This window comes from Mesorhizobium sp. Cs1321R2N1 (assembly GCF_037179725.1).
Taxonomy (GTDB): Bacteria; Pseudomonadota; Alphaproteobacteria; order Rhizobiales; family Rhizobiaceae; genus Mesorhizobium; species Mesorhizobium salmacidum.
In genome coordinates, this window is record NZ_JAPYKP010000040.1 from 1 (window position 1) to 42,492 (window position 42,492).

Consider the following 42,492-nt stretch of genomic DNA (forward strand, 5'->3'; position numbering starts at 1 on the left):
GCGCGCGTCCAGCCGTGCTTGGCCATCCGCAATACGGCCTGGCGAAGCTGATAGGCAAGATCGGCGTGCTGCGCAGCGATGTCGAGGAGATCGGTGCGGCCGAGCCGAAGCTTGGGCTCCGCGCGGCCCTTGTCGGCGAGGCGCTGCGGCCGGCCGAGACCACCGAATTGTGGGCCGAGACGCGAAACGGGTTTTCGGCGTCCGGTATTGCCGGCGCCTTCGCCGACGTGACGCTGCTCGAAGCAGCAAGCGAGCGCGATGAGGCCGTCGCGATCGCCGTCGCGCTCAAGCGCGCGGTCGAAGACCCCGACCAGAGAGCGGCACTCGTCACCGGTGACCGCGCGCTGGCACGCCGCGTCAGCGTCGAGCTCAAGCGCTTCGGTGTCGTTGCAGACGATTCCGGCGGCACGCCGCTTTCCAACACCCCGGCAGCCAGCCTCCTCAGGCTGGCGCTCGAAGCGGTGTTCCGGCCGGGCGATCCGGTCGGCCTGTTGTCGCTGCTCAAGCATCCCTTGCTTGGCCTTGGCTTGGAACGCGCTGATGTGCGCCACGCGGCGGAACTGGTCGAGCTGGTGGCGCTGCGCGGCGGTACCGGCCGCCCCGACATCGCTTCGCTGCCGGACCTTTTCGAGGCCCGCCTCACCGGGCTCGGCGGTGACAGCCGACCGCCCTTCTGGTTTGCCCGCCTGACCGTGCGCTCCATCGAAGGCGCGCGGAATTTGCTTGGGCGTCTCAAGCAAGCGCTGGCGTCGCTTTCGGCCTTTCGCGGCCAGGCGGAAGCCGACCTTGCCGCGCTGGTCGAAGCCAGCGTCGTTGCCCTGGAGAATCTCGGCCGTTCCGCTGATGGCGGCCTTGGCGAACTTTACGCCGGCGACGCCGGCGAAAAGCTCGCCGAACTGCTGCGCGGGCTGGTCGCGGCTGCGGCATCGCTGTCGTTCGCGGCGAGCGAATGGCCCGATGTGATGGAGGCGCTGATCGGCCCCGAGACCGTCAAGCCGGCGCAAGGCACCGACAGGAACATCGCCATCTGGGGCGCCTTGGAAGCCCGGCTGCAGGATGTCGATACGCTGGTCATCGGTGGGCTCAACGAAGGGGTCTGGCCGCGCAAGCCAGAGAGCGACCGCTTCATGTCGCGGCTGATGAAGACCGGCATCGATCTCGAGCCGCCGGAGCGGCGTATCGGTCTTGCCGCGCATGATTTCCAGATGGCCATGGGTGCCAAGAAGGTGGTGCTGGCGCGCTCGGCGCGTGCCGGCGACGCGCCCGCCGTGCCGTCGCGCTGGTTGCAGCGGCTGCTCACCTTCATCGGCAACGACCAGGCGGCGGCACTGCGCCGGCGCGGCGATGAGCTGCTTGCCTGGGCGCGCGCGCTCGACACCGGACCAAAGCGGGATTTCGCGCCGCGGCCACAGCCGAAGCCGCCGCTATCGGTGCGGCCCGCGCATTTCTCCGTCACCGAGATCGAGACGCTGCGGCGCGACCCCTACGCCGTCTATGCCCGAAGGGTCCTCGGCCTGATGCCGCTCGATCCGCTCATCCGCGATCCGGGTGCGGCCGAGCGCGGCACGCTGTTTCACGCCATCCTGCATCTCTTCTCGTCCGAGGTGGCGGACCCGCGCGCGCCGGACGCGCTGGCCGGGCTCATCGCCGCCGGCCGCGCCTGTTTCGCCGAGGCAGCGCTTCCAGCCGATGTCGAGGCGGTGTGGTGGCCGCGTTTCGAAAAGCTCGCCGCCAACATCATCGAATGGGAGCGCACGCGCGCCGACGCGGTGGTCCAGCGGCATGCCGAGGAGCGCGCCGGCAAGACCGTCGTCGGACAGTCCGGCGTGACGCTGTCCGGCTATGCCGACCGTGTCGATCTGCTAGCCGGCGGCATGGCGGACATTCTGGACTACAAGACCGGCTCTTCGCCTTCCAAAGCGCAGGCGCATACGCTGCTGGCGCCTCAGCTGGCGCTGGAAGGCGCGCTGCTCAGGCGTGGCGCGTTCAAGGACCTGGGCGCGCGCGAGCCGTCGCAACTGGCCTTCATCAGGCTGAAGCCGAATGGCGAGGTGTTCGAGGAATCCATACTCGAACACAACCGCCAACAACGCACCGCGGCCGATCTCGCCGAGGAAGCCTGGGCGCGGCTGGAGAAACTGCTGATCCACTATGCCGACCCGGCGACCGGCTATCTGTCGCGCGCGCTGCCGTTTCGCGAAGGCGAAACCGATGGCGACTACGACCATCTCGCCCGCGTGCTCGAATGGTCGGCCGGCGGAGACGCCGGGGATGAGGGAGGGGAGGCATGAAGAAAGCCTATCCGATCCCGACCGATACCGCTTCGAGCCAGGCCCGCGCCGCCGATCCCGGCAATTCCGCCTGGGTGTCGGCCAATGCGGGATCGGGCAAGACCCATGTGCTTGCCCAGCGTGTCATCCGGCTGCTGCTCAACGGCACCGACCCGTCGAAGATATTGTGCCTGACCTATACGCGCGCCGCGGCCGCCAACATGTCGAACCGGGTTTTTTCGACGCTGTCGGAGTGGACGACGCTCAGTGACGCCGAGCTGGCGTCCAAAGTGGAGGCGTTGGAGGGACGCCGGCCCGATCGCGACACCATGCGCAGAGCCCGCCGCCTGTTCGCCGAGGCCCTGGAGACGCCTGGCGGGCTGAAGATCCAGACGATCCACGCTTTCTGCGAATCCGTGCTGCATCAGTTCCCGCTGGAAGCCAACATTCCCGCCCATTTCGAAATGCTCGACAGCCAGATGGAAGCCTCGCTTTTTGCCGCCGCGCGCCGCGAGATGATTTCTGCCGCCGGCGACAGGACTTTGGCCGAGGCCTTCGCCACTGTGCTGGAGCGTGGGGGCGAAGCCGGTCTCGACGCGTTGCTCGGCGAAATCGTGCGCAAGCGCGACGGGTTGCGCCATTTTCTCGATGCTGTCGGGCGTGACGGCTTCCAGCCCTTGTTCGAAGAATTCCATTTTCAGCCCGGCCAGACCTCCGAAGGCATAGCGGCATCGATATGGCCGCTGCCCGGCTTCCTGCCGGACTATTTTGCCGGCTTTGCCCAGGCCGCCGAAGCCACCGACGCCAGATCGGCGCTGAACAACATCCTGCCTTATGCGCGCCTAGCCTTCGCCGAGAGCGACCCCGTTCGCCGGCTGCAGTTGCTGGCAAGAGCCTTCCTCAAAACCGATGGCGATCCCTACGACCCGGCAAACGCCTTCAAGAAGGCGTTGACCGACCGGCTGCCAGATCTCGCCGAGCGCTATCTCTCGGCGGCCAGCGCCATCATGGAAACCGTCGACCGGCTGGCGCTGTTCCGGATGCTGGAAGGCACATGCGCGGCGCTCACCATCGCCGACTGGCTGATCGCGCGCTACGAAGTGTTGAAACGCAGCCGCGGCTTTCTCGACTTCAACGACCTGATCACCCGCACGGTGAACCTCTTGGCGCGGCCCGATGCCGGCCCTTGGGTTCAGTACAAGCTCGACCAGGGCATCGACCACATCCTGCTCGACGAGGCGCAGGACACCAGCCCGGATCAATGGGAGGTGGTGAAGCGGCTGGCGGAAGAATTCTTCGCCGGCTTTGGCGCTCGCGACCGGGTCCACCGCACGGTCTTTGCCGTCGGCGACGAGAAGCAGTCGATCTACTCCTTCCAGGGCGCGGCACCGGATTCTTTCGCCGACAGCCGATTGTTGTTCGCCGGGCGGGTGCGCGACGCCGAGGCGTCCTTCGCCGACCTCAAGCTGACGTGGTCGTTCCGCTCCACGGACGATGTGCTGGCCGCCGTCGACCGCATCTTTGCCGATCCAATCGTGCGGCGCGGCATCAGCCACGACCCCGATCCGCTGAACCACAAGGCGATCCGCACCGATGCGCCGGGCTATGTCGAGGTCTGGCCATCGATCGGCGCCGAGGCCGTCGACGAGCCCGACGACTGGGCGCAAGCCATCGACCATGCCCATGCACCGGCGGTGCGCGTCGCCGAGAATGTCGCGGCCACCATTGCCGGCTGGATCGGCAAGGGCGAAATCATCGAGGGCCGTGGCAAGCGGCTGCGGCCGGGCGACGTGCTGGTGCTGGTGCGCAAGCGCGACAGCTTTGTGCACGCGCTGACGCGCGCGCTCAAGCGGCGCGACATTCCGGTTGCCGGCGCCGACCGGCTGAGCCTGCCCGGACATATCGCGGTCAAGGACCTGATCGCGCTCGGCCATCTGCTGATCCAGCCGCAGGACGACCTGTCGTTGGCCGCCGTCCTGCGCAGCCCGATCTTCGACCTGCCGGAGGAGACGCTTTTCACGCTCGCCGCACAGAGGCCGCCCGGCGTGTCGCTGACGGCATCGCTGCGCCAGCATGCCTGCGAAAGCGAAGCGCTAGCGGCGATCGTTGCGCAACTCGACGCCTGGGCTGACGAGGCCGCCTTGAAGCCGGAGTTCGAGTTCTATGCCGCCCTGCTGGCGCGCGATGGCGTGCGCCGCAAGATGATCGCGCGGCTCGGGCCGGAAGCCGGCGATATTCTCGACGAATTCCTGAGCTTCTGCCTTGCCGAGGAGCGGACCGGCCTGCCCGGGCTGGAAGCCTTCCTGTCGACGCTGGAAAACGCCGGCCCCGAGATCAAACGCGAGATGGACCAGACCCGTGACGAGGTCAGGGTGATGACCGTGCACGCGGCCAAGGGCCTGGAGGCGCCGGTTGTGTTCCTGGTCGACGGCGGTTCCGCCCCGTTCAGCGACCAGCATTTGCCGCGCCTGATGCCTTTCGACGGCTCGGGCCGGCATTGGGACGGCAAGGGCTACCTCTGGCGTTCGGCGAGCGACGTCGCCAACGGCTTTTCGAAAACGGCCGCCGCTCGCGCCCGTGAACTCGCCGACGACGAGTACCGCCGGCTGCTCTATGTCGGCATGACGCGCGCCGAGGACCGGTTGATCGTCTGCGGCTATCACGGCAAGCGGGCGCCGAACAGCGGCACCTGGCATTCGATCGTCAGCCGAGCACTGAGCGGCGCGCCCGAAAGCGAACAGCGTCCGCATCCAGCCGGCGGCGAGCCTGTCTACCGTTTTCACGTCACCAAACTGCCGCCGGTTACGCCAAGCCCGGGCGAGCAGGCGCGGCAGGTAGATGCGTTCGGTCCGTTGCCGGCGACTTTGTTCCGGCCCTTGCCGCCTTTCGAGGACCTGCCGCGTCCATTGTCGCCGTCGGGCGCCTCGGCGCTGATCGAGGAAGGCAAGGAAGCGGTGGTCGACAAGGCCTCGCCGGTGCTGGACGCCGATGCCGAGCCGGGTTTTGCCGTGCTGCGCGGGCTCGCCCTGCACAAACTGCTGCAGATGTTGCCCGGCATTGCCGAGAGCGACCGCCAAAGTGCGGCAGAGCGTTACCTCTCGCGAACAGGTGCGGCGTGGCCGCAAGCCGAGCGCCAAAAGGCTCTGGCCTCGGTCGTGGCCATCCTTACCGAGCCCCGCCTCGGTCAACTGTTCGCGCCGTCGTCACGTGCCGAGGTCGCGATCATGGGCAGCCTTGAGGTCAAGGGCAAAATCCGCTCCATCTCCGGGAAGATCGACCGGTTGGCGGTGACAGCGGATACGGTTTCGATCGTCGACTACAAGACCAACAGGCCCGCACCCGCTTCCCTGGCCGAAGTCCCGCCGGCCTACCTGCTCCAACTCGCGCTGTATCGCGCCCTGCTGCAGCCGCTTTATCCCGGGCGGGAGATCAAGGCGGCCCTGCTGTTCACCGAAGCGCCAAGGCTGATCGAACTGCCGGCTCGGGCCATGGACGACGCCCTTGCCCGACTCACGGGAGCGTGACACAAGAACTGCTTGAAGAAGGGCGCGACAACCACCACATTTGGTGCGGCGAAAGATTTCGAAAGGATTTCCGCATGACCACCGTCAAGGTCGACAAGAACAATTTCCAGGCCGATGTGCTCAATGCCCAGGTACCGGTCGTGGTTGATTTCTGGGCGGAGTGGTGCGGCCCCTGCAAGATGATCGCACCAGCGCTTGAGGACATCGCCGCTGAACTCGGCGCCAAGGTCAAGATCGCCAAGCTGAACATCGACGAGAATCCCGAGCTTGCCGCTCAGTTTGGCGTGCGCTCGATCCCCACGCTGATGATCTTCAAGGGCGGCGAAGTGGCCGACATCAAGGTTGGCGCCGCGCCCAAGACCGCGCTGTCGCACTGGGTCAATGGCAATCTCGCCTGATCCATTCCGAATTTCGGATATCAAGCCCGGCCATTGCGCCGGGCTTTTTGTTGGCGCCATCGGTGCGCCGCTCTGGCACTCACGTCGGGGCTCTCCATGTCTTCTGTTGGCAGCAGAAGCATGGAGAGAGAAATGACCGGATCCGCCAAGGCCACAGTCTTCATCGACAATGAGCGTGTCATCGTCACCGAATACCGCTTCCGGCCGGGCGACAATACCGGCTGGCATCGCCACCGCCACGACTATGTCGTGGTCCCGCTGATGGACGGCAAGCTGAAGCTGGTGACCAAGGACGGCGAAACCTTCGCCGAAATGAAGAAAGGTTCCCCCTACTTCCGCAAGGAGGGCGTCGAACACGACGTCATCAGCGCCAACGAGGGCGAGTACGCTTTTATCGAGATCGAGCTGAAGTAGTTGTTAGGATGGCATGCCATCAACTGCCATCTTGATGGCATGTCATAATCGGTATATATTTCCCTTTTCGAACGGGAGTTTGAAATGGCCGAACCACAGCTCTCAGTCCGCAGTGCAAAAGCGCGCGACCTGGCCCATAGACTTGCTCGCCGCGAAAATCGTTCGATAGCCGATGTGGTCGAGCGTGCGCTTGAGTCCTACGAGATTCGTGAAGCGGGTCGCGAACCGCCATCCACCTTCTATGCTCGACTTGCGTCAACCAGTGGCACCGATATCGATCTGGAGAAGATTATCCGCGAAGGCCGCCGGGTCCATCCAGGGCCTGAGCTTTGATTTTTGTCGATACCAATGTGATTTCGGAGACCCTGAGGAAGGCGCCGGATACGGCCGTCCTGGCGTGGCTTGTCCGGAATGATGCTGAACTGGCCCTTCCCACAGTGGCGATTGCCGAAATTGCCTTCGGCATTCAAAAAATAAGACCTGATGAGCGTGCCGATCGGCTGGAGCTGGGCCTTTCCCAATGGCGCCATCGATTTGCCGACCGGATTTTTGGACTGACGGAAGAGGCTGCCTTGGCTTATGGCGAGATCATGGGGGCAGCGGCGCGCCAAGGCCGCGGCATGTCGGCTCCCGACGGAATGATTGCCGCGATCGCGCGCGTAAACGGAGGCCGGCTGGCAACACGCAATCTCAACGACTTTGGCGCCACCGGCCTTGACCTGATCTCACCGTGGGATTTCTGAAGCGGGTGAAATCCGGGTAGGACGAATTTCCCCGCCGCCGAGAGCCACGTAAGATGTAATTGTCGCGCCTCAAGTTGGCGGCGTGCCGTTCTCGGCGAGAACCGCGCCGGCCAAGTAAAGCGACCCCCCGATCAGGATGCGCGGCGTCGGGCCGTCCCAGGTATCGCGCAGCAGCATCAGGGCGCTGGCGACGGAGTTTACCGGTTCGGCCGTCAGCCCGGCTTCCGTGGCGCGGATGGCCAGCTCGTCGTTTGGCACGCCGGCGTCGCTCTGGCTCACTGGCACCGTGTAGACATGCTTGACCAGGCCCTTGAAGGCGCGGAAATAGCCGCTCTGGTCCTTGGTGTTGATCATGCCCGAGATGAGGAACAGTGGGCGCGGGTTCTTTTCCTCCTGCTCGGCCAGCGCTTCGGCGACGACCACGCCGGCACCCGGATTGTGGCCGCCGTCGAGCCAGATGTCGGCGCCCTTCGGCCCAAGTTCCGCCAGCCGGCCCTGCACCAGCTTCTGCATGCGGCCTGGCCAGGCGACGTTGGTCATCGCCTTCTCGGCGGCGCGGTGGCTGATCTCGAATCCGGCGGCCTTGACCGCGGCGATCGCCGCTGCCGCATTCGCGAATTGGTGGCGACCGGGCAGACGCGGTGATGGCAGGTCCATCAAGCCATCATCGTCCTGGTAGACCATGCGGCCGTTTTCCTCGAAAGCGAGAAAATCCTGGCCATAGACCAGGGTCGGACATTCCAGCCGCTCCGCGGTGTCGATCAGCGTCTGCAGCGCGGTCTCGCTTTCCTGCGCGCCGATGACCACCGGGCAGCCGCGTTTCATGATGCCTGCCTTTTCGGCGGCGATCAGCTCGACACGGTCGCCGAGATAGGCCTCATGGTCCATCGACACCGGCATGATCACCGACACGGCCGGCCGCGCGATGACATTGGTGGCATCGAAGCGGCCGCCAAGACCGACCTCGATGATGGCGGCATCGGCCGGATGTTCCGAAAACAGGACGAAGGTGACGGCGGTGAGTATCTCGAAGACGGTGATCTTCTGGCCTGCATTGGCCTTGGCGACGCGGGCAATGGCCTCTGCGAAGATGTCATCTTCGACCAGCCTGCCGCCGCCCTCGGCCGCAAGCCTGTAGCGCTCGTGCCAGCTGACCAGATGCGGCGAGGTGTGGACATGGACGAGCCGGCCGGAAGCTTCCAGCAGCGCCCGCGAGAAGGCGGCGCAGGAACCCTTGCCGTTGGTGCCGGCGATGTGGATGACCGGCGGCAGCAGGTCCTGCGGGTTGCCCAGCCGCTCCAGAAGCCGCGTGATGCGGTCGAGCGAAAGGTCAAAGCCTTTCGGGTGAAGCGCCATCAGGGCTTCGATTTCGCGGTCAGCGGCAAGCGTCGTCATGGCACAATCCCGGCGCATGGCCCGAGAGCCAGAATCGCTCCCGCAATGACCACGGCTATCAAAAGGCTACAGCGCGCCACGGATGCTGCGCAATCGCTGTCCGCGGCGGCCAATGTCGCGTCAGGCCAGTCTCACGTCAGGCCGGTGTCGCGGCCGGCCATTGTAGCGTCAAGCTTGCGGCCGGGCTTCGGCGGCAAGCACGGCCGGCGGCATGATTTCCGGTTCCAGTGGCTTTTGCTCCTCGGGCATCTTGAGCAGCATTTTCAAAAGCCGCGCGATCGTCTGGCGCATTTCCAGCCTGGACACCACCATGTCTACCATGCCGTGCTCCATCAGATATTCGGAGCGTTGAAAGCCGTCCGGCAATTTCTCGCGGATGGTCTGCTCGATGACGCGCGGACCGGCAAAACCGATCAACGCTCCCGGCTCGGCGATGTGCACATCGCCCAGCATGGCGTAGGAGGCGGTGACGCCGCCGGTGGTCGGGTTGGTCAGCACGACAATGTAGGGAAGGCCGGCTTCCTTCAGCCGGTCGACACCGACCGTGGTGCGCGGCAGCTGCATCAGCGACAGGATACCTTCCTGCATGCGGGCGCCACCGGAAGCGGCGAATAGGATCAGCGGTCGCTTGCGCTGCAAGGCGACCTCGAAGCCATGCACGATGGCGTCACCCGCCGCCATGCCGAGCGAGCCGCCCATGAAAGCGAAATCCTGCACCGTCACCACGACTGGGAGGCCCTCCACGGTCCCCAGCGCATTGATGATGGCGTCTTCCAGGCCAGTCTTGGCCTTGGCGTCCTTCAGCCGGTCGACATAGCGTTTCTCGTCGCGGAACTTCAGCGGATCCTGCATGACCTTGGGATTGTCCAGGGTCTCGTACTTGCCGTCATCAAAGAAGAATTTCAGCCGCTCCTTGGCCGAGATCTTCATGTGATGGCCGGAGGACGGGATGACGAACTGGTTGGATTCCAGGTCCTTGTGGAACACCATCTCGCCGGTCTCGGGATCCTTGATCCAGAGATTCTCGGGCATGTCGGTACGCCGGCCGAGCATCGAGTTGATCTTCGGGCGAACGTAATTGGTGATCCAGTTCATCGCTTCGGCTCCTGTCCTGACGAAGAGTTGGGAAGAGAAGTAGGAAAACTATTCGGCAGCAGCAAGGCGGGCCGAGCGCACGCCTTGCGCAAGGCCGCTGACCAGCGTGGCGACCGCCTCGGCCGGATCAGCGGTCTTTTCGCCCTTCGGCCCCAGCACATTGGCAACCGCATTGACGATCGCCGTGCCGACGACCACGCCGTCGGCGTTGGCGCCGATGACGCGCGCCTGTTCGGCGGTCTTGACACCGAAACCGACGCAGACCGGCAGGTTGGTGTGACCCTTGATACGCTGGACCGCCGTGGCGACCTTGCCTGTGTCGGCAAGCGCCGAGCCGGTGATACCGGTCATCGACACGTAGTAGACGAAGCCGGACGTGTTCTGCAGCACCTTGGGCAGGCGCTTGTCGTCGGTGGTCGGCGTCGCCAGCCGAATGAAGTTGATGCCGGCCTTCAACGCCGGGATGCACAGTTCCTCATCCATCTCCGGCGGTAGGTCGACGACGATCAGCCCGTCAATGCCGCTGGCAATCGCATCCTTCAGGAAGCGGTCGACGCCGTAGATGTAGATCGGATTGTAGTAGCCCATCAGCACGATCGGCGTTTCATCGTCGCCGGCGCGGAAGTCCGACGCCATCTTCAGCGTCTTGACCAGCGTCTGGCCGCCTTTAAGCGCCCTGAGGCCGGCGGCCTGAATCGCCGGGCCGTCAGCCATCGGATCGGAAAACGGCATGCCGAGCTCGATGACGTCTGAACCGGCGCCCGGCAGCGCCTTCATGATCGACAGCGAGGTTGCATAGTCGGGGTCGCCACCCATGAAGTAGGTGACGAGCGCCGGACGGCCTTCGTTCCTGAGCTTCGCCATGCGGCGGTCGATGCGGGTTGCCATGATCAGATCTCCATGCCCAACATCGAGGCCACCGTGTGCACGTCCTTGTCGCCACGGCCGGACAGGTTGACGATGACGATCTGGTCCTTGTCCATGGCGGGTACGATCTTGACGGCATGAGCGATGGCGTGCGCCGATTCCAGCGCCGGGATGATGCCTTCGACGCGCGTCGTCAGCTTGAAGGCTTCCAGCGCCTCGTCGTCGAGAATAGGCACATACTCGACACGGCCCGAGTCGCGCAGCCAGGAATGCTCCGGACCGACGCCGGGATAATCGAGGCCGGCCGAAATCGAATGGCCGTCCAGGATCTGGCCGTCGGCGTTCTGCAGGAGATAGGTGCGGTTGCCGTGCAGCACACCGGGAGAACCGGCATTCATCGAAGCGCAATGCTCGATGCCGTCGAGGCCGCGCCCGCCCGCTTCAATGCCGATGATGCGAACATCCTTGTCATCGAGGAAGGGATGGAACATGCCGATGGCGTTGGAACCGCCCCCGACGGCGGCGATGATGGTGTCGGGCAGCCGTCCCTCCTGTTCAAGGATCTGCGCGCGGGCTTCCGTACCTATCACCGACTGGAAGTCGCGCACCAGCTCCGGATAGGGGTGCGGACCAGCGGCGGTGCCGATCAGGTAATAGGTGTCCTCGACATTGGTCACCCAGTCACGAAGGGCTTCGTTCATGGCGTCCTTCAGCGTGCCGTGGCCCGCGGTCACCGGCCGCACTTCGGCGCCCAGCAGCTTCATGCGGAAGACATTGGGGCTTTGCCGGGCAACGTCGGTTGCGCCCATATAGACGACGCAGGGAAAGCCGAAGCGGGCGGCGACGGTCGCGGAGGCCACGCCATGCTGGCCGGCGCCCGTCTCGGCGATGATGCGCTTCTTGCCCATGCGCTTGGCCAGCAGGATCTGGCCGAGGCAATTGTTGATCTTGTGCGAGCCGGTGTGGTTCAAATCCTCGCGCTTGAAATAGACTTTCGCGCCGCCAAGAAGCTTCGTCAGGCCTTCGGCGAAATAGAGCTTCGAGGGCCGCCCGGCATAGTGGGTCGACAGGTCGGTCAGTTCAGCCCTGAAATCCGGATCGTTCTTGACCTCGTTCCAGTTCTTCTCGAGGTCGAGGATCAGCGGCATCAGCGTTTCGGCGACGAAACGACCGCCGAAAATGCCGAACATGCCCTGTTCGTCGGGTCCGGTGCGGAAGGAATTGGGTGTCGCCGGCTTGTTCATCGCCGATCTCCTAGATCTGTACTTTGAGCATGTCCCTGTCGGAAACCGGTTCCCACTTTTCCGGGACATGCTCAGGGTTCGAAATTTTGTTCAGGCGGCGCGGTCGTCCCGCGCGGCCCTGACGGCCCGGAAAAACTGTTCGATCAGCGCCGGATCCTTGACGCCCGGCACACTTTCCACGCCCGACGAAATGTCTATTGCGGGCGGATTGGCAAGCCGAAGGGCATCGCCGATGTTGGCGGCGTTGAGCCCACCGGAAAGCATGTAATCGATCCCGGCGTCAAGGCCGGCGAGGATGCGCCAGTCGAAGGCGACGCCGTTGCCGCCCGGCAGCTCGGAGCCCTTCGGCGGCTTGGCATCGAACAGGAAGCGGTCGGCAACGCCGACGAACGGCCTCATCCGGTCGAGATCGGCAGCCTCGCTGAGCGGCAACGCCTTCATCACCGGCAGCCCATGGCGGGCTTTCAGTTCGGTCACCCGCTCGGGAGTTTCGGAGCCGTGCAGTTGCAGCATGTCGGGCTGCATCTTCTCCACGATTTCATCGAGGACAGTGTCGCTGGCATCGACCGTGACGGCAACCGCCAAGGCCTTGCCGCGCGCCGCTTCGCGCAGACGGCCGGCTTCGACGGGCTCGACATAGCGCGGGCTTTTTGGAAAGAAAATGAAGCCGACATGGCTGGCGCCGCCGGCCAGGGCCGCGGCCATTGCCAGGTCGGTCTTCAAGCCGCAGATTTTGATGTCGAGCGCCATGACGCGGGAATTGGCACGAAAAGCGCTAGGAGTCGAGAAAAAGCATGCTGTTTGCCGGCAAGGTGAAAGACGCTACCTATGGATGGACAGCATGCAAGGCGGGAGCACAGCCATGGCCGACCAGACCGTTACCGAACTGAAGCAGAAGATCGCACAGGCGCGCGAGGTCATCGCGCATCTCATGGACAAGGCCGCCTTCAACGGCGCCGAGGCGCATCGGGCGCTGGATTATTTCGGCGGCGACGCCTTCGACCGGAACTTTCTGCCCTGGCCGCATCAGGGCGAAGAGGGATTGCGGCCGGAGGAGCTCAATGCGGCGAATGACGACTAGCGGCCTTCAATGCGTCGCCGTTGCCAACCCCTATTCGAACACGATCGCCTGCAGCGCCCCGCCATTGCGCTTCAACCAGTCCTTGCAACGGTCGGTGTCGGGGCAGAGCTTTTCGCACAATTTCCAGAATTTCGGCCCGTGGTTCATCTCCTTGAGATGCGCCACTTCGTGCGCGACGAGATAGTTTATCACGGGCTGAGGTGCCATCATGATGCGCCAGGAGAAGGAGAGATTGCCTTCGGAGGTGCAGGAGCCCCAGCGGCTGGAGGTGTCCTTATAGCGGATCGCCTTGGCGCGCTTGCCGAGCGCCTCGGTGTGCCTGACGACCAGCTTCTCGATCTCCTTCTTGGCCTCGCGCTTCAAGAAATCGGCGATGCGGCGCGGCAGATGGATGCGCTCGCCATGCACGATCAGCAGCGGACCGCGCTCGTCGCGCGATATGGTTACGGTGCCGCGCTTTGACGGCTCGTGGACGATGCGGTGCGGCACGCCGCGCACCGGTATCTTGATGCCGGGCCGCACCTGCGGCCGCGTCGGCACCTTGGCCAGCCGCTGCTCCAGCCAGTCCTGATGGCGGTCGAGGAACCTGTCCACCTCGCCCCGGCGCAGGCCCGGCGGCACGGTGATGCGCAGGCCCTGACCGCCGGAATCGATGCGCAGCGTCAGGCGCTTTGCCCTGGCGCTCTCGACGATCTTGAGCGGCAGGGTGCGGCCGGCGACACAGTATTCCCGCTCCACGGCAGGCGTGGGTTTGGGCTTCGTCAGATTGCGGAAGAACCCGATGGTCATGGCGGGACGATACGCGATTCGAGGAAAACGAATAGAACAAAAAAGAAACGGCGCCGCTCGCGCGACGCCGTCATTACACCTTGGCCCTGTCGCCTGGCCTCAGTCGTCGAGCAGGTTCGAGCCTTTGCCGCGCTTGGTGGGGGTCGTTCCGGTGCCCGGATCGGTCTTGGTGGGCGCGGTCGACTTGTTGCGGTTGGCCATGAACCGGTCGAACTCGTCCTGATCCTTGGCGCGGCGCAACTCGCGGGCATACTCGTCGAACTGCGTCAGCATCTCGTCGAGCTTGCGGCGCTCTTCGTTCAGGCGCTCAAGCTCCTTTTCGCGCCAGTCGTCGAAAGCGACGTTGCCGGTGCGGGCGGAGCCGCTGCCCCAGCGTGCGGCCTTGTCGGAACCACGGCGGCAGCCGGCGAAGATGCCGTCGGTCGCGCGGTTGACGTCACGCTTGAAGCCCTCAAGCCGGTCGCCCCAGATGATGTAGGCGAGCATGGCGAAGCCGAGCGGCCAGAACACCATGAAACCGATCACCATCAACGCGATGGTCGCCGGCGTCCAGGCCGGGCGGATCAATGCAGATGTGTTCATTTTCTCCCATTCCTTCGGTTGGAGACAGCCAGAACCGGCTGCGTGGAATCGAAATGGGAAGGCGAAAACGGCGATTCAAGACAATGTCGGCCAAAACCGGACAAGCTTCTGAAATGATTGCCGCTTTTTGAGCATATCGAGGAAAAGCACGGCCAAGCCGGCGATCAGGCCCCAAAATGCCGCACCGACGCCGAACAGCGTCAGCCCGGAGGCGGTGACGACGAAGGTGACGGTGGCGGCCATCCGGTCGCTCTCATCCCTAAGCGCGATCGCCAGCGCATTGGCGAGCGAGGCCATCAGCGCGAGACCCGCCACAAGCACGATCAGGCTCTGCGGCAGGACGGCGAAGATCGCCACCAGCGAAGCGCCGAAAATCGCGAAGATCAGATAGGCAAGCGCATAGAACGGGCCGGTCTTCCAGCGTTCGGCCGGATCGGGATGGACATCCGGCCCGGTGCATATCGCCGCAGAGATCGCCGCCAGATTGGTGGTTGCGGCCCCGAACGGCGCCGACAAGAGCGAAAACAGGCCGGTGACACCGATCAGCGGGCCGGGCTCGGGGTGGTAGCCGGCCGCCCGCAGTACCGCCAGCCCCGACAGGTTCTGCGAGGCCATGGTGACGAGATAGAGTGGCAGCGCGAGACCGATGATCGCCTTGGCGGTGAAATGGGGAGCAATGAACGTCAGTGTCGACAGTTCGGGCGCGGGCAAGCCGCCGACACGGCCGGTAAGGAAGGCGGCAAGGCCACCGCCAACCAGCACCGCCAGTACCGATAGCGCCGGATTGAACAGCCGGATGACAAAGAATGCCGCGATCAGCGGCAGGATGAGCCAAGGGTCCGCCGGAATGGCTTTCATGGCATTGATGGCGAAGGTGACGACGATGCCGGCCAGCATGCCGGAAGCGACCGAAGCCGGTATTCTCGATATCAGCCGGGTCAGCGGCCCAAACAGGCCGGTTGTGACCAGCAGGACGCCGGTGATGATATAGGCGCCGACGGCCTCGCCCATCGTAAAGCCACTCGATGCGGCGACCAGTGCCAGGCCCGGAGTCGACCAGGCGGTGATGACAGGCATTTTCGTGCGCCATGACAGCCACAGGCACTCGACCGTCATGGCCAGACAGATCGCCGTCACACCGCTTGCCGTCTCGACCTGCGTCGCGCCGACCGCCTTGGCGGCGGCGATGACGATGGCCAGCGTGCCGCCAAAGCCGACGATGGCCGCGACGAAGGCGGAGACCGGGATGGAAAGGCGCATGGTCATTTGCCTCGTCCGGCCATGTCACCGACGGCCCGCACCAGCATCTCGAGATCTTGCGGCCGCGACAGGCGATGGTCGCCGTCAGGAATCAGCGACAGCGTGACATCGTCGGCCGGCAGCAGGCTGACCAGCCTCAAGGCGTGGCTCGACGGCACGTCCGCATCGGCCAGCCCCTGCAAGATGTGAACCGGGCAATGCGTGTCGATAGGCCCGGTCATCACCCGGTTATGGCGGCCATCCTCGATCAGGGCGCTCGTGTAGATGTAGGGTTCCGCGGAATAGTCCGACGGCTCCGCGAAGTAGCCCTTTTTGGCGAGGTCGCGCTTCTGCGCCTTGGTCAGCACCGGTTCGACCAATTCACTGGTAAAATCCGGAGCCGGCGCCAGCAGCACCATGCCGACGACGCTTGCGTCGCCCGCCTTGCGCAATTCCTGCACCATGCGCAGCGCGATCCAGGCACCCATGGACGAGCCGACCAGGACCTGATCGCCCTTGGCGAAATTCCGGAAAACCGTAAGGCTTTGCGCAAGCCATGTCGAAATCGTGCCGTCGGCGAAAGCGCCGCCGGATTCGCCATGGCCCGAATAGTCGTGCCGCAGGAAGGCGCGGCCTTCTCGTGCCGCCCAGTCCGACAGCGTCTCGGCTTTCGTGCCCAACATGTCCGACTTGTAGCCGCCGAGCCAGACGATGCCGGGCGTCGAGCCCGCCGAATGGCGCACGGCGATATCGGATCCATCAACATCGAGAAAGATCGGAGCGGCGGTCATGGCTGTGGGACGGTCCTGGTTTTTTTCACGCCTCGCTTTTGGCACGGCCAAAGGCAAGGCGGAAAGTGCTCGCGATGTTTCTTTGCTTGGCACAGGCTCGTGATCAGGTGATTTCTTGAGAACGCTGTGCTATTGACTTGCGCCGCGCGCTTCCCACATTGGCGCGTCCACACAGATTTGTACGAACCCCGAACGAAACGGCCAAGGAGACCACGACCATTCGCAGACCTTTCAAAGCAGCGGCGCCGACCAAGGATGGGCCGCGCTCCAACCGTGATATCCGGGTTCCCCGGGTCCAGCTTATCGACGCCGAAGGCCAGAACCGCGGCGATGTTTCCATCAACGACGCATTGCTGCTCGCCGAAGAGGCCGGGCTCGATCTGGTTGAAATATCGCCCAACGCGGTGCCGCCCGTTGTAAAAATCCTCGATCTCGGCAAATTGAAATACGCCAACCAGAAGAAGGCGGCCGAGGCGCGCAAGAACCAGAAGGTCATCGAGATCAAGGAGATCAAGATGCGCCCGAACATCGACAGCCATGACTACGAGACCAAGATGAAGGCGGTCCGCCGCTTCTTCGAGGAAGGCGACAAGGTCAAGCTGACGCTGCGCTTCCGCGGCCGCGAGATGGCGCATATGGAACTCGGCATGCAGCTCCTGAACAAGGTGCGCGAGGAGGTGGCGACCATCGCCAAGGTGGAAGCCGAGCCGAAGCTCGAAGGCCGCCAGATGATGATGGTGCTGGCGCCGCGCTAAGCAGGCTGCGCACGCTTCGCAACGCGCCGTCTGCATAGTTTCCACGGTTGTCGCGGGTTCTCACCGCAAAACCGTGAACACTTTTGCGGAACCCGCTTGGATCACGATGACGTCAGGTCTAGTCATCGCGCTAAAATCCGCCTGAATTGTGCTACAGGGCGTCCCGACGACCGGCGGGACGCCTATTCCTGGCTAGAGCTGCGATCGCCGCTAAGCTCCTCGACGATCGGATCCCAACCTTGGACACAGAATACAAACACGGGCTGGGCAACTACCAGCAGATGCGCCGGCTGGTGCTTGCCGTGCTCGTCGCGGTGCTGTTTCTGGCACTGCTGTTCGGCCAATCGACGTTCCCGCCGGACACGCCGGTGCACGAATCGATCGAGATGTTCGGCGTGCTGTTGATTTTCCTCGGCATCGTCGGGCGCCTCTGGGCGACGCTCTATATAGGCGGGCGCAAATCCTCCGAAGTGGTCACTGGCGGGCCCTATTCGATCACCCGCAACCCGCTCTACGTGTTCTCGACCGTGGCCGCCGCCGGCGTCGGCGCGCAGATCGGCTCGTTCTCCGGCATCATCCTTTTCGCGGTTCTGTGCGCTGGTGCCTTCCATATCGTCATCCTGCGCGAGGAGAAATTCCTCAAGGAAGCGCTCGGCGCGCCGTATGCCGACTATCTGGCGCGCGTGCCGCGCTTCTTCCCCAAGCTTTCGCTCTACCAGGAAGGCGACACCGGCAGCTTCAAGCCGCGCCTGCTGTTGACTACGCTGCTCGACGGACTGGTGTTCCTGATCGCGCTGCCGGCTTTCGAACTGATCGACGGCGCACAGCTGTCGGGCATGCTGCCGGTGTGGTTCAGGCTGCCCTGACCGGGGACAGTGCGTCGCACGGCCTGAGGTGTTGCGCCCGCGCCATCTTTGATCTATAGCACCGCCGTTCCAAGAAAGCCGCCCGGCAGGGCATGCCGTGGCGGTTTCATTTGCTTTTCGGGCTTTGGTCGGCCTGAAGCGAACAAGAAGCGCGATCGTGCGCCAACATTACGGAGTAGCAAAATGCCCAAGATGAAGACCAAATCGGCCGCCAAGAAGCGATTCAAGATCACAGGTACGGGTAAAGTCCTGTCGGCTGCGGCCGGCAAGCGTCACGGCATGATCAAGCGTTCCAACAAGTTCATTCGAAATGCCCGCGGCACGATGGTTCTGGCTGAACCGGATGGCAAGAAGGTCATCAAGAATTTTCTTCCGAACGGCCTCTAAGGCTTCGGTCCGGACACGCATTTGTTTTACGCAATTCCGAACGGAAAACCGCAAGGCACTTTTCCTGGAATTGCTTTTAAGGAGATCATGACATGGCACGCGTAAAAAGAGGCGTCACCTCGCACGCCAAGCACAAGAAGGTCCTGAAAGCCGCGAAAGGCTTCTACGGCCGCCGCAAGAACACCATCCGCATCGCCAAGCAGGCGGTGGAAAAATCGCTGCAGTACGCTTATCGCGACCGCAAGAACCGCAAGCGCTCGTTCCGTGCGCTGTGGATCCAGCGCATCAACGCCGCGACCCACGAGCATGGCCTGACCTATGGCCGCTTCATCGACGGTTTGAACAAGGCCGGCATCGAGATCGATCGCAAGATCCTGTCCGACATGGCCATCCACGAGCCGCAGGCTTTCGCCGCCCTGGTCGCCAAGGCCAAGGTCGCGCTCGAATATCTGAAGAACACCACGCCGAATGCTTTTGAGAGCGCTGTCGCCTAGAGCATGATGCCAAAAAGTTTCTGATTTTTTGGACAACATCATGCTCCAGGGAAATTAGCGAGGAGCGCGATCTTTTCCGAAAAGTCTGCAACTTTTCGGGATCGGGCTCCGAGCCCAGCGCTTCCCAAGCACTTTCGACACTTGATTTGGGGAACCCGCGCTGGCACGGCTGGCGCGGGTTTTTCTTATGCCTGAACTTTCACTCCAAACGTGACTTTCACGTCCAGAGCGATTTCCAACGCAGCGAGCTTGATCGTGAACGACGCAACCACTGGCCTTGATGCACTCGAAAATTCCCTGATGGCTGATATCGCCTCGGCCGCCGACGAGGCGTCGATCGAGGCCGTGCGTGTCTCGGCGCTCGGCAAGAAGGGTTCGGTCTCCGAAATGCTGAAGACGCTTGGCGCGATGGGCGCCGAGGAACGGCAGGTGAAGGGCCCGGCGATCAACGGCCTGAAGAACCGCGTCACCGATGCGCTTGCTTTGCGCAAGGCGGAATTGAAAGACGTGGCGATCGCCGCACGGCTTGCCGCCGAAAAGGTCGACGTGACGCTGCCGGTGCGGCAGTCGCCGGCCGAGCGCGGCCGCATCCATCCGATCAGCCAGGTCATCGACGAGATCGCGGCGATCTTCGGCGATCTCGGCTTTGCCATCGCCGAAGGTCCTGACATCGAGACCGACTACTATAATTTCACTGCGCTGAATTTCCCGGAAGGCCATCCGGCGCGCGAGATGCACGACACCTTCTTCTTCCAGCCGGACGAGAAGGGCGTGCGCAAGCTGTTGCGCACCCACACCTCGCCGGTGCAGATCCATACCATGGAGAAGCAGAAGCCGCCGATCCGCATCGTCATTCCCGGCAAGACCTACCGCCAGGATTCCGACGCCACCCATTCGCCTATGTTTCATCAGGTCGAGGGGCTGGTGATCGACAGGTCGGCCAACGTCGCCAACATGAAGTGGGTGCTGGAAGAGTTCTGCAAGGCCTTCTTCGAAGTGCCGCAGGTCAAGATGCGCTTCCGGCCGTCCTTCTTCCCGTTCACCGAGCCGAGCCTCGAGGTCGACATCCAGTGCGACCGCTCGCGGCCAGGCGAAGTGCGCTTCGGCGAAGGCTCCGACTGGATGGAGATCCTCGGCTGCGGCATGGTTCACCCCAACGTGCTCAGGGCCGGCGGGCTCGATCCCGACGAGTACCAGGGCTTTGCCTGGGGCATGGGCATCGACCGCATCGCCATGCTGAAATACGGCATGCCGGATCTGCGCGCCTTCTTCGACGCCGATGTGCGCTGGCTATCGCATTACGGCTTCCGGCCGCTCGACATGCCGACGCTGTTCGGAGGCCTGAGCGCGTGACGGTCCTGAAGCCTCCTGCTGCCAGCTATTACGGAACAATCCAATGAAATTCACCCTCTCCTGGCTCAAGGATCACCTTGAAACCGACGCCACGCTGGCCGAGATCGTCGAGCGGCTGACCTCGATCGGCCTCGAGGTCGAACATGTCGATGACAAGGCGGGCCTGAAGCCCTTCGTCATCGCCAAGGTGCTGACGGCGGTGCAGCATCCCGATGCCGACCGGCTGCGGGTGCTGACCGTCGATACCGGCAGCGGCAAGCCGCCGGTGCAAGTGGTGTGCGGCGCGCCGAATGCCCGCGCCGGCCTGATCGGCGCCTTCGCCGCGGCAGGTACCTATGTGCCCGGCATCGACGTGACGCTGACGGTCGGCAAGATCAGGGGCGTCGAAAGCCACGGCATGATGTGCTCCGAGCGCGAGCTGGAACTGTCCGACGAGCACAATGGCATTATCGACCTGCCAGAGGATGCGCCGGTCGGCACCAGCTTTGCCGCTTATGCGCATCTCGACGATCCGGTCATCGAGATCAATTTGACGCCGAACCGGCCCGATGCCACCAGCGTCTACGGCATCGCCAGGGATCTCGCGGCGAGCGGACTTGGCCGCCTCGTCGGCGGTGCGATCATGCCGCATGTCGGCAGCGGCATGTGCCCGGTGAAGGTGACGATCGAGGCACCGGAGCTTTGTCCCGGATTCGCGCTCAGGCTGGTCAGGGGCGTCAAGAACGGCCCCTCGCCGAAATGGCTGCAGCTGCGGCTGATCGCCATTGGGCTCAGACCGATCAGCGCGCTGGTCGACATCACCAATTACGTCACCTTCGACCGCGGCCGGCCGCTGCACGTCTTCGATGCCGCCAAGGTCGCCGGCAATCTCGTCGTGCGCCGCGCCAAGAATGGCGAAACGGTGCAGGCGCTCGACGGGCGCGAATACACGCTGACGCCGGAGATGTGCGTGATCGCGGATGACAATGGCGTCGAATCCATTGCCGGCATCATGGGTGGCGAACAGTCCGGCTGTGACGAGAACACGACGGACGTGCTGATCGAATCCGCTCTTTGGGACCCGATCACCACGGCCCGCACCGGCCGCACACTCGGCATTATCACCGACGCGCGCTACCGTTTCGAGCGCGGTGTCGATCCCGAATTCATGGTGCCGGGTATCGAGTTGGCGACGAAGCTGGTGATCGACTTCTGCGGCGGCACCCCGACGGAGACCGAGGTGGCCGGCTATGCCGGACATCAGCCGAAGATCGTTTCCCTTCCCTTGTCGGAAGTGAAGCGGCTGACCGGCATCGAGGTGCCGAAGGCGGAGAGCCTCGACATCCTGTCGCGTCTCGGCTTCCACGCGCAGGGATCGGGCTACGTCGTCGACGTGACCGTGCCCTCCTGGCGCCCCGATGTCGACGGCAAGGCCGACCTGGTCGAAGAGGTCATGCGCATCCATGGCGTCGACAATATCGCGCCGCAGCCGCTCGGCGCGCATGACGTGGTCAACGGCAAGATCCTGACGACACTGCAGATCCGCACCCGTGCCGCCAAGCGTTCACTTGCCGTGCGCGGCATGATGGAGGCCGTTACCTGGTCGTTCATTCCCGCCAGGCACGCCGAGTTGTTCGGCGGCGGCCAGACGGCGCTGAAGCTTGCCAACCCGATCGCAGCCGACATGTCCGATATGCGGCCCTCGCTCCTGCCAGGGCTGATTTCGGCCGCGCAGCGCAATGCCGACAAGGGCATCGGCGACGTTGCCTTGTTCGAGGTGTCGGGCACCTATGAAGGCGATGGCGCCGACCAGCAGCGGCGCGTCGCCGCCGGCGTGCGACGCGGCACGGCCAAGCTCGACGGCTCAGGCCGCAACTGGGCCGGCAATTCCGGCCCAGTCGGCGTGTTCGACGCCAAGGCCGATGCCATCGCCGCGCTCGAAGCCTGCGGCGCGCCGGTCGACCGGCTGCAGATCGAGGCTGGCGGACCGGCCTGGTATCATCCCGGCCGTTCCGGCACGATCAAGCTCGGGCCAAAGACCGTGCTCGGCACGTTCGGCGAGTTCCATCCGAAGACGCTGGAAGGGCTCGATGTCTCCGGACCGCTATGCGGCTTCGAGGTGTTCGTCGATGCCGTGCCCGAGCCGAAGACCAAGCCCACGAAAACCAAGCCCAGGCTGGAGCTGTCCGCTTTCCAGGCGGTGAAGCGCGACTTCGCCTTCGTCGTCGACAGGGCCGTCGAGGCCGGCACGCTGGTGCGCGCCGCACTTGCCGCCGACAAGAAGCTGATCACGGCTGTCTCGGTCTTCGATATCTTCGAAGGCGCGTCGCTTGGCGAGGGCAAGAAATCGATCGCCATCGAAGTGTCGATCCAGCCGGTCGAGAAGACACTTATCGACGAGGATTTCGAGGCGCTGGCCAGGCGCATCGTCGACAATGTCGGCAAGCAGACGGGCGGCGTGCTCAGGGCATAGAGAATTCAGGATTGCGGGCAGGTGGCGAATCGCCCTCCAAAGGGCGATGGACCATCTCTCGTATTCCGGGCTTCCCTTCGAGGTGCAACGTGCGGCGTTTCTCGACCTCGTCGCGGCTGATCCGCTGCTGGGTGAAACGCTGGCGCGAGTGCGCGAACTTGCCTTGCCGGATTGGCTGGTGGTGTCCGGCGCGCTCTACAACAGCGTCTGGAACCATCTGACCGGCAAGCCGTCGGGCTACGGCATCAGGGATGTCGACCTCTTCTATTTCGATGACTCCGACCTGTCCTATGAGGCAGAGGACGGCGTGATCCGCAGGGCGGCGGCACATTTCGAGGGACTGCCGCTGCCGGTCGAAGTGCGCAACCAGGCCCGCGTGCATCTGTGGTATCCGCAGAAGTTCGGGCAACCCTGCCCGCGCTATACGAGTGCCAGTGAATCCGTCAGCTATTTCGCCTCGAAGACGCATGCGGTCGGGGTGCGTTTCGATGCCGATGGGCAGTTGGAACTCGTGGCGCCGTTCGGGCTCGACGATCTCTTCTCGTTTCGCATCACACCGAACCGGGTGATGGATAACCGGCGGACGCATGAAACGAAGGGCAAGCGGGCAAAGGAGAACTGGCCGGAGATTAGGGTGGTGCCTTGGTGAGTGGCGGAAATTTTGAATGTCGGCGGGACAGCGCCCCCCTCTGCCCTGCCGGGCATCTCCCCCTCAAGGGGGGAGATCAGCCGCTTGGCGGTCTCAGCCTTCTTTCGACGCCGGCGATTGGCGAAAGCCGAGGTAACATCCAGTCCCCCCTTGAGGGGGAGATGTCCGGCAGGACAGAGGGGGGCGCCTCGCGCCGATCTATCTACCCATTCACCAGCGCCAGCAGCTCCTCGGTATAGCGCTTGCCCATCACCTTGTCGGGCGACAGCGCATCGCCGATCGATGCCACCTCGGCCGCGCTCAGCTCAATCCCGGCCGCCGCGGTGTTCTGCTCCAGATGGCGGATTTTTCGGGCACCCGGGATCGGCACGATGAAATCGCCCTGGTGCAGCACCCAGGCCAGCGCCAGCTGTGCCGAAGTCACGCCCTTTTCGGCCGCCATCTTATCCAGCGTGGCGATCACCTCGGCATTGGCGGCCATGGCGTCGGCCTGGAAGCGCGGCAGGCCACGGCGCCAGTCATCGTCGCTCAGGGTCTCCGGCTTGGCGATCGTGCCCGTGAGCAGGCCGCGGCCGAGCGGGCTGTAGGGCACGAAGCCGATGCCGAGTTCGCGGCAGACGGCAAAGACCTCGTCTTCCGGGTCGCGGGTCCACAGCGAATATTCGCTCTGCACCGCCGCGATCGGGTGCACCGCGTGTGCCCGTCGGATGGTGGCCGCACTCGCCTCCGACAGGCCCAGCGCCCGCACCTTGCCCTCGCGCACCAGCTCGGCCATGGCGCCGACCGTATCCTCGATCGCCACGTTCGGGTCGACGCGGTGCTGGTAGTAGAGGTCGATGACATCGGTGCCGAGCCGCTTCAGCGACGCCTCGGCAACAGCCTTGACGTGCTCGGGACGGCTGTCGACACCGGCCATGCGGTCGATGCCGGTGCCTTCCTCCAGGATCTTGAAACCGAATTTGGTCGCGATCGTCACTTTGCCGCGAACCGATTTCAGCGCCTTGCCGAGCAGGATTTCGTTCTCATAGGGTCCGTAGACTTCCGCCGTGTCGAAGAAATTGACACCAATCTCGACGGCGCGGTGCAAGGTGGCGATCGCCTCGGCTTCCGGCTGGCCGCCGTAGGCAAAGCTCATGCCCATGCAGCCAAGGCCGACCGGGAAGACTTCGAGTTCAGTTCCTAGCTTGCGAGTTTTCATCACGCATCTCCTTGTTGTGATGCGGCAGACATAACGCCTTGCAGTCCGTTCGATAATCGGCTCTTCTTCGTACGGGTCGTTCCAAGAAATAGATCAATGAACCGAGCACATCTCTCACAGCTTGCGGTGCTGGCAACCGTTGCCCAATGCGGCAGTTTTCGCGGTGCGGCCAGGGAACTGGCCATCGCGCCTTCGGCGGTGAGCCACGCGGTCTCCAGCCTGGAAGCACGGCTTGGCGTGCGCCTTTTGGCGCGCAGCACGCGCAGTGTCGCTCCGACCGAGGAAGGCGCGCAGCTGCTGGAGCGATTGCGCCCGGCGCTTTCCGAGATCGACCTGGCGCTGGAGACAGCCGTCGAGGCGCGCGACCGGCCTGCCGGAAACCTGCGGCTCAGCGTGCCACGCACGTCAGCGCATCTGGTGCTGACGCCGCGGCTCAGTGCCTTTGCGTCAGCCTATCCCGACATCGTGCTGGAGATCGTCATCGAGGATCGCTTCACCGACGTGGTGGAAGGCGGTTTCGATGCGGGTGTGCGGCTCGGCGAAAGCCTGCAGCGTGACATGATCGCGGTGCGCATCGGGCCGGACATTCGTGGCGCCGTGGTAGGCGCGCCATCCTATTTCGAGACAAGCCCCAAGCCGCGCCATCCACGCGATCTTGCCGACCATCGCTGCATCCGCTTCCGCTTCTCCAGCGGTGTCCTCTACCGCTGGGAGTTCGAGAAGGACGGCGAAGAAGTCGAGATCGCGGTGCAAGGACCGCTGATCCTCGACGAGGACCATCTGATCGCTCAGGCCGCCGTCGACGGCGCCGGCCTTGCCTTCGTCTTCGAGGAGTATGTCCGCGCGCCGCTTGCCGACGGCCGGCTGATCCGCGTCCTGGAGGACTGGTGCCCGTCCTTCGTCGGTTTTTCCGTCTACTATCCGAGCCGCCGGCAGATGCGGCCGGCGCTAAGGGCTTTCGTCGACTTCTTCAAGGTGAGCGGGTAGTCCACCCTCCCCAAGGGTGGAAGAAACCCAGCCTGGCATTCGTTCGCGTCCCATGCAGACCATCACCAACACCGCCACCCGCTATGGCTGGGCAACCATCGTCCTCCACTGGCTGATCGGGATTATCTTCATCGGCCAGTTCATGCTCGGCTTCGTCATGGTCAGGACCCAAAGCCAACGCACGGCCTTCGAATTGATCCAGCTGCACAAATCCCTGGGCTTTCTGCTGCTTGGCCTCGTCATCCTGCGTATCGCCTGGCGGCTCGGCAATCCGGCACCGCTCTTGCCGTCTTCTGTCGGCGCCTTGGAGCGTCGCTCGGCGCCGCTGGCGCATCTGGCGCTCTATGTATTCCAGCTCGCCCTGCCTCTGTCCGGATGGGCGCTGGTGTCGGTTTCGACGCTGGAAATCCCCAGCATGCCGTTCAACCTGTTCGTCATGCCCAACCTGCCGCTGCCCGAATCCGACGCCGCCGAAAGTTTTTGGGCGTCTGCGCACTGGTATCTCGCCTATGCCGGCATCGCGCTCGTTGCGCTGCATGTCTGCGCGGCCCTGCGCCACCATTTCCTGCTGCGTGACAGCGTGCTCACGCGCATGATCACGCCTTCGTCAGCCGGGGAATAGAACGGGTCTTGGTCTCGTTTGTGAGGTGAGGACGCCAGAGAGCGTTGCCTCCTAACAAGGAACAACCCAATGCGTGCGCGAATCCTCGGATTGGCGGCTGCCGCCGCCTGCCTTGCCATGCCAGTCCATGCGGCAGTCGTGCTTAGCGATGCTGCCGGCAACTATACGATCAGCCAGGCTGGTTCCGCGATCCGCTTCACCATCGGCAAGGCCGGCGGCGGCGGCTTCGACGGCGCCTTTGCCCGTTTCAAGGGCACGATCCGCATCGACAACAAGGATGTCGGTCGCTCTAAGGTCGACCTCACCATCTATCCCGAAAGTGTCGGCACCGGCCAGGGCCGCATCGATGCCTTCCTACGTTCCGACGCGGTGTTCGACGCGGCCAACAGCCCCGAAATCCAGTTCCGCTCGACCAGTGTGACCCGCACCGGCGACACGACGGCGATCGTCACCGGCCGGCTGACGGCGCGCGGCAAGACGTTTCCGGAAAAATTCACCGCCGAGCTCGACGGGTTGAAGGGTGGCACGATAAAATTCCACGTCACCGGCAAGGTGCTGCGCTCGCGCTACGGTATGGATGTCGGCACGCCGCTTTATTCCAACGTCGTCGATTTCGACATGACGCTGACGGGGAAAAGGGGCTAAGCGCGGCTGCGGTACCTGATTTCCTCGCCCACTTTCGTGGCGCGAGGAACAGAGCATCCGCATTGGCTTTTCCAGCGATTTCGGGCAAACCTCGTGGCCGGTAAAATCGACATGGAGAAGCGTGATGTTCCGATGGGGTGTGTTGTCGACGGCCAAGATCGGCCGGGAGCAATTGTTGCCGGCGATCGTCGGGGCGGAAAACGGCGTGCTCTCGGCGATCGCCAGCCGCGACCTGTCGAAGGCCAAGGCATTGGGCGACCGCTTCGGCGCGCGCCACGCCTTCGGCTCCTATGAGGACCTGCTCGCGTCCGACGAGGTCGACGGCGTCTATATCCCGCTGCCGACCTCGCAGCACGTCGAATGGACGGCCAAAGCCATCGAAGCCGGCAAGCATGTACTGGTCGAAAAACCGCTGGCGCTCGACGCCAAGGACATCGCGCCCCTGATCAAGCTGCGCGACGCCAGGAAGGTGCTGGTCTGCGAAGCCTTCATGGTCATCTACCATCCGCAATGGATCAAGGTGCGTGATCTCATCGCCAGCGGCGGCATCGGCCGGCTACGCCATGTGCAGGGCGCTTTCTCCTACTACAATGTCGACCCCAACAACATGCGCAACAAGCTCGATCTGGGCGGCGGCGCGCTGCCCGACATCGGCGTCTACCCGACCGTGTCGACGCGCTTTTCGACCGGCAAGGAGCCGTTGCGCGTGCAGGCGACGATCGAGCGCGACAAGACATTCGGAACCGATATCTATTCCTCGATCCGCGCCGATTTCGGCGATTTCGAACTGTCCTTCTATTTGTCGACCCAGATGGCGGCACGCCAGGTGATGGTGTTCCACGGTGAGAAGGGTTTCATCGAAGTGTTCTCGCCCTTCAATGCCGGGCTCTACGACCATCACCGCGTCGAACTGCACAACCAGAACCACACCGAGGCGCAGGTGTTCCGCTTCCCCGGCACACAGCAATACAGGCTCGAGGTCGAGACCTTCGCGCGGGCAGCACTTGGCGGCAAGGAGCGGGTCTTCACGCTGGAAGAATCCGTGCTCAACCAGAAAGTCATCGACGCCATCTTCCGCGCCGGAGACACAGGCGGGTGGGAGACCGTCTGAGCCATTGTTTGACGCAATTCCCTAGGGGAAGCGCTACGCGCTTTTCCCGGGAAAAACCGCCTCACACTTTTCCTGGAATTGCTTGCTTAGCCGGTTAACTGAGAGGAAAAATGGCTGACGACGCGGATGTGATCATTGTCGGCGCCGGCCTTGCCGGGCTGGTTGCCGCCGCCGAGCTTGCCGAGGCCGGCAAGAAAATCATCATCGTCGACCAGGAGCCGGAGCAATCGTTGGGCGGTCAGGCGTTCTGGTCGTTCGGCGGGCTTTTCCTCGTCGATTCACCGGAGCAGCGGCGCATGCGCATCCGCGACTCCCATGATCTGGCGCTCGAGGACTGGATGGGCACCGCCGCTTTCGACCGGCCGGAAGACCACTGGCCGCGCAAATGGGCCGAGGCCTATGTCGGCTTTGCCGCCGGCGAGAAGCGCTCCTGGCTGATCGAGCGCGGCCTGAAGTTCTTTCCAGTCGTCGGCTGGGCCGAACGCGGCGGCGGCAACGCCATCGGCCACGGCAATTCGGTGCCGCGCTTCCACGTCACCTGGGGGACCGGCCCCGGCGTGCTCGACCCTTTCGTGCAGCGCGTGCGCGAGGCGCAAAAGCGTGGATTGGTCGACTTCAGGTTCCGCCATCGGGTCAATGCGTTGACGCGGACGGGGGCAGCCGTGACCGGCGTACAGGGCGATATCCTGCAGCCGAGCACTGCCGAGCGTGGCCACAAGAGCTCGCGCGAGGTCTCAGGCGACTTCGAGCTTCATGCCCAAGCCGTAATCGTCGCCTCCGGCGGCATCGGCGCCAACCACCGGCTGGTGCGGGAAAACTGGCCCAAGCGGCTGGGCAACGCGCCGAAGCGCATGATCACCGGCGTGCCGGACCATGTCGATGGGCGCATGCTGGCCATATCGGAACAGGCCGGCGGCTCGATCATCAACCGCGACCGGATGTGGCACTATGTCGAGGGCATCAAGAACTGGGCGCCGATCTGGACCGATCACGCGATCCGCATCCTGCCCGGCCCGTCCTCGCTGTGGCTCGATGCGCGTGGGAAACGCCTGCCGGTGCCGCTCTATCCCGGCTTCGACACGCTGGGCACGCTCAGCCACATCATGAGCACCGGCTTCGACTATTCCTGGTTCATCCTGACGAAGAAAATCATCCAGAAGGAGTTCGCGCTGTCGGGTTCCGAACAGAACCCCGATTTGACGGGAAAAAGCTGGCGCCAGGTGCTCGGCCGCGCCACGTCGGGCATCCCCGGCCCCGTCAAGGCGTTCATGGAAAAGGGCGAGGACTTCATCGTCGAGACCGAATTGCCAAAACTTGTCGCCAGCATGAACGCGCTGGCCGGCGAACCGCTGCTCGATGTGGCAGGGGTCGAGCGCGAGATCCGCGCCCGCGACAGGCAACTCGACAATCCGTTCTCCAAGGACATGCAGATCACCGCGCTGCGCGGCGCCCGTGCCTATCTCGGCGACCGGCTGATCCGCACGGCAAAGCCGCACAAGATGCTCGACCCCGCGAACGGACCGCTGATCGCGGTGCGCCTCAACATCCTGACCCGCAAGACGCTGGGCGGCCTGCAGACCGATCTCGACAGCCGCGTGCTCGGACCCGACGGTCAGCCTGTGCCGGGCCTCTATGCCGTCGGCGAAGCCGCCGGTTTCGGCGGCGGCGGCGTGCATGGTTACGCGGCGCTCGAAGGCACGTTCCTGGGTGGCTGCATTTTCTCGGGGCGCAGTGCGGGAAGGGCGGCGGCGCGGTCGGTGACATGAGACGGCAGCGGCTTGCCCGCGCTCGGCCGAGCCGTTGCCATCGACGAACTGCAGTCTAGGAAAGTTTTGGCGCGCCCGAAGAGATTCGAACTCCTGACCCCCAGATTCGTAGTCTGGTGCTCTATCCAGCTGAGCTACGGGCGCGCATCAGGCCATGTTTTCGACGGCCCCGCGATCCGGTCCGAAAGACCGGCCGCGAATGTGTGCAGTTCCCTAACGACTGAATTTACGAAAAGCAAGCCGATCCGGCAAAAGTTTTGTCGCAAGCCTGTCACGCGGCGATGCCGGCGCCGATCCCGCCACTTCGAGCCGCTGTGGGGCCGGCCTAAATCCAGACAGCGGACGATCGGGAACGATTGGGGAGAGCGGCGACGGGGGAAGGCACAGCACGAAACCCTCAGGCCGGGCGGCGCAGGCCACCACGGGCTTGGTCGAGCCGCACCGGCTGGTCGGGGATGGTGACGGCGAATGTGGTGCGCCCGCCGATCGATTCGACCAATTCCACCGTGCCGCCATGCGCCCGGATCAGTTCGTGCGCGATCGCAAGGCCAAGGCCGGTGCCGCCGCTGCGCGCCGAGCCGCGAAAGGCCGCGAACAGATTTTCGCGCGCCTTCGGCGGCAGGCCGGGACCGGTGTCGGTGACGGCGATGCGGCTGACACTGCCCATGCGCTCGGCCGAGACCGCCAACCGCCGCACCACGGCGCTTTCGGTTTCGGCCGCCATCGCCTGCACCGAGTTGCGGCAAAGATTGGTGAGCACCCGGAAGAGCTGGTCGGAATCGGCATCCACCTCGAAAGCCATCTCGACGGCGTTGATGAACTCGATGCCCTCCTCGATGTCGAGCAGGCCGTGCACGTCCTCGACCAGTTGGCGCAGCCTCACCCTGCGGCGCGAAGGCGGCGGCTCCTGCGCGCGGCCGTAATGAAGCACGCCCTCCGAATAGGAGACGGCGCGGTCGAGCGCGCGCAACAGTTTTGGCGCGAAGGCCTGCACGGTCGGATCCTTGACCTGGCGCAGGCGGTCCGACATCAGCTGGGCCGAGGCCAGGATGTTGCGCATGTCGTGGTTGATCTTCGATACCGCCAAGCCGAGGTCGGCAAGGTGCTTTTGCTCGGCCAGCATCTTTTGCAGCCGCTCCTGCATCTGCGACAGTTCGCGCTCGGCCACGCCGATCTCGTCGGCGCGGTCGGCGGGGTGAATGATCCGCCCGGGATCGTCGGGGGCCTCGGAAAAGGACAGCATCGAGCGCGTCATGGTGCGGATCGGGCCGATCATGATCAGGTCGATCGCGGCATAGACCAGCATGGCCGTGAACAGCGAGATCAGGAGCGAGACGAAGGCGACGTTGCGCGAGTAGATGAGCATGGCCTTGCGCAGGGAATAGTCCGGCATGATCAGCTCGAACTCCTTGTCGCTGTCGCCGACCGGTCCGAAAACGCGCAGCATCCTGTCGCCGCCGAAAAACAGCGTGTCCAGCGCGCCGGTCATACCCTTGACCATGCCGACGCTGGCGAGATCAATGTGTTCGTCGACCTGCGGCGGCATGTCGGCCACCACCAGAAGCCGCGAGACGCCGCCGTCGCGCACCGCGATCGCCTTGGCGCCGATGGCCATCAGCACGTCATTCTGGGCCGTGCGCGACAGCGACGTCGAATCGCCCTGCACCAGCACGATCGACACGGCGGCGGCCGTGCTCAGTCTCTCCTTGAGCCAGCTCAGCCTGTAGCTGGCGATCCAGGGCAGGAAGATCAGCACTTCGGCCAGCAGCACGAAAACGATGGTGAGCAGCAGCAGTTTGGTCGACAGGCCGCGCGACAGGGGTACCGTGCGGACAGCGGCTGGCGCCGTTCCGGTCCCTTCCCCTGCTTGGCTGGCTTCGCTCATGCGACTCGATCTTCACAATCACTTGATCAGCCAAGATTAGGCGATTACGGCTTTTTTGCCAATTTCTCCCTTGGTCGGAAAAATAGATGCTCCAAAAGAGGTGCGTCTTTAGCGCGCCGACGCCGGATTGACTTCCAAAACCCTTCTTTCTATAAGCCCGCTCACGCTCGGGCCATTCGTCCCGGCGCGGTTTCGATCGCGCCAAAGCCGGCCCGGCAAAGCTCCTGTTACAAAGTGACAGAATCAAGAAGGGCCGCACCCCGCGGTATTAAAACAAATGAAGCGTACCTACCAACCGTCCAAACTCGTCCGCAAACGCCGGCACGGCTTCCGTGCCCGCATGGCCACCAAGGGTGGTCGTGGCGTCGTCGCAGCTCGCCGCAACCGCGGCCGCAAGCGGCTCAGCGCCTAAGCGAGACGAGATCGTTGCCCGCAACCGGCAAGCCAGTGGGGCAAAATCCCAAGCGGCTTCTGAACCGCGCGGAATTCCTGGCCGTCCGTCGTGGTGAAAAGCGACGCGGACGGTTTTTCCTCGTCGAGGTCCTTGACCGCGGCGACGGCGGGGTGCCGCGCGTCGGCTACACCGTCACCAAGAAGGTCGGCAACGCTGTTGTGCGCAACCGCGTCAGGCGGCGGCTGAAAGAGGCCGTCCGCGTCCATGCGGCAGATGACATGGTGCCCGGCAATGATTATGTCATCGTCGGGCGCGATGATGCGCTGCGCGCGCCTTTCGGCCAGTTGAAGGCCGAACTCTCCCGCCGACTTCGCGGAACACGATAGGCCAAGGGCTCTCGATGGAAAACAACCGGAACTTCTTCATCACCATCGCATTGTCGGTGCTGATCCTGGCGGTATGGCAGTATTTCTACGTGCTGCCGCGCAGCGAAGCCCAGCGCGAGGCCGCCAAGGTCGAGCAGCAGCGCGTCGAGGAGCAGAAGAAGGCGGCAGAAGCGGCCAATCCGGGCGCATCGACGCCGGCCCCAGGCACTACCGCCCCGGGCGCCATTCCCAATGCCCCCGGCGGTGACGTCGTCACCGCGGCCAGCCGCGACCAGGCGCTGGCGGTATCCAAACGCGTCAAGATCGACACGCCGAGCCTCGAGGGCTCGATCAATTTGACCGGCGCGCGGCTCGATGACCTCAAGCTCAAGCACTACACCGAGACCGTCGACAAGAATTCGCCCGAGATCGAGCTGCTCAACCCGCAGGCTCTGCCCACGGGCTATTTCGCCGAGATCGGCTTTGTCGGCAACGACAAGACCGGCGCGGTGCCGGGTGCCGAAACGGTGTGGAGCGTGGACGGCAATCCGACGCTGACCCCGTCGACGCCGGTGACGCTCACCTACACCAACGACAAGGGCCTGACCTTCAAGCGCACCTTCTCCGTCGACGTCAACTACATGTTCACGGTGTCGGACACGGTGCAGAATTCCGGCTCGAGCGCGGTTTCGCTGTTCAATTACGGCCGCGTCACGCGCTACGACAAGCCGGCCGTCGCCAGCACCTATGTGCTGCATGAAGGCCTCATCGGCTTCACCGGCGCCGAAGGCCTGCAGGAACACAAATACGCGTCGGTCGAGAAGGACAAGCAGTACCAGCCCGGCAAGTCGACCGATGGCTGGCTCGGCATCACCGACAAATACTGGGCCGTCACGCTGGTGCCGACCGAGAAGCAGCCGTTCCAGCCGCGCTTTGCCTATTTCGAGGACGGCCGCCACCGCTACCAGTCCGACTTCCTGACCGACCCGATCAATGTCGAGGCCGGCCAGTCGGCGACCGTCGAGACCGAGGTGTTCGCCGGTGCCAAGGAAGTCGCCAAGATCAACGCCTATGCCGAAGACCGCCACATCAAGCGGTTCGACCTGCTGATCGACTGGGGCTGGTTCCACTTCATCACCAAGCCGATGTTCTGGCTGATCGACACGCTCTACAAATTCCTCGGCAATTTCGGCCTGGCGATTCTCGCCACCACCGTCATCGTCAAGGCGCTGTTCTTCCCGCTTGCCAACAAGTCCTACGCGTCGATGGCGAACATGAAGAAGGTGCAGCCCAAGATGCTCGAGATCCGCGAGAAATACGCGGACGACAAGATGAAGCAGCAGCAGGCGATGATGGAGCTGTACAAGACCGAGAAGATCAATCCGCTCGCCGGCTGCTGGCCGGTGGCGCTGCAGATTCCGGTCTTCTTCTCGCTCTACAAGGTGCTCTACATCACCATCGAGATGCGCCACGCGCCGTTCTTCGGCTGGATCCAGGATCTGGCCGCGCCCGATCCGACATCGATCTTCAACCTTTTCGGGCTGGTGCCGGTCACGCTGCCGCACATGCTGATGATCGGCGTCTGGCCGCTGATCATGGGCGTCACCATGTTCCTGCAGATGCGCATGAACCCGACGCCGCCGGATCCGACGCAGGCCGCGATCTTCACCTGGATGCCCGTCATCTTCACCTTCATGATGGCCGGGTTCCCGGCGGGTCTGGTCATCTACTGGGCCTGGAACAACACGCTGTCGATCCTGCAGCAGGGCGTGATCATGAAGCGCCAGGGCGCCAAGATCGAGCTGTGGGACAATCTGGTGGCGCTGTTCCGCAAGAAACCCTCGCCGGCGGAATAGCCGGCGCCTCTTTGGTAAAAGAGCCCCCCGCAGGCTGAACCGTAAAGTGGGCGGTTTAGACAGGGGCGGATTTGGCGGCTGGGTCCTGTGTTCCACAGGGCTCAGCCTTTTACAGCGTGTCGCGCGAATAGGATTCGCCCGCGCTGCTGTAAACTTCTGATTTTATACATGTCGTTATCCCGGAACCGAGGACACTTCCGGGCGACATGCACTAGTTTCAGTGATGCAGCGTGCGATGCCGTGATCCGGCACGCGATAGGGACCAGGGACCGAACCGGCATTTTCGTGGCCTCCCGTCATTGCTGGCGAACCAGCCGAACCTCGCTGCTGCCGGATTGCCCCCATGGAACTTATCCTGCGTTCAAGAGTTCGCGCAAAAGGCTTCCTAAAGCTCCCGCGTGGGAGGATCCGGTCGACGCGCCTGTCCAAATTCAAGGCAGTGCAGCGGATCGACCTCATCATGCTACTTGCAGCGAGGCATTCCGATGAGCAGCAACATTCACCCAAAGACACGCAAGCCCTCCGACAAGGATTTGAAGCAGAATCCGGGAATTGGCGCCTCCAGGGGCACGATCAAGGGTGGCAATCTTCTCGACGAGGACGAGGAACTGGACGGCGAGAATACTTTCAAGGGAGATGTCGATAACGACACCACGCCGCAAGGCGGGGTCAATCCCCGGCAGACCGGGCGAACCAACGAATAGGAGCCTGGCACGACCGGCGTCGAACGTGCAGAGGATCGCCCTGATTGGAGGCTGTCATGCTGGATTTCGAGCACGCCAGGCATCGGATGGTGGAGGCGCACATCGCGCGCCGCGGTGTGCATGACAAGCGGGTTCTGAATGCGTTGCGCCGGGTCGCGCGGGAGCAATTCGTCGACGAGGGTTTTGAGGAATTCGCTTATGAGGACAGCCCGCTGCCGATAGGCAGCGGACAGACGATCTCGCAACCCTTCATCGTGGCGAAAATGGCTGAAATGGCCGAGATCGAGGCGACCGACCGCGTGCTGGAAATCGGCACCGGCTCGGGCTACGCGGCAGCCGTACTGGCCGAACTTGCTGAACACGTCTTCACCGTCGAGCGGCACCGATCGCTCGCGCAACAGGCGGAGCGGCGGCTCAATGCCGCCGGTTACCGGAACATCGAGGTCAGGGTCGGCGACGGCACGAAAGGCTGGCAGGAAAAGGCACCCTTCGACGCTATCGTCGTCGCGGCCGCCGGCAAGTCCATTCCCCTTAGCTTGCAGGAGCAGTTGGAGATCGGCGGCAGGCTGATCATTCCGGTCGGTGAGGATCCTTACTCGCAGCGCCTCGTTCGCCTCACGCGGATTGCGGCAAACAAGTTCGAGGAGGAGGATCTCGGTGGTGTCATGTTCGTGCCGTTGATCGGCGAGCATGGCGGGCACGAGGAAAACGCGCCGTCGGCGCGCGAGTTACGCCCTCCTTCATTGCCGCGGCAAATCGCGCGGGCGGCCGAAGATTTGCCGCCGATCGACGATCCGGCCTTCGGCGCAATGTTCGACCGGTTCGGCAGCCGGCGCGTCGTCCTGCTCGGGGAAGCCAGCCACGGCACTTCGGAATTCTATCGTGCCCGCGCGGCTGTCACCCGACGCCTCCTCCAGCGACACGGGTTCACCATCGTGGCCGTCGAGGCGGACTGGCCGGATGCAGCACAGATCAACCGGTATGTGCGCGCAGAGGAACGGCAGTCGGAGGCGCAGCCGTTCTTCCAGCGCTTCCCGACCTGGATGTGGCGCAACACCGAGATGTCCGAATTCGTCGGCTGGCTGCGTGAGTACAATCGGGACTTGCCCGATCACGCGAAGGCAGGCTTCTACGGACTCGATCTCTACAATATGAGCGGCTCTATCGCCACGGTGCTTGCCTACCTAGACAAGGTCGATCCCGAAGCGGCCGCCGTAGCGCGCGAGCGCTATGGCTGTCTGATGCCCTGGCAGAACGAGCCCACCACCTACGGGCGCGCGGCGCTGCGGCCGGGCTACAGAACCTGCGAAGAGGCCGTTGTGCGACAGTGCATGGATCTGTTCGAGCGATCCATGGCCGAAGGCGACGGCGCTCTGCTCGACGCCAAACAGAGTGCACGTCTGGTCGCATCGGCCGAGCGGTACTACCGCGTGATGTATTATGGCGGCGCCGAGACCTGGAATCTCCGCGATCGGCACATGTTCGAAACGCTCGATCAGCTTCTCGAAGCGCATGGACCGGATTCGAAGGCCGTGGTGTGGGCGCATAACTCGCATATCGGCGACGCGCGGCATACCGTCATGGGTACCGTCCGCGACGAGTTGAACATCGGCCAGCTCTGCCGGGAACGCTTCGGTGCGCGGACGGCGCTGATCGGTTTCGGAACAGATACCGGTACTGTCGCCTGTGCCTCGGATTGGGGCGGCGAGATGGAGGTGAAGGACGTGAATCCTTCGCTGCCGAACAGCTTCGAGCGACTGTGTCACGACAGCGGCAAACCATCGTTCCTGCTGGATTTTGGGCGCCATGGCCAGCTCGGCGACGATCTGGCGGCGCCGAGGCCGGAACGCTATATCGGCGTCATCTACCGGCCGGAGACCGAACGGCTCAGCCATTACATGGACTCGTCCGTCTCCCGCCAATTCGACGCCTTCGTCTGGTTCGATCGAACGTCCGCTGTTACGCCGCTCAGCATGTCGGCCGACAGCACCGGCAAGGTACCGGATACATTTCCGTTCGGCATCTGAATGTCCGGAACTCGATGCCAGTGCATTGGCGGGTCAGACTGTCCTCAACCGCACGGCCTGTCGAAAGCGCCTGGCTCGTCCGGGCTTTTTCTCTGGGGCGGGCATCCGTTCACGTTCCCGTGATCGGCGAAACTGAAAGCGCTCGCGCGGCGTGACTGCTTGTGCGTTTCCAAAGGCTATCAATTCCGATCAGCCCTCACCCGGAGGAAGACCACATGCGCTTGCCCACATTCAGGACCATCGCCATATCAGCCCTTGTCGCCGGCATGGCGATTTCCGCTCCCGCCTATGCCAAGAACCCGAATGTCGGCGGCGCGCCGATGTACGCCACCAAGAACATCGTCGAGAACGCGGTCAAGTCGAAGGACCACACGACGCTGGTCGCCGCCGTCAAGGCGGCCGGCCTGGTCGACACGCTGCAGGGCGCTGGCCCCTTCACCGTCTTTGCCCCGACCAACGAAGCCTTCTCGGCACTGCCGAGCGGCACGGTCGACACGCTGCTCAAGCCCGAGAACAAGGACAAGCTCACCAAGGTGCTGACCGCACATGTCGTGGCCGGCAAGATTTCAGGCGCCGAGATGATGGAGAAGGCCAAGGCGATGGGCGGCAAATACGAGATGAAGACCGTCTCGGGCGACACGCTCACCGCCGAGATCAAGAAAGGCAAGCTCTACATCATGGACGAGTCCGGCGGCGAGGCGAAGGTGACGATCGCCGACGTAAACCAGTCGAACGGCGTCATCCACGTCGTCAACAAGGTTCTGTTGCCGAAGTAGCGGCTTCCGGCGAAAAGGCGGGGATGGCGGATCGTTGGGGCTTTCTCGGTCCGCCATCCCCGCCTCATGACGAGGTGCCATGTTTCTTGGAAAGCCCTGTCGGCGAGGCCGGGGTCCTGTCGTCCCTCATACCTTCGTGCTGCCGCCCGGAGCGTCGAACGTTCAGGTCTATCAGGGCAGTGGTTTCGACAGGCGCGCTATCCAACCCGATCGTGATCCGCCACGGCAACAAATCAGCTTGTCCGCCACGGAAGACTCGCTCCCCGGCCGATTGGTGCTATAGGGCGGATCACGCTATTTTGAGCAGGCGCCTCCGGTCACGGATGCGCCTGTCTGCCAGTTCCCGGACGAAACCACATGAACGGACCCAACCCCGGCATCAAGCACCCGATCCCGATGCACACGCGCGTCGGCTTCCTGAAACCGCTGGTGACAGCGCCGAATATCGAGATCGGCGACTTCACCTATTATGACGACCCGGACGGGCCGGACAAATTCGCCGAAAAATGCGTGCTGCATCACTATACCTTCATCGGCGACAAGCTCATCATCGGCAAATTCTGCGCCATCGCCGAAGGCGCACGCTTCATCATGAACGGCGCCAACCACGCCATGTCCGGCTTTTCGACCTATCCGTTCAACATTTTCGGTCATGGCTGGGAAAACGGTTTTGACCCGGCGACGTGGTCGAAGGAAGTGCGCGGCGACACCGTGGTCGGCAGCGATGTCTGGATCGGCATGGAGGCGGTGATCCTGCCCGGCGTGGAAATAGGCCATGGCGCCATCGTCGCCGCCAAATCGGTGGTGACGCACGATGTGCCGCCCTATGCGATCGTCGCCGGCAACGCGGCGAAAGTGGTCAAGATGCGTTTCGACGACAGGACGATCCGGCGGCTGCTGGCGGTGGCATGGTGGGACTGGCCGGTGGACAAGATCGGCCGCAACCTCGACGCCATCAGGGGCGCCGATATCTCTCTTCTGGAGGCAGCAGCTTGAACGTTCCAAACAGCACCGCGATCGGCACCGACCTGTTCACGCGCGGGTGGATCTTCATCCGTGGTGTGCCGGCCATGAAGTTCCTGCCGCCGGAAGGGCCGCCCGAAATCGCCTTTGCCGGCCGCTCCAATGTCGGCAAGTCGTCGCTGATCAATGCGCTGGTCAACCAGAAGGGGCTGGCGCGCACCTCCAACACGCCAGGGCGCACGCAGGAGCTCAACTATTTCGTGCCGGACGGGTTTTCCGGCGAGGGCGCCGACCTGCCGCCAATGGCACTGGTCGACATGCCGGGCTACGGCTATGCCACCGCGCCCAAGGAGAAGGTCGACGAGTGGACGAAGCTGGTCTTCGATTATCTCAAGGGCCGGGTCACGCTGAAGCGGGTCTACGTGCTGATCGATGCCCGCCACGGCATCAAGGCCAAGGACGACGAGGTGCTGTCGCTGCTCGACAAGGCGGCGGTGTCCTACCAGATCGTGCTGACCAAGACCGACAAGATCAAGGCCGCCGGCGTGCCGCGGCTGATCGAGGAGACCCTGGCAAAGATCAAGAAGCGTCCCGCTGCGTTTCCGTTCGTGCTGGCGACCTCATCGGAAAAAGGCGAAGGCCTCGAGGAATTGCAGGCCGCGATCGTGCTTGCGGCCAATGGCGGCTAGTCGTCCTACGCGATCCGTTGACCGCGCCCTGGCAATCCGTCAACATCGCAATGCCGTTCGAGGGCAACCGGATGCGTATCGTTTTTCGTTGTGATCCCGCGCTTGCCGAAATGCTGCCCCGGCCGGTTCCCGCGCGCGGCGTCCTGCCCGACTGGCTCCGCAAGATGCCTCCGAAAGCCTATTCGGAAATCCACGGGCGAGAGATCAGGACGGTAAAACAGTGTCCGCCCTTCGTCGATGCCATGACGCATGGCTTCATGATCCTGCTGCCATGCGACGTGACCGTTGAGAACGGAGCCTTCGAATGGCGGTGGGACATCGCCGAGCCGTCAACGAAGGGCCACCCGCGTTCGCCGCTCAGCTTCCATGTCGCTGAACAGCTCGCCGGCGCACCGTTATCGAATGGGCTGGCAGCCATAAAATTCAACAGTTTCTGGACGATCGAGCTGGAGGAAGGCTGGTCCCTCTTCGCCACCCATCCGGTCAGCCGCGATGATCTTCCTTTCCGCCTGGTGACTGGTGTCGTCGATTCAGATCACTTCCAGGACGCCGGCATCAATTTCCCGGCGATTTGGACCGACCAGGGTTTCTCCGGCGTGCTGGCGAAGGGCACACCGGTTGCGCAATGCTTTCCCGTGCCGCGCGCCGCGCCCGAACTTGTCTTCGAAAGCTTCGATGCCGTGCGCAAGGCCTCCTATGAAAAAACCGTCGCCGATGTTCTTGCCGAACCCGGCGTCTACCGGAAGCAGTTTCGCGTAAAGCGCGCCCGCTAACCTGCAAGCAAGCCCTTCAACGTTTCGCGATCGATCCAAAGCTTGCCGTGCGGCGCTGACGTCAGGGCCATCGCGATGATGCCGAAGGTTGTGGCGCGCTGCTCGTAGGCCGTTCGATAGGCCTCGATCGCGGCGTCCATGTCGCCCGCTTCCTGAAGCACTACCCCCAGATTGACCGCCGCCTCGGCGTTGTCGGGGCGTATCTCCAGCGCTTTGCGATAGGCGGCCGCTGCCCCCGCATGATCATGCAGATCCTGCCTGACAAGGGCGAGATCGAACCACGCCGATGCAGGCGCGTCTCCCTTTACGGCCTGCTCCAGCAAAGGTGCCGCGTCGGCGGGCATTCCGTCCTCGAACAGCATGCGGCCCAAACGCGCCGCCGCCTCCGCCGACAAGGGATCGGCAAGTGTCACCTGTCGCCATGCCTCGAGCGCTTGGATCCGATCGCCTGTCTCATCAAGTGTTCGCGCCCGCTCGATGAGCACAGCGGCGCCAGGCGCCAATTCGGCCGCGCGTGAGAAATGGAACAACGCTTGGTCGAGGTCCCGTGCCGCCCGCGCCAAGCGGCCGGCGAGCAATTGAGCGGATGCGTTGTCAGCCCGGATCGCCAGACTTGCCTGAATATGGGAGCGGCCTCCCAATATCTCTCCCTTGGCGAAAAGAACGGCAGCCATAAGGTGGTTGAGGGCAGGGTCGTCCGCCGTCTGGCGAAGAGCCTCCTCGCAAAGCAGCCGTGCCTGCTCGTGGCGACCGGCGTTGAAGTCCGCCACGATGCGTCGCATCTCATTCTGGAGCTTCGGAACGCCCATCCCGATCTGCCTTCACACTCGCGAACGAGAACCATTCCCGCGGAATGATCGGTTCTACCCAAATCCAAACGTTGAGGCTCAGCGCCTTGAGGTCAAGCCGGCCTCCGCAAAAAAATGGACGGCCGTTTCGGAGAGTCCTGTCAGGATGAGTGTAAGGTCTTTTCTCCCTCTGCCAGCCTTTCGGTGCCGTAGGCTTTCAGAAACAGGTCGACGCCCGACCTGACGATGTGGTCGATCTCGTCCTGGGGCGGGGCTTTGGTGCGGTAGGCGAAGATGCACTGCCGGAAAAGACCGGCCAGGCACAATTCGGTGAACTGATAGGCGGCGAGGTCGACATCTTCGATCTCGAGCAGGCCGCGTTCGATGGCGGCATTGAGGAATGTCACGACCCTGTCATGGCCGCGCTTGGGCCCGCGTTCATAAAAACGTGCGCCCATGTCCGGTATCCTGTCGGAGGCGCCGATTACCGTACGCTGCGCCTGGATGACCCTGGCCGAGGTGATCTTCATGGACAGCACCTTGCCGAACTTGATCAGCGTCTGGCGCAGGTCGTCGGCGTGGTCGAGCATGTCGTACATGTTCTTGAAGATGGTGCCGCGCTCTTCCTCGATCAGCGCCTCGAACAGCTCTTCCTTGTTGGCGAAGTAGACATAGATGGTGCCCTTGGAGACGCCAGCCTCGCGCGTGATGTCGTTCATCGAGGCGGCCTCGAAGCCCTTTTCAATGAAGACACGACGGGCGCCGTCGATGATCTGGCTGCGCTTGACCGGGTCCTGTCCAGCCGCCGGCCTGCCGCGGCGCAGACCTTCCAGCAGGTCTTCGCACGGGTCGGTCTCGGCGTTGCCCACAGTCTCACCCATATAAGTCGCACCTCGAAATAATTCGAACCAACCGGTTCGATTTCCTCTTGATATGGTCCTCTTTACGCGCTATGTCAACGGCCAGATCGAACCGAACGGTTCAGTATTATAACATTAGAGAGATGTCATGTCCTCGAACACGCCCGCCACCGCCGAAGTCCGCCCTTTTCCCAACGCCAAGGTTGCCCCGGCGACGGAAGCGCCCGATGTGCATGTCCAGCCGGCTGTCGCACCGCCGCCGGAGGCTGAAGCTCCGGCCAAGAAGAAGCGCTCGGTGCGCTCCTTCCTGCTGCCGATCATCGGCCTTGCCCTTTTGAGCGGCGGCGCCTGGTACGGCTATGACTACTGGACAACGGGCCGCTTCATGATCTCGACTGACGATGCTTATGTCCAGGCCGACATGTCGTTCGTCTCGCCAAAAATTTCCGGCTATGTCGATCAGATCCTGGTCAGCGAGAACCAGCAGGTCAAGGCCGGCGATCCGCTGCTGACGATCGATGCCGGCGACTACAAGATCGCCGTTGCCCAGGCCGAGGCGCAGATCGCCACACTGGCCAAGACACTCGACCGCATCGACGCGCAGACCAAGGCCGCGCAGGCCTCCCTGCAGCAGGCACAGGCGCAGAAGGTCGCCGACCAGGCCGCCGCCGACAATGCCGGCCGTGCCCAGCAGC

General features: G+C 63.6%; 42 protein-coding genes and 1 tRNA gene. 29 read left to right on the forward strand and 14 right to left on the reverse strand.

Annotation, left to right across the window (positions count from 1 at the left end; all coding sequences use genetic code 11):
* From addB to O7A61_RS13145, 6 genes are all read left to right on the forward strand, one after another.
* The coding region (gene addB, locus O7A61_RS13120; RefSeq protein WP_337130150.1) for a double-strand break repair protein AddB at positions 1-2,291 on the forward strand (2,291 nt) is incomplete at its 5' end.
* Positions 2,288-5,794: a double-strand break repair helicase AddA gene (gene addA / locus O7A61_RS13125; RefSeq protein WP_337130152.1), complete on the forward strand. Its 3,507-nt coding sequence runs from the start codon at positions 2,288-2,290 to the stop codon at positions 5,792-5,794. The genes addB and addA, both read left to right, overlap by 4 nt.
* A gap of 74 nt (positions 5,795-5,868) precedes the next feature.
* Positions 5,869-6,192: a thioredoxin gene (trxA, locus tag O7A61_RS13130; protein WP_027143880.1), complete on the forward strand. Its 324-nt coding sequence runs from the start codon at positions 5,869-5,871 to the stop codon at positions 6,190-6,192.
* Positions 6,193-6,324: 132 nt separating this feature from the next.
* Positions 6,325-6,606, forward strand: coding sequence for a cupin domain-containing protein (locus tag O7A61_RS13135; RefSeq protein WP_337130153.1), 282 nt, complete (start codon positions 6,325-6,327; stop codon positions 6,604-6,606).
* 84 nt (positions 6,607-6,690) lie between these two features.
* Positions 6,691-6,939: a type II toxin-antitoxin system VapB family antitoxin gene (locus O7A61_RS13140; protein ID WP_337104610.1), complete on the forward strand. Its 249-nt coding sequence runs from the start codon at positions 6,691-6,693 to the stop codon at positions 6,937-6,939.
* Positions 6,936-7,349 carry a type II toxin-antitoxin system VapC family toxin gene (locus O7A61_RS13145; protein WP_337104612.1) on the forward strand — a complete coding sequence of 138 codons (414 nt, stop codon included), beginning with the start codon at positions 6,936-6,938 and terminating at the stop codon, positions 7,347-7,349. Before O7A61_RS13140 ends, O7A61_RS13145 begins: the two co-directional genes overlap by 4 nt.
* Before the next feature lie 69 nt (positions 7,350-7,418).
* On the opposite strand, the gene O7A61_RS13150 is transcribed toward O7A61_RS13145, so the two are convergent.
* The 5 genes from O7A61_RS13150 to O7A61_RS13170 form a co-directional block, all read right to left on the reverse strand.
* Entirely contained in the window at positions 7,419-8,744 is a 1,326-nt protein-coding gene (locus O7A61_RS13150) for a bifunctional folylpolyglutamate synthase/dihydrofolate synthase (RefSeq protein WP_337130154.1), read from the reverse strand.
* A 168-nt stretch (positions 8,745-8,912) separates the two neighbouring features.
* Positions 8,913-9,839: an acetyl-CoA carboxylase, carboxyltransferase subunit beta gene (gene accD / locus O7A61_RS13155; protein ID WP_027143877.1), complete on the reverse strand. Its 927-nt coding sequence runs from the start codon at positions 9,837-9,839 to the stop codon at positions 8,913-8,915.
* Positions 9,840-9,887: 48 nt separating this feature from the next.
* On the reverse strand, positions 9,888-10,727 hold the full coding sequence (gene trpA, locus O7A61_RS13160; protein ID WP_027143876.1) for a tryptophan synthase subunit alpha: 840 nt from the start codon (positions 10,725-10,727) through the stop codon (positions 9,888-9,890).
* 2 nt (positions 10,728-10,729) lie between these two features.
* Complete coding sequence (trpB, locus tag O7A61_RS13165; protein ID WP_337130156.1) at positions 10,730-11,950, reverse strand: tryptophan synthase subunit beta; 1,221 nt, start codon at positions 11,948-11,950, stop codon at positions 10,730-10,732.
* A 90-nt stretch (positions 11,951-12,040) separates the two neighbouring features.
* Positions 12,041-12,700: a phosphoribosylanthranilate isomerase gene (locus O7A61_RS13170; RefSeq protein WP_337130157.1), complete on the reverse strand. Its 660-nt coding sequence runs from the start codon at positions 12,698-12,700 to the stop codon at positions 12,041-12,043.
* Positions 12,701-12,812: 112 nt separating this feature from the next.
* On the opposite strand from O7A61_RS13170, the gene O7A61_RS13175 reads away from it, so the two are divergent.
* Complete coding sequence (locus tag O7A61_RS13175; RefSeq protein ID WP_337130158.1) at positions 12,813-13,031, forward strand: hypothetical protein; 219 nt, start codon at positions 12,813-12,815, stop codon at positions 13,029-13,031.
* Between the two features lie 30 nt (positions 13,032-13,061).
* Here O7A61_RS13175 and O7A61_RS13180 read toward each other — a convergent pair whose 3' ends face one another.
* From O7A61_RS13180 to O7A61_RS13195, 4 genes are all read right to left on the reverse strand, one after another.
* On the reverse strand, positions 13,062-13,820 hold the full coding sequence (locus O7A61_RS13180; protein ID WP_149905538.1) for a M48 family metallopeptidase: 759 nt from the start codon (positions 13,818-13,820) through the stop codon (positions 13,062-13,064).
* A gap of 99 nt (positions 13,821-13,919) precedes the next feature.
* Positions 13,920-14,402, reverse strand: a complete 483-nt coding sequence (locus O7A61_RS13185; protein ID WP_337130160.1) for a DUF2852 domain-containing protein — start codon at positions 14,400-14,402, stop codon at positions 13,920-13,922.
* Positions 14,403-14,477: 75 nt separating this feature from the next.
* Complete coding sequence (locus O7A61_RS13190) at positions 14,478-15,662, reverse strand: benzoate/H(+) symporter BenE family transporter (RefSeq protein WP_337130188.1); 1,185 nt, start codon at positions 15,660-15,662, stop codon at positions 14,478-14,480.
* Positions 15,663-15,664: 2 nt separating this feature from the next.
* Positions 15,665-16,432: an alpha/beta hydrolase gene (locus O7A61_RS13195; protein WP_337130162.1), complete on the reverse strand. Its 768-nt coding sequence runs from the start codon at positions 16,430-16,432 to the stop codon at positions 15,665-15,667.
* A 218-nt stretch (positions 16,433-16,650) separates the two neighbouring features.
* Between O7A61_RS13195 and infC the strand changes: the two genes are divergently transcribed.
* From infC to O7A61_RS13230, 7 genes are all read left to right on the forward strand, one after another.
* A complete protein-coding gene (gene infC / locus O7A61_RS13200) occupies positions 16,651-17,187 on the forward strand; it encodes a translation initiation factor IF-3 (protein WP_010912915.1) in 537 nt (178 codons plus the stop codon).
* Between the two features lie 239 nt (positions 17,188-17,426).
* Positions 17,427-18,053 (forward strand): methyltransferase family protein, encoded by a 627-nt coding sequence (locus O7A61_RS13205; protein WP_140506875.1) that lies wholly within the window; start codon positions 17,427-17,429, stop codon positions 18,051-18,053.
* A gap of 183 nt (positions 18,054-18,236) precedes the next feature.
* Positions 18,237-18,440 (forward strand): 50S ribosomal protein L35, encoded by a 204-nt coding sequence (gene rpmI / locus O7A61_RS13210; RefSeq protein WP_006201248.1) that lies wholly within the window; start codon positions 18,237-18,239, stop codon positions 18,438-18,440.
* Between the two features lie 92 nt (positions 18,441-18,532).
* Positions 18,533-18,934 carry a 50S ribosomal protein L20 gene (gene rplT / locus O7A61_RS13215; RefSeq protein ID WP_006201247.1) on the forward strand — a complete coding sequence of 134 codons (402 nt, stop codon included), beginning with the start codon at positions 18,533-18,535 and terminating at the stop codon, positions 18,932-18,934.
* A 300-nt stretch (positions 18,935-19,234) separates the two neighbouring features.
* Positions 19,235-20,287: a phenylalanine--tRNA ligase subunit alpha gene (pheS, locus tag O7A61_RS13220; RefSeq protein WP_337130189.1), complete on the forward strand. Its 1,053-nt coding sequence runs from the start codon at positions 19,235-19,237 to the stop codon at positions 20,285-20,287.
* Between the two features lie 43 nt (positions 20,288-20,330).
* Positions 20,331-22,739 carry a phenylalanine--tRNA ligase subunit beta gene (pheT, locus tag O7A61_RS13225; protein ID WP_337130164.1) on the forward strand — a complete coding sequence of 803 codons (2,409 nt, stop codon included), beginning with the start codon at positions 20,331-20,333 and terminating at the stop codon, positions 22,737-22,739.
* A gap of 46 nt (positions 22,740-22,785) precedes the next feature.
* A complete protein-coding gene (locus O7A61_RS13230; protein ID WP_337130165.1) occupies positions 22,786-23,388 on the forward strand; it encodes a nucleotidyltransferase family protein in 603 nt (200 codons plus the stop codon).
* Positions 23,389-23,590: 202 nt separating this feature from the next.
* On the opposite strand, the gene O7A61_RS13235 is transcribed toward O7A61_RS13230, so the two are convergent.
* Positions 23,591-24,586 carry an aldo/keto reductase gene (locus O7A61_RS13235; RefSeq protein WP_337130168.1) on the reverse strand — a complete coding sequence of 332 codons (996 nt, stop codon included), beginning with the start codon at positions 24,584-24,586 and terminating at the stop codon, positions 23,591-23,593.
* Positions 24,587-24,682: 96 nt separating this feature from the next.
* Between O7A61_RS13235 and O7A61_RS13240 the strand changes: the two genes are divergently transcribed.
* The 5 genes from O7A61_RS13240 (at position 24,683) to O7A61_RS13260 (ending at position 29,717) form a co-directional block, all read left to right on the forward strand.
* Positions 24,683-25,573, forward strand: a complete 891-nt coding sequence (locus tag O7A61_RS13240) for a LysR family transcriptional regulator (protein WP_337130170.1) — start codon at positions 24,683-24,685, stop codon at positions 25,571-25,573.
* Positions 25,574-25,625: 52 nt separating this feature from the next.
* Positions 25,626-26,195, forward strand: coding sequence for a cytochrome b (locus O7A61_RS13245; protein ID WP_337130171.1), 570 nt, complete (start codon positions 25,626-25,628; stop codon positions 26,193-26,195).
* A 69-nt stretch (positions 26,196-26,264) separates the two neighbouring features.
* Positions 26,265-26,840 (forward strand): YceI family protein, encoded by a 576-nt coding sequence (locus tag O7A61_RS13250; protein WP_337130172.1) that lies wholly within the window; start codon positions 26,265-26,267, stop codon positions 26,838-26,840.
* A gap of 124 nt (positions 26,841-26,964) precedes the next feature.
* Positions 26,965-27,951, forward strand: a complete 987-nt coding sequence (locus O7A61_RS13255) for a Gfo/Idh/MocA family protein (RefSeq protein ID WP_337130173.1) — start codon at positions 26,965-26,967, stop codon at positions 27,949-27,951.
* Positions 27,952-28,061: 110 nt separating this feature from the next.
* A complete protein-coding gene (locus tag O7A61_RS13260) occupies positions 28,062-29,717 on the forward strand; it encodes an FAD-binding dehydrogenase (protein ID WP_337130174.1) in 1,656 nt (551 codons plus the stop codon).
* A 67-nt stretch (positions 29,718-29,784) separates the two neighbouring features.
* On the opposite strand, the gene O7A61_RS13265 is transcribed toward O7A61_RS13260, so the two are convergent.
* A tRNA-Arg gene (locus O7A61_RS13265) sits at positions 29,785-29,861 on the reverse strand.
* 253 nt (positions 29,862-30,114) lie between these two features.
* Entirely contained in the window at positions 30,115-31,602 is a 1,488-nt protein-coding gene (locus tag O7A61_RS13270) for a HAMP domain-containing sensor histidine kinase (protein WP_337130176.1), read from the reverse strand.
* Between the two features lie 277 nt (positions 31,603-31,879).
* On the opposite strand from O7A61_RS13270, the gene rpmH reads away from it, so the two are divergent.
* The 9 genes from rpmH to O7A61_RS13315 all read left to right on the forward strand — a co-directional run bounded on the left by rpmH (position 31,880) and on the right by O7A61_RS13315 (position 40,149).
* On the forward strand, positions 31,880-32,014 hold the full coding sequence (gene rpmH, locus O7A61_RS13275; RefSeq protein WP_008833937.1) for a 50S ribosomal protein L34: 135 nt from the start codon (positions 31,880-31,882) through the stop codon (positions 32,012-32,014).
* A gap of 14 nt (positions 32,015-32,028) precedes the next feature.
* A complete protein-coding gene (rnpA, locus tag O7A61_RS13280; protein ID WP_027143858.1) occupies positions 32,029-32,382 on the forward strand; it encodes a ribonuclease P protein component in 354 nt (117 codons plus the stop codon).
* 14 nt (positions 32,383-32,396) lie between these two features.
* On the forward strand, positions 32,397-34,217 hold the full coding sequence (gene yidC / locus O7A61_RS13285) for a membrane protein insertase YidC (protein WP_337130178.1): 1,821 nt from the start codon (positions 32,397-32,399) through the stop codon (positions 34,215-34,217).
* A gap of 485 nt (positions 34,218-34,702) precedes the next feature.
* Positions 34,703-34,921 carry a hypothetical protein gene (locus tag O7A61_RS13290; RefSeq protein ID WP_140716266.1) on the forward strand — a complete coding sequence of 73 codons (219 nt, stop codon included), beginning with the start codon at positions 34,703-34,705 and terminating at the stop codon, positions 34,919-34,921.
* Positions 34,922-34,977: 56 nt separating this feature from the next.
* Positions 34,978-36,948, forward strand: a complete 1,971-nt coding sequence (locus O7A61_RS13295) for a protein-L-isoaspartate(D-aspartate) O-methyltransferase (protein WP_337130180.1) — start codon at positions 34,978-34,980, stop codon at positions 36,946-36,948.
* 215 nt (positions 36,949-37,163) lie between these two features.
* Positions 37,164-37,724 carry a fasciclin domain-containing protein gene (locus tag O7A61_RS13300; RefSeq protein ID WP_337130181.1) on the forward strand — a complete coding sequence of 187 codons (561 nt, stop codon included), beginning with the start codon at positions 37,164-37,166 and terminating at the stop codon, positions 37,722-37,724.
* Positions 37,725-38,081: 357 nt separating this feature from the next.
* Positions 38,082-38,720, forward strand: a complete 639-nt coding sequence (locus O7A61_RS13305) for a CatB-related O-acetyltransferase (protein ID WP_337130182.1) — start codon at positions 38,082-38,084, stop codon at positions 38,718-38,720.
* Positions 38,717-39,376 carry a ribosome biogenesis GTP-binding protein YihA/YsxC gene (gene yihA, locus O7A61_RS13310; RefSeq protein ID WP_027143852.1) on the forward strand — a complete coding sequence of 220 codons (660 nt, stop codon included), beginning with the start codon at positions 38,717-38,719 and terminating at the stop codon, positions 39,374-39,376. The genes O7A61_RS13305 and yihA overlap by 4 nt, the downstream gene beginning before the upstream one ends.
* 71 nt (positions 39,377-39,447) lie before the next feature.
* Positions 39,448-40,149: a hypothetical protein gene (locus O7A61_RS13315; protein WP_337130183.1), complete on the forward strand. Its 702-nt coding sequence runs from the start codon at positions 39,448-39,450 to the stop codon at positions 40,147-40,149.
* Here the strand turns inward: O7A61_RS13315 and O7A61_RS13320 are convergent.
* Both O7A61_RS13320 and O7A61_RS13325 read right to left on the reverse strand, forming a co-directional pair.
* Positions 40,146-40,958, reverse strand: a complete 813-nt coding sequence (locus tag O7A61_RS13320) for a tetratricopeptide repeat protein (protein WP_337130184.1) — start codon at positions 40,956-40,958, stop codon at positions 40,146-40,148. The genes O7A61_RS13315 and O7A61_RS13320 overlap by 4 nt on opposite strands.
* 140 nt (positions 40,959-41,098) lie before the next feature.
* Complete coding sequence (locus O7A61_RS13325; RefSeq protein ID WP_337130185.1) at positions 41,099-41,818, reverse strand: TetR/AcrR family transcriptional regulator; 720 nt, start codon at positions 41,816-41,818, stop codon at positions 41,099-41,101.
* A 127-nt stretch (positions 41,819-41,945) separates the two neighbouring features.
* On the opposite strand from O7A61_RS13325, the gene O7A61_RS13330 reads away from it, so the two are divergent.
* Positions 41,946-42,492: HlyD family secretion protein (locus O7A61_RS13330; protein WP_337130186.1), on the forward strand; the 547-nt coding region annotated here is incomplete at its 3' end.

Excerpts from the sequence above, each read along its gene's own strand:
- addA (WP_337130152.1), top strand. The coding sequence starts at position 2,288 with ATGAAGAAAGCCTATCCGATCCCGACCGATACCGCTTCGAGCCAGGCC.
- trxA (WP_027143880.1), top strand. The coding sequence starts at position 5,869 with ATGACCACCGTCAAGGTCGACAAGAACAATTTCCAGGCCGATGTGCTC.
- O7A61_RS13135 (WP_337130153.1), top strand. The coding sequence starts at position 6,325 with ATGACCGGATCCGCCAAGGCCACAGTCTTCATCGACAATGAGCGTGTC.
- O7A61_RS13140 (WP_337104610.1), top strand. The coding sequence starts at position 6,691 with ATGGCCGAACCACAGCTCTCAGTCCGCAGTGCAAAAGCGCGCGACCTG.
- O7A61_RS13150 (WP_337130154.1), bottom strand. The coding sequence starts at position 8,744 with ATGACGACGCTTGCCGCTGACCGCGAAATCGAAGCCCTGATGGCGCTT.
- accD (WP_027143877.1), bottom strand. The coding sequence starts at position 9,839 with ATGAACTGGATCACCAATTACGTTCGCCCGAAGATCAACTCGATGCTC.
- trpA (WP_027143876.1), bottom strand. The coding sequence starts at position 10,727 with ATGGCAACCCGCATCGACCGCCGCATGGCGAAGCTCAGGAACGAAGGC.
- trpB (WP_337130156.1), bottom strand. The coding sequence starts at position 11,950 with ATGAACAAGCCGGCGACACCCAATTCCTTCCGCACCGGACCCGACGAA.
- O7A61_RS13170 (WP_337130157.1), bottom strand. The coding sequence starts at position 12,700 with ATGGCGCTCGACATCAAAATCTGCGGCTTGAAGACCGACCTGGCAATG.
- O7A61_RS13175 (WP_337130158.1), top strand. The coding sequence starts at position 12,813 with ATGGCCGACCAGACCGTTACCGAACTGAAGCAGAAGATCGCACAGGCG.
- O7A61_RS13180 (WP_149905538.1), bottom strand. The coding sequence starts at position 13,820 with ATGACCATCGGGTTCTTCCGCAATCTGACGAAGCCCAAACCCACGCCT.
- O7A61_RS13185 (WP_337130160.1), bottom strand. The coding sequence starts at position 14,402 with ATGAACACATCTGCATTGATCCGCCCGGCCTGGACGCCGGCGACCATC.
- O7A61_RS13190 (WP_337130188.1), bottom strand. The coding sequence starts at position 15,662 with ATGCGCCTTTCCATCCCGGTCTCCGCCTTCGTCGCGGCCATCGTCGGC.
- O7A61_RS13195 (WP_337130162.1), bottom strand. The coding sequence starts at position 16,432 with ATGACCGCCGCTCCGATCTTTCTCGATGTTGATGGATCCGATATCGCC.
- rpmI (WP_006201248.1), top strand. The coding sequence starts at position 18,237 with ATGCCCAAGATGAAGACCAAATCGGCCGCCAAGAAGCGATTCAAGATC.
- rplT (WP_006201247.1), top strand. The coding sequence starts at position 18,533 with ATGGCACGCGTAAAAAGAGGCGTCACCTCGCACGCCAAGCACAAGAAG.
- pheS (WP_337130189.1), top strand. The coding sequence starts at position 19,235 with ATGGCTGATATCGCCTCGGCCGCCGACGAGGCGTCGATCGAGGCCGTG.
- pheT (WP_337130164.1), top strand. The coding sequence starts at position 20,331 with ATGAAATTCACCCTCTCCTGGCTCAAGGATCACCTTGAAACCGACGCC.
- O7A61_RS13230 (WP_337130165.1), top strand. The coding sequence starts at position 22,786 with ATGGACCATCTCTCGTATTCCGGGCTTCCCTTCGAGGTGCAACGTGCG.
- O7A61_RS13235 (WP_337130168.1), bottom strand. The coding sequence starts at position 24,586 with ATGAAAACTCGCAAGCTAGGAACTGAACTCGAAGTCTTCCCGGTCGGC.
- O7A61_RS13240 (WP_337130170.1), top strand. The coding sequence starts at position 24,683 with ATGAACCGAGCACATCTCTCACAGCTTGCGGTGCTGGCAACCGTTGCC.
- O7A61_RS13245 (WP_337130171.1), top strand. The coding sequence starts at position 25,626 with ATGCAGACCATCACCAACACCGCCACCCGCTATGGCTGGGCAACCATC.
- O7A61_RS13250 (WP_337130172.1), top strand. The coding sequence starts at position 26,265 with ATGCGTGCGCGAATCCTCGGATTGGCGGCTGCCGCCGCCTGCCTTGCC.
- O7A61_RS13255 (WP_337130173.1), top strand. The coding sequence starts at position 26,965 with ATGTTCCGATGGGGTGTGTTGTCGACGGCCAAGATCGGCCGGGAGCAA.
- O7A61_RS13260 (WP_337130174.1), top strand. The coding sequence starts at position 28,062 with ATGGCTGACGACGCGGATGTGATCATTGTCGGCGCCGGCCTTGCCGGG.
- O7A61_RS13270 (WP_337130176.1), bottom strand. The coding sequence starts at position 31,602 with ATGAGCGAAGCCAGCCAAGCAGGGGAAGGGACCGGAACGGCGCCAGCC.
- rpmH (WP_008833937.1), top strand. The coding sequence starts at position 31,880 with ATGAAGCGTACCTACCAACCGTCCAAACTCGTCCGCAAACGCCGGCAC.
- yidC (WP_337130178.1), top strand. The coding sequence starts at position 32,397 with ATGGAAAACAACCGGAACTTCTTCATCACCATCGCATTGTCGGTGCTG.
- O7A61_RS13290 (WP_140716266.1), top strand. The coding sequence starts at position 34,703 with ATGAGCAGCAACATTCACCCAAAGACACGCAAGCCCTCCGACAAGGAT.
- O7A61_RS13295 (WP_337130180.1), top strand. The coding sequence starts at position 34,978 with ATGCTGGATTTCGAGCACGCCAGGCATCGGATGGTGGAGGCGCACATC.
- O7A61_RS13300 (WP_337130181.1), top strand. The coding sequence starts at position 37,164 with ATGCGCTTGCCCACATTCAGGACCATCGCCATATCAGCCCTTGTCGCC.
- O7A61_RS13305 (WP_337130182.1), top strand. The coding sequence starts at position 38,082 with ATGAACGGACCCAACCCCGGCATCAAGCACCCGATCCCGATGCACACG.
- O7A61_RS13315 (WP_337130183.1), top strand. The coding sequence starts at position 39,448 with ATGCGTATCGTTTTTCGTTGTGATCCCGCGCTTGCCGAAATGCTGCCC.
- O7A61_RS13320 (WP_337130184.1), bottom strand. The coding sequence starts at position 40,958 with ATGGGCGTTCCGAAGCTCCAGAATGAGATGCGACGCATCGTGGCGGAC.
- O7A61_RS13325 (WP_337130185.1), bottom strand. The coding sequence starts at position 41,818 with ATGGGTGAGACTGTGGGCAACGCCGAGACCGACCCGTGCGAAGACCTG.